The sequence below is a fragment of the Proteus sp. PR00208 genome (assembly GCF_016238545.1).
GTDB lineage: Bacteria > Pseudomonadota > Gammaproteobacteria > Enterobacterales > Enterobacteriaceae > Proteus.
In genome coordinates this window covers 1-57671 of the sequence record NZ_JAEHQE010000018.1, presented here as the reverse complement: position 1 = coordinate 57671, position 57671 = coordinate 1, and the positions used below count along the sequence as shown (strand labels likewise).

Here is a 57671-nt window from a genome sequence, read left to right as displayed (position 1 = left end):
TACCCGTTTTTCTATTGGATTTGTACCAACAGGTTGGGATAACGTCCTAAAACGTTTTGGTCAAAGTGCCGATAATAAAGCCTTACTTCTTGAAGCGGGTATGGTAATAACTAACGATAATGGTCGCACTTATGATCGTTTTCGCCAACGAGTCATGTTTCCTATCCGAGATAGACGTGGTCGTGTTATTGCCTTTGGTGGGCGTGTTTTAGGTGATGATTTACCTAAATACTTAAACTCACCAGAAACAGAGATATTCCATAAAGGACGTCAACTTTACGGACTTTATGAAGCGCAACAATCTAATAATAACGTCACAAAGCTATTAGTTGTTGAAGGTTATATGGATGTTGTGGCATTAGCGCAGTTTGGTATTGATTATGCCGTTGCCTCATTAGGAACCTCCACCACAGCAGAACATATCCAGTTGCTCTTTCGGACAACGGATAACATTATTTGCTGCTATGATGGAGATAGAGCTGGACGTGATGCCGCATGGCGAGCATTAGAAACCGCCCTTCCTTTTTTAAATGATGGTCGCTCTTTACGTTTTATGTTTTTACCCGAAGGTGATGATCCCGATTCATTGGTTCGTCGTGAAGGTAAAGAAGCTTTTGAAAAACGTATGGAACAAGCACATTCATTATCAGAATTTTTATTTGATTCACTCGTTCCTCAAGTGGATCTGAGTACTCAAGAAGGCAATGGTAAGCTATATAGTTTAGCCAGACCATTAATAGATAAGATCCCAAGTGAAACTTTACGTCTATATTTATTAAGAGAGCTTGGAAGCTTAACGGGAAATCCCGATATTGAGCAGATGGATCGTTTATTTGGTAGAACGCCGGTTAATCACGATTTATCGTATCAACCGACAAAATTACGCACAACACCGATGCGTATATTGATTGCCCTATTGATACAAAACCCAGAATTCTCTAAATTAGTGCCCCCTCTCGAGGGATTAAGTACAGAAAAAATTGCAGGTCTATCACTTTTTATTGAATTAGTTTCTGTTTGCCAAGCACAACCTGGTCTAAATACGGGACAGATTATCGAACTCTATAGAGAGAATAAATTCGGTAAACAGCTTGAAAAATTGGCAATGTGGAACGATATAGATATAGATGAGATTGCAGAAAAAACCTTTACAGACACGTTAGATCATCTTTTTTTAACCGCAATGGATGAACGTTTAAACACACTTATTGCGAAAGAGAGAACAGAAGGCCTAACGCAAGATGAACGCGAAGAAGTCCAATTGATAATACAGGCACGCGTTAAAAAGTAAACACAGAATTAAGATTAAAAACACGGCTTAATTGCCGCTATCGGTAGGTACTAAAAACCTACATTTGCTACGCTGAGGGGACCGTAGCAATCGACAATGAAAATGCCCCTCCGTAGTTATTGTTGGCTGAACAGTTATCGCCGACCGACACCAACCCAAATTACTTTGAAGTGTGGATACCGTCTTATGGAGCAAAACCCGCAGTCACAGCTGAAGCTACTTGTTACTAAAGGTAAGGAGCAAGGCTACCTGACCTATGCTGAGGTCAATGACCATCTGCCGGAAGATATCGTCGATTCAGATCAAATCGAAGACATCATCCAGATGATTAACGACATGGGCATTCAGGTTATGGAAGAAGCACCTGACGCCGATGATCTGATGCTGGCAGAAAATTCAAATGATACTGATGATGATGCTGCAGAAGCCGCAGCTCAGGTACTTTCTAGTGTAGAATCTGAGATTGGCCGTACAACCGACCCTGTGCGTATGTATATGCGCGAAATGGGTACCGTTGAACTGCTCACCCGGGAAGGTGAAATTGATATCGCAAAACGCATTGAAGATGGTATTAACCAAGTTCAATGTTCCGTTGCAGAATATCCTGAAGCAATTACTTATCTTCTTGAACAGTATGATCGCGTTGAAGCTGGCGAAGCACGTCTTTCAGACTTAATTACTGCGTTTATTGACCCTAATGCCGAAGAAATGGCAGAAAGTGAAGATGTCAACTTAGGCAAAGATGATGATGAAGTTGACAACAGCGCTGAAGACGAAGATGAAGACGAAGATGAAGATGGCGACAATGACAGCGATAGCGATGATGATAACAGCATCGATCCTGAATTAGCGCGTCAGAAATTTACTGAGCTTCGTGAGCAATATGAAAAAACTCGCCAAACTATCAAGGCGAAAGGTCGCAACCACAAAGATACAGAGCTTGAAATCTTATTATTATCTGAAATTTTCAAACAGTTCCGTTTAGTACCGAAACAATTTGATTATTTGGTTAACAATATGCGTGACATGATGGACAGAGTTCGTGCTCAAGAACGTCACATCATGCGTCTTTGTGTTGATCAAGTTAAGATGCCAAAGAAAACCTTCATTACGCTGTTTACAGGTAACGAAACCAATGACACATGGTTCACTGCTGCTCGTGCAATGAATAAGCCTTGGTCTGAAAAACTGGCAGGTATTGAAGAAGAAGTACAACGCAGCTTACAAAAACTGCAACAAATTGAAGTTGAAACTGGACTGACAATCGAACAGGTTAAAGATATTAACCGTCGTATGTCTATCGGTGAAGCAAAAGCACGTCGTGCGAAAAAAGAGATGGTCGAAGCGAACTTACGTCTCGTTATCTCTATCGCGAAAAAATATACCAACCGTGGCTTACAGTTCCTTGACCTGATTCAGGAAGGGAATATTGGTCTGATGAAAGCGGTTGATAAATTTGAATACCGTCGTGGTTATAAGTTCTCAACTTATGCAACATGGTGGATCCGTCAGGCAATTACTCGTTCAATCGCTGATCAGGCGCGTACAATCCGTATCCCTGTTCACATGATCGAAACGATTAATAAACTGAACCGTATCTCTCGTCAAATGTTGCAAGAGATGGGGCGTGAACCTTCACCAGAAGAGCTTGCAGAACGCATGCTGATGCCTGAAGACAAGATCCGTAAGGTACTGAAAATCGCTAAAGAACCAATCTCCATGGAAACCCCAATCGGTGACGATGAAGATTCACATTTAGGTGATTTTATCGAGGATACTACTCTCGAATTACCACTGGATTCTGCAACATCAGAAAGCTTACGTTCAGCAACTCACGAAGTGTTAGCAGGCTTAACATTGCGTGAAGCGAAAGTCCTGCGTATGCGTTTTGGTATCGATATGAATACCGACCATACCTTGGAAGAAGTGGGTAAACAGTTTGATGTTACCCGTGAACGTATTCGTCAGATTGAAGCGAAGGCACTGCGTAAATTACGCCACCCAAGCCGTTCTGAAGTGTTACGCAGCTTCCTTGATGAGTAATCGACTTACTTTTCAATAAAAGTTATAACAAACGCCTGTGATATCACAGGCGTTTTTTTATGGAATTTCGATACGGTATCTACAATCTATCTAATCTACGATAGATTTCACCTACATATATTTATAAAAAATAGCCTTATTATTTATATTATTGTACCTGTACGTAAGCTTATCCATAACTCGTTACGCTATGTTATTGATATCACAGTTATTCTCCGTTTTATTTTTTTATTGTTTAGATTGAACAGAATTTGCGCATACAGTCATTCAAAGGCTAGACCTCGTGCCAAATGGCACGTATAATCACACTCCATTAAGGCCCCTTAGCTCAGTTGGTTAGAGCAGGCGACTCATAATCGCTTGGTCACTGGTTCAAGTCCAGTAGGGGCCACCAAATTTTAGCTGTTAAATCAGCACATTAAGCCACTTCTTAGCAAGTGGCTTTTTTGTTTCTATAAACCATTGCCCCATTTTTGCCCCATCAGATATTTTTAGCTACGTTAATATTTATAGAATCACTACATTTTAAAAATTTTTTATTATTTGTTTTGAATTCCATTCTATTTCAGTTTCAAAAATCTATAACTCACTGAAAAATAAATATTCTCTAAAATGCTCTCGCGTGAAATATGGATCATCAATCCCACGTAAAGCATGAAATTTCTTTTACTATTAATGTGTTATTTTTTATCGTGTTCCTTTTTCCACATCTCAAACTTTATTCTTTCATTAATAGAATATGAAAATTTCTTGATCCAAAAAAACATATTATTTTTCCATTACAACATATTAAAATAAAATATTTAAAAAATAATTCACCTCTGTATATTTAAATCGTTTCCATTACCTTGATGTACATATTAGCCCCCACAATAAACATTAATTATTTATTGAATGGAATACACAACAATCACATATAAATACCGTAAACAAATATAGAGGTTATAAATGAAAAAATTACTTATTATTAGTATTCTTTCCTTTTCAGCATTTTCGCATGCCGGTATTGATTTTGACGGTTATTGCAAAAAACTAAATGGAAAAGTAAAAAATGGCAAAATTTCCAGCCTCACGGTTGTAACTAATAGTTATAACGATGGGGAAAAACCAGTGTTAGCAGCCAATATAAAATTTGTCCCTACCACTGGTGGCTCTTATCATTATGGCATTATGTACAACGCAACTGCACTTTACGATATCGCTAAGGTTTCATTTCTGACACAAACAAATATAGCCGTATGTATTGGAAGTGAAAAAACTTTTCCTGGTAACGATGCCCTCTTTATGATTGGGTTATCAAGACACTAATTATCCAAAAGTAAAAGAAATCATGACTAAATAAAAAAGGGAAATGACATAACACTATAAAGCATTTATTGAAAAATAGAGGTTATAATGAAAAAAATAATTTTAATTATATTATTTATTTTATTTAATATACAACTATCATATGCAAGACCTGTTAGTAAAGTGTACCGAGCAGATTCAAGACCACCCGAGGAGGTATTTAAAAAAGGATTTGTCGCTTGGGGAAATAATATCAATTTTCATTCCCATGTAAACGGTGTTTCAGGGAGAAGAGGGAGTAAAGACTCTGCATTTATTCCGACAACATCAAGTTTTAAATCAAGTGAAAAATTCGCAAAAGATTTACTCAATGTCTCAAGCGAAAATAAATCTTATATTTATAAGATAAGGGCAACAAATAATTTTTATTCTGCACTTGAGACTGTCTATTATTATCATGATAAAATTAAAGAACGTGTTAGTGACGTATTAAGATCAGTATTAACTGAAGAGCAAGAATATTCTGCATATATAAATATTCCAAATCAATTAATAGAACTTGTCACTATTTACACTAAAGAAGGTAGTGAGATCCTTGAAGAAACAATGGTAAATCCTCATTATTCACCAGAAAAAACATATTCATCTGATGAACCCTATAAAGGTTATAACCCATTAAAAATAGATAATTTACCTCATCTAGTGATGGGATTATCTATGACTAATATAAACAATGAGTTAGCAGAAGCATCCGCAGTGCTACCTTCATCTTCATTCACTTGGGGTTCTGTACTAAGTACAGTTATGGAGGTGGCTGAAGCATTATGATTAATAAATCAAATCAACTATGTCTGCATTATTACATTAACGATACTCATGTCTAATAATATAAATTTATCTTTCTGATTCATATAGGTATATATGAATCAGAACTTTCATACTTATTAATTATTTTAATAGAATTAATTGGCTTATTACTTCTTTTATTGAGATAATATTCTCACAATTCAAATCTTGTCTTATATAATTACTATTATGGTCATTCGTCCTAATCAACACTGGTTCTTTCGGTTATTTGATTGGCATGGTTCAGTGCTTTCAAAAATAATCTTTCGTTTATGCCTTAATGTTATCATGTCAATTATCGCTATTTTGATTTATCAATGGTATGAACAATTAGGAATACACTTAACAGTTGCTCCTTTTAGTTTACTCGGTATTGCCATCGCAATATTCCTTGGTTTCAGAAATAATGCAAGCTATAGCAGGCTTGTGGAAGCCAGAACCCTATGGGGTAATATGTTAATTACTCATCGTAATATATTAAGAAATATAAAAGCATTATTACCTGAAGATAAACAATTTAATCGAGACTTTTCTAATCTATTAATTGCTTTTAGTTGGAGCTTAAAGCACGAGCTAAGAAAAACAGATCCAATGGTTGATCTTTACCGCCTATTACCTCGAACTTTATTTAATGAAATAATGAATAGCCCTTATCCCACTAATCGTATTTTATTACATATCGGTTTAAAAATAGGTGAACTGAGAGATAACAAGATGATAAGTGATGTTATTTTTCAATCAATTAATAAAGATATTAATAATTTATCTGATGTACTCGGAGGTTGCGAACGGATCTCAAATACCCCAGTTCCATTTGCTTATACTTTGATATTGCAACGTACTGTTTATTTATTTTGTACATTATTACCTTTTGCTTTGGTAGCAGATCTCCATTATATGACACCGTTTGTATCAGTTTTTATCTCTTATACTTTTTTATCTTGGGATTCATTAGCTGAAGAATTAGAAGATCCTTTTGGTGTATCTGCAAATGACTTACCCTTAAATGCCATTTGTAATACGATTGAAAGAAACTTATTAGAAATGCAAGATATTACCCCATTACCGATAACTGTAAGACCAGATAAACATTATAACTTACTATGATCAATAAATAATCATAACCACCCGTAAGCGGGTGATTTTATATTTAAGACGCTGACGCGACTTAAACAGGCTAAAGCCAATAATAATAAAGCTCACTTGAGTTTTACACTCAGAGTGAGCTTGTTTTGAATACAATATTAACAGACTAACTTAACGGATTAATATTGTTCTTTAATTTGAAAGACTGAAACTTTATCTGTTAAGTTTTGTGCTTTCTCATCTAAGATCATTGTTGATGTTGCACCTTGTTCAACCAAGGCAGCATTTTGCTGTACAACAGAATCCATTTGGTTAATTGCGACAGCAATTTGTTCGATCCCGACTTTTTGCTCTTCTGATGCAATACTAATGCCCTGCATAATATCGCTGACTTTAGTAATAGAAGAGACTATCTCTTGCATATGCTCACCCGTTTTATTAACCAACTCACGGCCATGAGCCACATCAGCAACGGATTCTCTGATAATTTGATTAATTTCACGCGCAGCATCTGCACTTCTTGCTGCTAAATTTCTCACTTCTGTTGCAACAACAGTAAATCCACGGCCTTGCTCACCTGCACGCGCCGCTTCAACGGCTGCGTTTAATGCCAGAATATTGGTTTGGCTTGCTATGTTATTAACCACATCATTGATTTCAGCAACTTTTAATGTTCCTACCTCAATTTTCTTCATTGAGTTAATCGCATCATTCATAATGTTAGAACCATCAATCGCTAAATCGCGTGTTTCTGCGGTAATGGAGTTTGCTAAAATCGCATTATCCGTATTATTCACTACTGCGATTTTTATCTCTTCCATACTTGCTGCTGTTTGTTGTAAAGCACTTGCTTGCTCCTCAGTACGAGAAGAGAGATCTTGGTTGCCAGAAGCAATTTCTGCCGAACCTTTTTTGATCTCTAGCGCTTCTTCTTTAACAAGTTGAATAGTCGATGTTAGCGCTGTTTGCATATCCCCTACATTAGAGAACAAAGTTCCAAACTCATCATTTCGTTTCTTAGGTAGAGTGAAACTTAAATCTCCCTCTCCCACTTTTTGTAAAATCGAAGACAATGTATTGAGATTGAAGATAAAAGTTTTGTTTATCCAACGAATAACCATATAAAGCAGAGAAAGGATAATGGCTAACGCAATAATCGAGGTATAAATAGAAAGATGAACCATCCAAGCTTGCTGTGTTTTAATATCATCATTCACAGCTTTAGTGATCATAAGATATTCATCAAAGAGATCAGATAAACGATTAAAGTCACCAGAGAGGTTTGATTCTGTGTAATCTAGCGTATCTATAGGTGCAATAAGTTCATCTAGAAGATAATAGAATAACACTGATAGTTGTTCTGAATTACGTTGAGCGTCAGGACTTATCTTCTTCACGCCTACCCAATGTGTGATAGTCGCTTTTGATTTTGTCGCCAACTCTTTCGCTTCAGCAACAAGTGATTTAATTGTTTCTTGCTTATTCTCATCCGTCATTGTTTTCAACAACATTAGGTAGTTGACGTGAGAACGAATGGTCGCTAATTCATACCTTGCTTCTTGAACACTATTCAATCTGGTATTCAAAGAATCCAATGATGCGAAGTTCTCTTGCATCCTATAAATAAAAAATGACGACAATACAGATGATAATAAGAAAATGGCTAATAATATGATAGAACCTACTTTAGCTGATCTTTCAATACTCATGAAATAATCCACCCCGGTAATAAAGTGATACAAATGTACTCATTTATCGGCACGAAATAGATTTTATTTACTTATTAATCAGAATTATCGATACAAACACTTATTACAGTTTTCAATCAATGATTGCGACTAGTTTTTTATACTGATATTCATATTTTAACTTTGATAATATCTCACAATGAAATAATATTTTAGTGTTATTAATAAGTTAAAAATAAAACAGCGCACTTCAATACAATACTTCAAAGTGAGCTGTTTTAATCGTTATTACATCGGTTCCTCAATCTGAAATACCGCTACATTATCCATCAATACCTGCGCTTTTTCGTCTAACATCATCGTTGAAGATGCGCCTTGATCCACTAAAGAGGCGTTTTGTTGCACAACCGTATCCATCTGATTAATCGCCACCGCAATTTGTTCAATACCAACCCGTTGCTCTTCAGAAGCGAGACTTATCCCTTGCATAATATTATTTACTTTTGTAATTGAAGAAACGATCTCTTGCATATGTTTTCCCGTTTTATTAACGAGAGCGGTTCCTTCTGCGACATCTTTTATAGATGCTTTTAATATCTGGCTGATCTCTTTTGCAGCATCTGCACTTTTGGCTGCTAAATTTCTTACTTCAGCAGCAACAACGGTAAAACCTCGCCCTTGTTCCCCTGCTCTCGCAGCTTCTACTGCTGCATTTAGCGCTAAAATATTCGTTTGACTCGCAAGATTATTAATCACTTCGTTAATCTCACCCACTTTTAACGCGCCTTGCTCTATTTTTTTCATCGATGAGATAGCTTCTTTCATTACACTAGCACCATCTATAACGATGTCATTGGATTGATTAATAATCTCATTGGCTTCTTGAGTATTTTCGGTGTTATTGGCTACTGCGGTTTTAATCTCTTCCATACTGGCTGCGGTTTGTTGTAATGCACTAGCTTGCTCTTCAGTACGAGCAGAGAGCTCCTGATTACCTGATGCAATTTCAGAAGCTCCTCGTTTTATCTCTAACGTTTCTCTTTTTACGGTAAGAATGGTAGAAGTTAACGCTTTTTGCATATCACTCACATGTGAAAATAACTCACCAAATTCATCTTTTTTCATTTTAGGTAAATCGAAAACTAATTCCCCTTTACCAACTTTATTTAACACATTAGACAACGTATTAAGGTTATAAATAAAGGTTTTGTTTATCCAACGAATAGCAAAATATAAAATAACGAATAGAATTAATAAGGATATGAGAGTGGAATAAATAGAAAGCTGAACCATCGTATCTTGTCTATTTCTGAGCCCAGCACTATTTTTGGCTTTAACAGAAACATAGTTATCAAATAAATTATTTAATCTATCAAAATCATTGGCAAACTCTGTATCCTTTATATGTATTGCTTCTGAGCCATTTGACGCAATCAAGAGTCTATCAATTAGGCTATAAAATAACTTTGCTATTTCATCTGCACTTTTTTGTGCTTCTACTGTGACTTTCTTTTCTTTTACCCATATATCCATTGCATGTTTAGCACTTACCGCAATTTTTTTGTTTTTCTCAATAATTTCAGCATCTTTAGCATTTGTTTCGGCGGTATCTTGTATCAGAAAATTCACATTAGAACGCATAATCGCTAATTGATAACGCGCCATCAAAACATCGGTGTAACGTGTCAATAATACTTCAACTTGAGTAAAATTATTTTTCATTTTATAGATGAAAAATGTAGATAATACAGAGGATAAAATAAAAATTAATAACAGTGCAGATGCGCCTATTTTAGCACTTTGTTTAATACTCATAATAAAAATACCTATATGTACATATCGATAAACTTTATTTTTTATCGACGAAGTTATTTTTTTATTTAATTATCATTGATACATATAAGTTAATAATTTTTATTTAAAAATTTTTATTCTATAAATAACCACTAATCATATTTTAAATAAATCACGCTTTATTCTTATTTTATAAAATAATGCAACCAATAATGTTAATAATAAATACGCTATTTTTTATCAATCACGCATTACTTTATTGGGTAGCCAATATCTGCTGATGCTTTTCATCGATTACTCCTACACCCTATTATTCATAAAAGTATAAATAGTTTTATTTTCAATAAGTAACAACCGTACTATCTCATTTTGAGAACGATGATATAATATGCACCATGACCTTAAAAAACTCTGATGATTTACGGAGCTTAACTTTTTATGCAACCTCAGTTTGAAAACTCAAAAAACACCGTAAAAACATTATCAGTGTTTGATTTTGATGGCACGCTGACCTATCACGACAGTTTTATTCCTTTTTTAAAGTTTGCTTTTGGTAAACGTAAATTTTCACGCCGTTTGATTAAGATGGTATTGCCCACATTACGTTGCTTTAGACGCAAACTTACTCGTGATGAATTAAAAGAAGTACTTATTAAAACCTTTTTAACCAACATTGATGAGAATTGGTTAAAAGAAAAAGCCGAAGCCTTCTGCCAACTTTACTGGGCTAAACTAATGCGCCCTACCGGTTTATTAGCCGTTGCTGAAGAGGTGAACAGTCACGCTGAAGTCACCATTTGTTCAGCATCACCAGCAATGGTGTTACAACCTTTTGCTGATCGCTTAGGCATTAAATTAATTGGTACAACGCTCGAAGTTGTTGAAGGTGTATTAACGGGGAAAATTATTGGTAATAACTGTCGCTGTGGTGAAAAAATCAAGCGGTTAGAAAGTGTTTATGGGGATCTCACACAATATCATTTAAGAGCTTGGGGAGATTCTCGAGGTGATCATGAGTTGCTTTTTGCAGCACAAGATCCTCATTGGCGCCACTTTCATACAGGCAAAAGTAAATCGAAAAAATCACCCATAAAGATAGAAACAAAAAAATAATCTTACCCACAAAATTGAGCACAAAAAAACCCTCGATTAACGAGGGTTTTTACCATGCACTATGTACTATATGTACTAATAGTGTAGAGATTAGATATTCACGCCGTGTTGTGATGCTAATGCACCTAAACCACCCGCAAAACCTTGACCTACAGCTTTAAATTTCCACTCTGTACCATGGCGATATAACTCACCAAAGATCATTGCAGTTTCTGTAGATGCATCTTCAGAAAGATCAAAGCGTGCAATTTCAGTATTATTGTCGTTATTAAAAACGCGCATAAAACTGTTGCTCACCATACCGAAGTTTTGTTTACGATTCTCAGCATCATAAATAGTGACTGCGAATACCAATTTTTTCACTTCAGCAGGGACTTTTGATAGGGTGATTTTTACTTGCTCATCATCACCATCGCCTTCCCCAGTACGGTTATCTCCTTGGTGTTCAACGCTTCCACATTGACTCACTTTGTTATTAAAGAAGATAAAACTTGCGTCTGAAAGTACTTTTCCATCTTCACCTACCATGAACACTGACGCATCTAAATCGAACTCTGCGCCATCAGTCACGCGGGCATCCCATCCTAGACCAACCATAGCAACCGACATTGTTGGTGCTTCTTTAGTCAGAGAAACATTACCGCCTTTAACAAGGGAAACTGCCATATCAAAGCTCCTACTTTATTGAATAAACTGGCAATCACATCTTATGACTGCCAGCGGTTAGTGTCTTATAAATCCACTATCAAGAGGCATTAATACCGTATTGAGCACAAACTGAACCTAAACCACCCGCATAACCTTGACCAACAGCACGGAATTTCCACTCCGAGTTATGGCGATATAGCTCACCAAATAACATTGCTGTTTCTGTTGATGCATCTTCCGTTAAGTCATAACGAGCAACTTCAATTTGGTTGTCATCATTAACTAAACGAATAAATGCACCTGATACTTGGCCAAAGCTTTGGCGACGAGCTTGCGCATCATGGATAGTCACAACGAAGATAACCTTATCGACATCATTTGGGATCATGTCTAATTTGATTTTCAGCGCTTCATCATCACCATCGCCTTCACCAGTACGGTTATCACCCGTGTGAACAACAGAGCCATCAGCAGATCTTAAGTTGTTATAAAAAATGAAATCGGCATCGCTACGTACTTTTCCATTAGCCGCTAACAGAAATACAGATGCATCTAAGTCAAAATCTTGACCATCTGTAGAACGGGCATCCCAACCAAGTCCGACAAGGACGTTTTTCATCGTTGGGGCTGCTTTGCTCAGAGAGACATTACCACCTTTAGAAAGAGAAACGCTCATTTTTTAACCTCTTTAATTTAGTTTTTGATATTCTGATTTCTCAAGAATACTAATTATTCTGACTTACCTTCATTATCCTTTTTCTCTGGGAATAAGAAACTTGCAATAATACCCAGAGCAAGAACACCAAGCACAACAAATAGGCTGGTTGTCGCGGAGATGCTGTATCCATGTTGCCAAATATGATCTGTTGCATTTAGACCCAGTTTTACAGCAATAAAGAACAACAACACAATAACCGCTTTTTCAAGGTAAACGAGATACTGTTTTAACGCTTCTAACACGAAGTAAAGCGTACGTAAGCCTAAAATTGCGAACATCATTGCACTATATACAATTAAAGGTTCACGGCTTACTGCGATAATAGCGGGAACCGAGTCGAAAGCAAACATCACATCAGAAAGCTCTACGACTGCCACACACAGCATTAGTGGCGTTGCATATAGCGCAGCTTTTGTACCACGACCGATAGTAATATCTTTGTTTTCAGGTTTCGCTAACTCTACATCAACTTCTTTTTGTGTTAGTAAGAATGCATGTCCAGTGATTTTTGGCCATATAGGGAAAAATCGTTTTACTAAGCGATAAGCAAGATGCTGCGAATAGTCTTCAATTTCTTCACTATCATCACCGCTTTTCAGCATCATAACTGCCGTCCAAGCCACGATTAAGGCAAATACTATCTCAACATATGGTCCTAAACTTAACAGTCCTGTACCGATGGCAACAAAGATCCCACGGAAAACAATAGCACCGATGATACCCCAATAAAGAACGCGGTGACGGAAGCGATCAGGCACAGCAAACCAAGAGAAAATCGCCATCATGACAAACAAGTTATCAACCGAAAGCACTTTCTCTAGCGCATAACCTGTTACGAATAAGCTCGCAACCTCTGCACCATGGTGAATATAAAGGAATCCTGCGAATACCATTGCAATAGCAACCCAGAATATAGACCAAAATATGGCATTCTTTAATGTTATCGGCTTATCTGAGCGATGCATAAATAAGTCGATAAAAATAGCGCCAATCGCAAGTACAACAAAGACAATGACAGTTTCTGTCGGAAAACCAATATGTGTGGATACCATAATAATTCCTAAACGGTTCCCTATATTAAATTAATTACAAACCAAATTCTGCGGGCTCAAAGCCTAATGCAATGGCAACAGCGCGCACAGCTTCTTTTTCATCATTGTCAAAATCACCATCACTTTTCGCAACAGCAATACCGACACGAATAGCTAATTGCGCAGCTTCTGGCTGATCTTTCATTGCCAGAATATACTTCATGGTTTCGCCTTTACCGACTTCAGTATCAAATTCGAAACTCAGGATTAGCTTATTAAAGAATTCGATAACTTCAGAAGTATCAAAAACTTTAAGTTCATCCGATGCTTTTAAAAAACCGAGCATCTTCTGTTTTTCTTCAGAACTCACTCCACCGCTGGCAATGGCAATACGTGCGCAAACAGCAACAGTGCCTTGCATAAATTTTTTGTTTTTAAAGCGACCAACTTGCTTTGCTAACTCAGAGCGACCTGAATTAAAACCATCTTTTAATTTGTTAAAAAAACTCATGCTATTTTTCCTTATATCAACTTGATCACTTAGAACCCGCTGTCCAGCGAAATCCCCACCCGTAGGCATTATCCATATCACGGTGACCTTTAAAAAACTCATTGAGACGTTCAACTTTTATCGAACCATTCTCATTAACGAGTCGTGCAATCGCACACATATTGCGACCATTATTACCGTCAGTTAAACGGGTTTCGATAGGAGGTTGTTCTGGTACATGAATGGTGACAACACCATCTGTTTTGCTCCAATTCGGTACACCTTCATAAATAAACGCGAAAATCAGCACTTGCTTGATATTTTTCCATTCACGTCCATTCACAAAGATCCATTCACCACCAGCAACATCTCCCGTACGATCATCGCCTTGCAATTCAACATAAGGAATACGATTGAAATCACCAAACCCGTTTCCTAATGCTTGAATAACGGACTTATGTCCTTGCTGAAGTTCAACAAAAGCACCGATATCTAAATCGATACCTTTATTGCCACCGAACAACCCACCTAATAACCCAGAACCCCCACTTTTGCTTTCTCGATGCCAATCAAGGTTGATCCGAATTTTACCGAAGTCATCTTTCTTCGTTAGGCTAATTGCCGGTTTTTCTTTAGTTAAAGAAACCTTACTTAAGTTCACCGAACTTGGCGCTGGCGCCGGTTTTGGTGCTGGTGCTGGTGCTGGTGCTGGTGCAGAGTCTGCAATATCAACACCAAAATGTTCAGCTAATGGCTTTAAACCGCCGTTAAATCCTTGAGCGATAAAACGGAACTTCCAACTACCATAACGAAGATACAATTCACCTAAAATTAATGCCGCTTCAGGACGACCGTTAATATCAACATTACCGTTTGCCACAACTTCGTTATTAGCATCAACTTGAATTGATAATCGTTGTAAATTTGCGATAGTTTGTTGACCTTCACAAGTCGCCGTAAACGCAATTTTTTCAACATCTGGACGTAAACGCGTTAGATCCACCGTAAAAGATGTGCTGTTTCCTGCTGTCGCATAAATAACGGTGCGATCATCATTAGCTGTCTGTCCATAAAACACCATATCGGTGTCGCCATTCACTTTACCTGACGCATAAAGTCTAAAAGCAGACACATCAACTGGTGCACCAGATTGAATTCTAATGATTAATGTTTGATTAGGAACAGGTACGTTCCCGCCTGGAGTCATATTCATTTATCGCACCACCGTAGCCACAATATCAGGCATCATGTCATTAATAACACGGCCTTTACAAGGCGCACCAAACGCAGTGAAATCCCATTGACCATGATTACGTTGTAAAGAAGCAATCACGATACCTGTATGAGAGCCTTGCTCTGTTAAGGTATAACGCACCAGCTCTTTATTCGTTGTTTTATCAACAACTCGGCAGAATGCGTTTTCAACTTCATTAAATGTTTGTCCACGGAAACTATTTACTGTAAATACCAAGTATTCAACATTTGTTGGTAAACGGTTTAAATCAACGAAAATTGTTTCATCATCGCCATCACCGTCACCCGTTAAGTTATCACCAGAGTGAATAACCGACTGACAACTTGATTTTAATTTTCTAAACCAAATGGTATCGATTTGATTACCATTTGCGTCAAGTAATACGCAACTTGCATCTAAATCGATAGAACCACCACCACCAAAAAGACCGCCTAATAATCCTTTTTTCTTAATCGGATCCCAGCCCAAACCAAACATTAAGTGGCTCAGTGTAGGTACTTGTTTACTGAGAGAAACTGTTTGATTCTTGCTTAATGAAACCATAATTAAATTCCTTCAGAGGTAGAGTGAAACAATAACGCCATTTGTGATTAATTCCATATCATGAAAATCATCATATCATGATGAAGTACACGAGCAAGACTATTTTTCTCACTTAAATTTAAAGTTTTGTCAATTTATTGATATTAATGATATTTTCATTGTAATAAAATATTAAAAACACAAAAAAATCATAATAATAACTTACTCAATTACCCAATTTAAAAATTAACTCAAATAAATCATATTATGATTGACACAGTTCTTCGAAATCTTCATGATTATAAGCATTGAACCCTACACTTTTATTTCACGGTATACAGAGTAATGAATAACACAATTTGGTTTATGGAAGGTTTATCATCACAACGCGATATAATTCAAAGTGTTAAAGACTTTGCAAAACAGCAGCATCAAGAGATCTTTGTGCTCGCATCTCATCGTCATACTCGAAATGAGATTTTATCGCTTGCTGATGGGGCTTTTTATGAACCTCTTGAAGAGACATTACGCTTACAATTTATCGATGATGTTGTAAGACAGCATCAAGTCCGTGCCATTCACACCGGTCGTAATAGCGCATGGTTTGAATTACACCGCCAAGAAATTGAGTCATTTGGGGTAAAATTAACAACTGGGGCCACACAACTTGAACAGCTTCAGTTAGCTGATAATAAAGTTGCATTTGCACAAGCGATGGAACAATGTGGGCTTCCTGCAGTACCTTCTATTTACATTAAATCTATCGATGAATTAGAAACGCATATAAAAGAGCCTCCTTTTGGCGAAATACCTTTATGCATCAAACCTGTAAAAGGGATTTATGGTATGGGTTTTTGGCGCTTTGATAATCAAGTTTCACCGATGGCACTGTTTAATCACCCAGAAAATCGCCAAGTCAATCCTCAACAATATCTTGATGCATTAAAGGCAGTTGAACATTTTGAACCTTTAGTCTTAATGCCTTATTTGCCTGGTCCTGAATACTCTGTTGATATGGTGGTTGAACAAGGTGATGTTATTGCAGCTGTAGCTCGACGCAAAGAGGGTGCAATACAACATCTAGAGATCTCAGGCGAGGCTTATGAATTAGGTAAAGCGTGCGCAACGGCGATGAAAGCCGATGGTCTTGTGAATGTGCAAACTCGAAATAATCATCAAGGTCGCCCACTCTTACTTGAAATTAATATGCGCCCTTCTGGTGGTATTGGTTATACCCAACATTGTGGAATTAATCTTGCAGGTATTTTTGCTTTACGCCAATTAGGATTAATAAGTATTGAAGAGGCTGAAGCCCAAAATAACCATTTTACACCAACAAAAATACGCTCAATCACCGATTCTATTGTTTTCAATTCAGCGTTAACAAACTTAATCAGTACGGATAATAATTAATAATGAAAAATAGTATGAGTGACTCATCCGTTTATCGTCGCCTTCTTTCTTGTGGCACATTAAGTGTGACGCCAAATTGTTCTATTGAGTTACTTGATGAATTATTTGATATTGCAGAAAGACGCAATCCTAAGCGTGCATTTCTATTTGTCAGTAAAGTATTAGGTCGTCATATTCCTGTTTCACCGAAAAAAATGCGTGAAACCTACCAAAAACTTGCCCATCAATTTCCTGACTCACTTGAAGGTCCTGTACTGTTTATTGGTATGGCAGAAACGGCGGTGGGTTTAGGTGCTGGCATTTTTGATGAAGTGAGAAATCGCTATCAACAAGCCATTTATTTAACATCAACACGTCATCCTGTTGATAAAGGTGAGTTGCTGTGTGAATTTAAAGAAAATCACAGCCACGCGACTGATCACTTACTCTATTTACCTACAACAGCAGAGCAACGCCAGTGGGTACAAAAAGCAAAAACCGTTGTATTAATTGATGATGAAGCGACTACAGGTAATACCTTTATCAACCTGCTTTCAGCACTACGTGAAGAAGGTGGATTAACCCATATTGAGCAGGTTATAGCGGTAACCTTAACCGATTGGAGTGGTGATTCTATCGCTGAGCGCTCCCCATTACCGATTAAAACCCTCTCTTTAGTTCAAGGGAAGTGGCAATGGGATGCCGATCCAAATGCGCCTTTACCTGTTATGCCTAACGTTAATATCACTGCATCAGGGCAAGTTGCTATCACTGGTAAACAGAGCTGGGGTCGATTAGGGATGACAACGCCCGCAAGCGATCTGGGTTTATCCATCAATGCTTCTTTAGGTGAAAAAATCCTTGTTTTAGGATCGGGAGAATTTGTTTGGGAGCCGTTTTTATTGGCTGAACGTCTTGAAAAACAAGGTGCTATCGTAAAATATAGTTCGACAACGCGTTCACCTATTTCAACTAATTTTGCCATTCAATCAGCGATCACATTTACTGATAATTATGGTTTAGGTATTCCTAACTTCGTCTATAACGTGGCGCATCAACAATTTGATCGCATTTTGCTTTGTTGTGAAACACCAGCTGAAAGCATTGATAACCAACTGATTGAAGCCCTCAATAAAGTTGCACCTATTGTTGAGGTAATTAGTTATGACTAAGCCCGTTATTTTAACTGATCTCGATGACACACTATTTCAAACACGTCGTAAGATGGTGGATGAATTAGCACTAGAACCCTATAAGACTGGCGCGCTAGATAGAAGCTTAGAACCCCGTAGCTTTATGACCCAAGAGCAAGCCATGCTTGTAGATTGGATGTTAGAGCATGCGGATTTAATTCCTGTTACTGCTCGTGGAACAGAAGAGATTAGCCGAGTCACCATTCCTTTTCATTCTTGGGCGATTACTACACATGGTGCGGTGATATTAACGCCAGAAGGCAATGCTGATACACAATGGCAAAACCACATCACTCAAAGCTTAGCGCCATATACACAGCGTTTATTGACTCTACAACAATCAATCACGCAATTAATGGCGGAACGAAATATTGATGGTTGGGCGCGAATTAACTATGAATACGGTGATTTGCCTATTTATTTAGTCATGAAGCATAACGATAGCACCCGATTAGACGAGCTATACACCATAGGTGATGAGATAGAAAAAACATTCTCAACTGAAGGTTTTTATATTCATCGTAACAGCAACAATATTGCTTGGTTACCTGAGCCTATCGAAAAAGGCAAAGCTGCCACCTATTTGCTCAATAAATTAAAAACTGAGCGTGGTGTTTTTCCTGTGATTGGACTCGGTGACAGCCTAAGTGATCATCGCTTTATGAAATTATGTAGTTGGTATGGACTTCCTCGTCAAAGCCAATTTGCGGATGCGATCAACACAAAAATTTTTGGAGAATAAACATGATGGATCATAAGCCTTTTTCGGGCTCTTATGTATCAGGGGATGTCGATTTTCTACTTCAACCGGTTAATATCGAAATGACGCCCGTTGAGTTAAAAGAAGAGCTGATACAATCGGGTAAGCGCCACTATTCTGACATGCTAAGTCAAGAGCCAGAGCCAACAACATGGCATCTAGATCTCTTTGAAAAAGCGCTAGAAACAGGCGCTACACGCTTAGCAACTGAAGTCATAATGCTGGCTAAATCATTGATTGAACGCTTTGGTGATACCCCAATTATCTTGACAAGCCTTGTTCGTGCAGGTGTTCCTTTAGGCGTCATGTTGCAACAAACATTACGTAAAATGGGAAAAACCTCTTATCACTACGGCATTAGTATTATTCGAGATAGAGGCATTGATAGCGAAGCGCTTTCATGGATAGAACAACGCCACGGTACAGAAGGTATTGTGTTTGTCGATGGATGGACAGGAAAAGGCGCTATTACAGGTGAACTTATTCGTTCGTTATCAGGGCGAAAAGGCTATCCAGCTCAGCCTCGTCTTGTCGTCCTTGCTGATCCTTGTGGCTGTGCATGGTTAAGTGCCAGCGATGAAGATTGGCTTATCCCATTTGGGATCATGGGAGCGCCTGTTTCAGGATTAATTTCACGTTCAATTTGGACTGAAGAAAGCTTTCACGGTTTTGTGGATTGCCAACATTTAAAACAGTATGAATGCAGTCGTTACCTTGTTGATACTGTTGGAAAAGTCATTGATACATTAATCGATAACGATACTCCACTAGCTACATTTAAAGAACAACAATCAGACTTAAAAAAGCTGAGCGAAAACGTCGTTAGTTCACTTGCAAACAAATATGATATTTCAAATATCAATCGTATAAAACCCGGTATTGCTGAAGCTACACGCGCTGTTTTACGCCGTGTACCTGATCATGTTCTTGTGAGAGAAATAACCGATCCTGATGTCGCGTTACTGGTTTATCTTGCGCAGGAAAAAAATATTGCTGTTATTGAAATAGGGCAAGCGCTTGGTCAATATCGTGCAGTGACTATCATTAAAAAGGTGAAATAATGATTGAACGATTATCCCCATGGAATTTAGGGGCAACGCTTTATATGCCCGCGACACGAACAGATATCGCACCCACAATCATCAATCAGAAAATTGAAGGGTTACGCTCTTTAATTATCTGTTTAGAAGATGCCGTGAGTGATGCAGATATTCCTGTTGCATTAGAAAACTTGGCAGCCTTATTAAATACCTTAGCAGAGCACAAAAAAAACAGCGATTGTAGCCATTGGCCACTGCTGTTTATTCGCCCTCGCCACACTGAAATGGGTCAATGGATCACTGAAAATCTTGATGTCAGCGCCATCGATGGTCTTGTTTTGCCTAAGTTCACACAAGTTTCTCTGCCAATTTGGTGGAATATTATTGAAAATACGCATTTATGTATGATGCCAACACTTGAAACAGAAGAAGTGTTTGATGTTATTCAAATGACAGAGCTTGCAAACCACCTACTAACTCACCCTTGCCATAACAGAATTATTGCATTACGTATTGGTGGTAATGATTTAATGAATGTCATTTCTCTTAGACGTAATCGCCAATTAACACTTTATGATGGCCCAATGGGTTACGTGATAAAAATGTTAGTTGCTGTCTTTGGCGCTCGCCAATTTGCCCTCACAGCACCTGTTTGTGAGCATATTGATGATCACCATATTATGGATAAAGAGCTGGCACTTGATATTGCTAATGGCCTTGTCGGTAAAACAGCGATCCATCCAAAGCAAATTCATAAAATTGAACAAGCTCTCATGGTGTCTCAATCCGATCATTCAGATGCATTACGTATTTTAAATTCAACACAAGCCGTCTTTAAATCACAAGGTGCAATGTGTGAGCCAGCAACACATCGTCGCTGGGCATTGAGTATTTTAACCAGAGCTAAAATTTATGGCATTATTCCTAACCAACAAAATAATGCTCAACGTTTTAACGCAACATAAAATACTCTATAGCAGGTGATAAATTCGATAAGATAAAATAATTATCTTATATTGATTTCGATTTATAAGTTTCTAGTTAAAGCATGTTATCTTTAACTAGAACTTATAAGAACAACGTGAATCTTTTTATTTAAAAAAGTGTATTTTTTTTATTTCAGTTATTAATTTATACTACATTTAATAGGCAGCTTATTTTATTTATCCTTGTCAACACAGAACAAGAATAATAGAAATTATTGCTGAATATTTTAACACACCAATGACAAAATAAGTGGTAACTAAGCATGCAATTAAGCACTCGTCAGGTCAGAGTCTTTACACTGGCAACCCTTTTAAGCTCAGGAAAAAAGGTTCCAACCATTAAGATTATTTCTGCTCTTGAATGCTCAGAGCCTACGTTAACTCGTGTATTAAAAGAGATAAGAGATTCTTATGGTGCTGAAATAAAATACAGCAAAGCCTCTCGTGCATATCAAATGACTGAACGAGGTCAACTCGATAGTAAGGCGTTACGCCGTATGCGTGAGGCATTATCCGCCAGCGAAGATCTACGCCACAATGGAATGACAAGCCGAGTTTATCTCGATAAAGATAAGAAGAAATCTGTTTCACTTTCATTAAAAATGTCAGCATTGCGCAAGATTGATAGATTATCTTATTTAAATAATTCCACACGTAGTGAAGCTGTTGAATTATTAGTTGATCACTATATTGAAAATTTAATTCAATCAACACTCGCTGAAATAGCAGAGAAAGAAAAAGAAAAAAAGAATTCGAATTAAATAAAAAAAGCAACTTGATACTTCGGTATCAAGTTATTTTATAAAAACAACAAAAGCAGAAAATATATAAAAACACTTATCTAATAGAATTGTTTCATATATTTCCTCACACTCTTAATTTATTTTAAATTACTTTAAAAACAAAAAACACCAATTAACTAATACTTTGAATTTATTGACTTTTATAATTGTTATTTTTTAATTAAAAAGAGTATTTATACCTAATCACTATTAGTCATTCATTTAGCATTACTCTTATTAAGACGGTTCAATAAAATATATTTTCTTTAATAAAATAAAATCGCTCCATCACTCAATTTAAGGATGACAAACAGGCTAATTTCTCTTTTATTTTACTTTTCATACTATCTTCATTCAGATTAATAATATTGGACAATCATCACTGCGTTTTTTCTCTAATTTAATTAAACTAAGCATAATCTCAATTGAACACCTTCATGGGTCGGTTAGTATATTAATCGCTTATTTCTATCTCACTCACAGGATAAATGCATGAGAAGATTGCCAGTTTACCTTTTGCTTGATACATCGACTTCCATGTATGGAGAGCCTATTGCAGCAGTAAAAAATGGCGTTGAAATGCTCTTATCAACACTACGCCAAGATCCTTACGCATTAGAAACTGCTTATATTTCTATCATCACCTTTGACTCAACCGCGCAACAGGTTGTGCCACTCACTGATTTAATCAATTTTAAAGTACCAGATTTAGTCGCAAGTGGAACAACAGCATTAGGTTCTGCGCTCACTTTAGTTTCTAGTTGTATTGAAAAAGAAGTACAAAAAACTACAGCTGAAACAAAAGGAGATTGGCGTCCGTTAGTTTTTGTGATGACAGATGGCGCCCCCACAGACGATTGGAAAAAAGGCGTTGAGAAATTTAAAGCGGCACGCACTGGCGTTGTTATTGCGTGTGCAGTAGGACAATCAGCACAAACTGATGTACTAAAAAATATCACTGAAATTGTATTACAGCTAGATACTGCGGACTCCAATACCATTAAGTCATTCTTTAAGTGGGTTTCAGCCAGTATTTCTGTCGGTAGTCAAAAAGTCGATTTAACTAAGAAAGATATTAGTGATCTTGATGACTTACCACCGCCACCTCCTGAGGTTAACGTTGTACTTTAAATAAAAAAGGAATGAATATGTCTATTAGTTTAAAAAAAGGACAAGGTGTTAGTTTAAAGAAAAATGAATATGACCTTTCCTCTGTCACTATCGGTTTAGGCTGGGATATCAACGAAGAAAAACGCGGATTCCTTGGTGGGCTTTTTGGTAAAAAAAGCGAAGAATACGATTTAGATGTTATTGCCTTCTTATGTGGTGAAAATGGCAAAGTAAACGATTTAGGTCAAATTGAAGGTGGGCAACCTTCTCTCGTTAATGGCGATATTATTTTCTTTAATAGCCTACAACACAAATCAGGACAAATTTGGTTAACGGGTGATAACCGAACAGGCGCAGGTGATGGCGATGATGAACAGATCATTGTGAAATTAAACACACTTGATCCTAAATTTACCAAAATTGTCTTTATTGTTCAGATTTACAATGGTCGAGAACTACAACAACATTTTGGTAAAGTACAAAACGCCTTTATCCGCGCTGTTGATGCGAAAAATGTAGAAATGGCTCGTTTTGATTTATCTGGAGGCGAAGCCTTCAACAACCAACGTTCAATGCTGTTTGCTGAATTAGTCAGAGAAGATAATGGCTGGAAACTGAACGCCATTGGAGAGCCTTCAAGTTCAGATAGCTTTATTTCTTACTTAAAGGATTTCGCCTAATGAGAAGACTTCCCGTTTACCTGCTGATTGATACTTCAGGATCAATGAGAGGTGAATCTATTCATGCGGTTAACGTTGGGATACAAACAATGCTTAATGCATTGAGACAAGATCCTTACGCATTAGAAAGCGTGCATATCTCTATCATTACCTATGATAACGAGGCTCGTGAATTTATCCCATTAACTGCATTAGAAGATTTCCAATTCTCAGATATCACCGTACCTAGCTCTGGCGGTACTTTCACGGGTGCTGCGCTGGAATGTTTAATCAAGTGTGTCGATCGTGATATTAAACGTTCCGATGGTGATCAAAAAGGTGACTGGCGTCCTCTCGTTTTTTTAATGACGGATGGCACACCGTCTGATGCTTACGCCTATGGTGAAGCGATTAAAGAAGTGAAAAAGCGTTCATTTGGTTCGATCATCGCTTGTGCTGTTGGCCCTAAAGCCAAACACGATCACCTTAAAGAGCTTACATCTCAAGTGGTAGCTTTAGAAACGCTAGACTCCAATGCCTTCTCTGGCTTTTTTAAATGGGTTTCTGCCAGTGTTGCATCTGGCAGTTCAAGTGCAGGAGTGAATACGGATAAAGACACCCTACCGCCGCCACCTCCTGAAATCCAACTGGTACTGTGATCTATAAAAGCAAAGCGCTCCAAAAGGCTTTGCTTTTATTTTATTCAGACTTTGGTTTATCCATCACAATACATAACAGCCACGATAAAGAGATAAGGTATAACAATGAGAAGGCTACCCATTTTCTTTGTTTTAGATTGTTCAGAATCAATGATCGGTGAAAACCTAAAAAAGATGAATGACGGTCTAACAACTATTATTAACGATCTGAGAAGAGATCCGCACGCCCTTGAAACGGCTTGTATTTCTGTTATCGCCTTTGCTGGTGTTGCAAAAACGATTGTTCCACTCACTGAAGTCGTCTCTTTTTATCCTCCTCAACTTCCTTTAGGCGGAGGCACGTCATTAGGCAGCGCATTACGAGAACTTTCTCACCAAATCGACACGCAAGTAAGAAAAACCACACTTGAGCAAAAAGGCGATTGGAAACCTGTCGTTTATCTTTTAACTGACGGCAGACCTACTGATGATTACGCGCAAGAGATCAAGCGCTGGAAAGCTCACTACGCCAACAAAGTTAACTTAATTGCGATTGGATTAGGCTTAAGTGCAGACTTACATGTGCTGTCGCAATTAACTGAAAACGTGCTGTTATTTACCGAAGCACAAGAAGGCGATTTTACTCGTTTCATTAAATGGATAACGATGTCAGTGGTTTCTCATAGCCGAAGTGTTGGCGAAGAGCCACCACCACTTTTAAATCAAACAGAGTATATTGTTCGTCTTGCGAAAGATGATGTTGCTCGTGCCTATGATGAGTCTTGTGTCACTTTTGTCGGGCGTTGTAGCCACACACGTTCACCTTATTTAATGAAATATGAACGACCACCAATGAAAGCTTCAGGGCTCGATTTTAACCTCAATCTTAATGGTTTTAACTTAACGGGTTGCTACACCTTAAATGAAGATTACTTTGCATGGAGTGATCTCAGCGCCACGGCATATCAAGTTAACACCAGCGAACTTCATGGTACACCTGGCTGCCCTTATTGCGGCAATGCTACTGCTTTTGCCGTTTGCCAATGTGGTAAATTACTTTGTGTGAATGGCCCTGAAAGCGTTGTTTGCCCTTGGTGTGATAACAACATCACCTTTGGTGATAACAGCAGCCAATCTGACTTTGATGTCACACGAGGTAAAGGCTAATGGATAAAAAAGCCCTACTCACAAAACTGATTATTGATGACACGCTGACACAACATCGCATTCCTGTACATGAGGAGCTCGTTATTGCGTTGTATGAAGATGTGGAAATCGCTCAATACATTGATTTTATTATTGATAAAATCAATGCTAAAGCGGCAGAAAAAATAACACCACAAGACAAAATCCCCCCTATTCTTCTGTTATTGCCACCAGCTCGCGATTTAGCTGCTGAAGAAACATCATTACCAGAAGAGTGTCCGTTAAAGCCAGGTCAAATTCCAACACACTCATCACCAATGCCAACAGAAAAACCGATTATTCATCGCCCTACGGCAAAAATTACCCTTTCTAATGCAAAAGTAGGCACTGCATTCAATTCTACGCTCAGTATCGAGCTAAATACCCTCGAAATTGCCGAAATTGAAGCGGTTGATGTCCCTGAAGGAGTTGGAATAACCTTTGATCATGAAAGTTGTTGCTTAGTAGGAATGCCAACAAAAAGTGGCAATTTCATATTGGTTGTCCATTGGTCTGTTAATGCTATTCGTTATCAAGATGAAGTCTTATTAATCATCAATCCTGATCCGCGTAGCTTATGGCAAATCAATGAACCTCCCGCTGATAGCCCTTATTCCAAAGCCCACATCGATAGCCAACTTATTCTTGAAGAAGACATTCGAATTGTAGGAGCAAGCCGTCGTGGGCGTTCTCATGAACATGCAGGCACATTCCGTGATGATGATTTTTATATTCACCACGATAACCAAAGCCAATGGAATATTTTAATTGTTGCTGATGGTGCAGGCAGTGCTCGCTATTCTCGCGAAGGCTCACGCATTGCTATCAATACGGTCAGCCACTATTTAAAATCACAATTAAGTTTGGAAAATGAAGCAATTAAACCTCATCTTGAAACCATCCATCAATGGAATGACAACAGCGCAATTAATCAAGTAGGAAGCTTCTTTGCACAACTCTTTCGTAATGCCGCCCAATTAGCAATTAATAACCTCAAAAATGAAGCGATTCATATTAATGAACCCGTAAAATCATTTTCAACAACGTTATTAGCCACGGTTTCTTTGCGTATCAATGATGAGTTATTTGCTGCCTCATTTTGGATGGGAGATGGTGCGATTGCCGCTTATGGTCCTGCTGGAAAAGTGCGTATTTTAGGTATTCCTGATAGTGGTGAATATGCAGGACAAACCCGTTTTCTTGATGATAGTGCGCTCAACGATGCTGAATTTAATCGACGCATTATTATTGGTAAGTGGAAAGAAATTTCACATCTTATTTTAATGACAGACGGAGTGTCCGATCCCGTATTTGAAACGGATAATGGCTTACAAGATCCCAATAAATGGGCTGCATTCATTGATGAAATATCGCCTTGTTTAGCCTCTCCTGAACATGCAGATAGCGCATTGGCTGAATGGCTGAATTTCTTTTCAGCAGGCAATCACGATGACCGCACTCTGGTTGTGGCTTGGTAATCATAAAAGAGAGAATGGGTGAGTTTCATGGCAGAGATCATTACCTGTACAACGCAAAGTGGAAAAACAGTTCAGTACGTCAATGAGATCATTGGCTCTGGCTCAATGAAAGATGTCTATTTTTCCCCTGACCGAACCTACGTTGTTGCCTTCTATAAAACACAACAGAATGCACAAGCCAAAGATAGAATCGATATGATAACAGGCTCTTATCGACATAATATCTTTGAACAAAGTGGTGGAGAATATTGGAAAAACCTCTTTTGCTGGCCAACGGATGTTGTCGAACATCAAGGCAAAATTGGTATTGTTGTTCCAACTTATCAATCCCACTTTTTCTTTAAATATGGTTCTAAAAACAATGACTTTCTTGCGATAAAAGGTCGAGAAAAAGAAGGTAAATGGTTTGCAAGTGCCAATAACCAAAATAAATTTCTCGATCCTCGTGAAAGAGGCAATCTATTAAATTACCTTAAAGTCTGTTTATTGCTCTCTCGTGCAGTACGACGAATGCATGCAGCAGGCTTATGCCACAGTGATTTAAGCTATAAAAACGTCCTTATCGATCCTGAGCAAGGTCATGCCTGTGTGATTGATATTGACGGTTTAGTGGTTCCCGGTAAATATCCGCCTGATGTGGTGGGAACCCCTGACTTTATTGCATCTGAAGTAGTAAAAACCAGCCATTTACCGAAAGAAGATCCTAACCGTATTTTGCCAAGCATCACGACAGATAGACACGCACTTGCAGTATTAATCTATATGTATCTGTTTTATCGTCACCCATTACGGGGCGGTAAAATTCACGATCTTGACGATGAAATGCGTGATGAAACGCTCTCTATGGGTGAAAAAGCGTTATTTATTGAGCACCCAACTGATCGTAGCAATGCGGTAAAACTTAATCAGGTAAAACCGTCATCGCTACCTTGGGCTGATCCCCAAAAAATCCCTTATACCATTATGGGGCCTTACCTTACGCCTCTTTTTGAAAGAGCGTTTATCACGGGATTACACGATCCTTCACAACGCCCTACCGCAGATGAATGGGAGACGGCTTTAGTCAAAACGGTAGATTTAGTTCAGCCTTGTCAAAATAAAGATTGTGAACAGCAATGGTATGTTTTTTCTGGAAAAACACAGCCCGTTTGTCCTTATTGCCATACGCCTTATAAAGGCCAATTGCCGATTTTAAATCTCTACTCTTCACGTAAGGCAGGCAGTTTCAGACCTGACGATCACCGCTTAATGGTATGGAGTAATCAATCACTCTTTCCTTGGCATGTTAATCGCCTTATTGCGCCCAATGAACGCACTACTGATGAACAGAAAAAACGTGTCGGTTATTTCGTTTTTCACAATTCAACATGGTGGCTGGTGAATGAACGTATTGAGGGATTGATGGTATTGCCAGAGAAAAAACAGATAGCCATTGGCGATAAAATTGCGCTAACAGATGGGTTGCAATTTGTATTATCAACAGAAGAAGGCGGACGACTGGTTGTGGTGCAATTAGTCTCAAATTAACGATAAAGAGAGAATAATCCATTTAATTTATCGTGGGTTATTCTCTTTGCTATAAGCTATTTTTAAATCAACGTTTAAATTCCATTGTTAAATTTAAATCTTTTGTCGGTTTTCCTGACTCATAACGCCATTTTTCCATAGCTCGAATAGTCGATAAACCAAAAACCTCCACTAAAGGGGAATCTAACATCCTAATATTTTGCACATATCCATTTTCATCAATATCAAATTTTATATTTAACGCTCCCTCAATGCCTTGAGAATACGCTTTTGCAGGATAATTAGGAAATACTCGTAATAAATTCTTAGGGTGATTTTTAACCGTAAGATTTGACTCATTTATTTCACTCTGAGTTATTTCCTCTGGTTTATCGGCTAATTTTGCTTTCAATAATTGCACATCCGACTGTGTTGATTGAATAGCACATCCATTTAATAAAATGGTGCTGCAAAGTAAACTTAAAATAGCTAATTTTATTTTCATTTTTCTTTTCTGAAATAAGATTAAATATAAAGACACAATAATATATCTCATTATCATTTCTATTCTCAATTAAATATTTAGTTAAGAAAAACTGTGTAATTAATCATATTTCAGCCGTCCTATTTAAATCAAAGTCAGATCACATATTCACGTCTCACCCTTGCTATTTAGCGCTAACGTTCAATATTGGATATCAAGATCCCAGTTTATTAAGCCCCAGTATTTACAATACCAAGCAGTGATAATTGGAGGGGCTAATGAAAACTAAAAATAAAATCAATGTACTAGAACTTATTTCGCCAGAAATGCAGCAAGTTATGCAATTTTATGCAGATAATCCGCAACCTGCGCCAGAAAGTAATGACTACCCTTCTATGCGCCTTGCTTACAATCAAGACAGACGTTATTGGAATGCAGATGCACCCGAAATGTTTAGCATTCAAGATATTTCCGTTAGCACGTCTTATGGCGAGGTTCTAACACGCCTTTATCAACCCACAGAAAAAACACCCGCAACACTCTATTATCTTCATGGTGGGGGCTTTATTTTAGGGAATTTAGATACCCACGATCGCATTATGCGTTTACTCGCGTCTTATACAAGTTGTGCAGTGATTGGTATTGATTACTCACTATCACCAGAAGCACATTATCCACAAGCGATTGATGAATCAGCGCAAGTCTGCCAGTTTTATGATCAACATGCTGAACACTACGGTATTAACACTCAACACATTGGTTTTGCAGGCGATTCTGCGGGAGCCATGTTATCGCTTGCTACTGTACTGTGGTTACGCGACAAACAAATCCACTGTGGCAAGGTAAGTGCAGCTTTATTATGGTATGGATTATACGGTTTACGTGATTCCACTAGCCGTCGGCTTTATGGTGGTGAATGGGATGGGTTGCGCCAGCAAGATCTAGAAGAATATGATAATGCGTATTTAACCGCGTTAGGCAATCGTGATGCACCTTATTATTGCTTATTTAATAACGATTTAACGCAAGATATTCCCCCTTGCTTTATCGCCAGCGCACAATACGACCCACTTATTGATGATAGCGTGACTCTCTTTAAAACCCTTGAAGCACATCAATCACCTTGTGAATATAAAATGTATCCAGGCACATTACATGCCTTTTTACACTACTCACGCATGATGAAAGTGGCTGATGACGCCATTCGAGATGGCGCTCATTACTTTGTAAAACAACTTAAGAATTAAAACTCAAGATTTCGAATAAAACGATAATCCGCAGACGCCTCTTTAAGTCGATACAGACTTGCAGGGCGTCCTCTCTCTGCCCGTTTTTCTCCTGTATCAATCAATAAATCGGCTTGTTCGATGCGTCGTCTAAAGGATTTTTTCTGGATCTCTTTACCAATCAGAATTTCATGAACATGTTGCAACTCTGGCAAGGTAAAAACTTCTGGCAATGCAAATCCGGGAACAATCGAATAGAGTGATTTTTGCTTTAATCGCTCTCTTGCTTGTGTAATTAATTCATGGTGATCAAAAGCTAAGCGTTGTTGTGCAATCTCATCAATAGGACACCACATTACCGAATCCACGGAATCAATATGTGCTTCACACACTTGATGTGCAATCAACGCGGTATAACAGACCGTCACAGACCAACCTCTTACATCACGCTGGTTATTTCCCACGGAACAAAGTTGCTCAATATAAGGAGGGATCACACCCGTTTTCTCTTTTAATTTTCTTAGCACAGTATCTTCAAGGCATTTGTCCTGAACTTCATCGACAAATCCACCAGGTAAACCCCATTTTCCTTTTTCAGGATGCTCTCCTCTTTTCACTAACAATACTTTTAACTGCTCTTCATGATAAGTAAACAGTACCGCATCAACAGTAATCAGTGGGGATAGGAAATCACGGCGGTTATAACTGGCTAAAAAATCTTGTTCATTCATGGCGTAAGCTTTATTAGAAAACGATGAAACTATTTTAAGCCTAAACAGCAAAAAATCAAATTTTGTCATAAAGACACTAAATCAGTTGACAAGAATAGTGTCGATAGGACACAATCCAGTTATTGTCATAAGGACACTAATTGGAGATATCCTATGTTTAACTTAAATTATTTCAAAGCAGACTCATCAACTTTCATTATTAAATCGGTAAACGGCAAAATTCGCCAGCAAGGTAAAGGATTGAGTTTTTGGTATAACTCAGCCACAACCTCTATTGCCGCACTACCTTTAAACGCCCAAGAAGCGCCGTTTATTTTCAACTTTCAAACCTCGGACTTTCAAGGCTTACGCATTCAAGGACAAATTTCATTTCAGGTCAAAACACCTGAAAAAGCCGCAGAAGTGCTCAATTTTAACTTGAGTAAAAACGGCAAATCTTATGCATCAGAAGATCCACTAAAACTCAGTGATCGCGTTGTGCGTATTGCACAAACCTTAATCCAAGCAAAGATCCAAAGTACACCACTTAGAGAAGCGTTATTACTTAGCCAATCATTAGTTACTTTGGTGATGGAACAATTAATTGAACACCCATCATTAGATGCATTAGGTATTGCGATTTTAGATGTCTCTATTGCAGCAATCACTCCATCACCAGAAACCTTAAAAGCACTCGAAGCCGAAGCAAGAGAATCCTTACTGAAAGAAGCCGACGATGCCATTTATGCTCGTCGTAAATTCTCGGTAGAACAAGAACGCACCATTAAAGAGGCTGAATTGGAAACCGACTTATCTGTTCAACGTAAACGACAAGAAATTGAAGAAGCACGTTTAGAAAACGAACGCACATTATTACGGGAACAAGCGGAGATTGAAAAAGAGCGCCTTGAAGCCAAAGTAAATGCTGAAGCAAAACGTAAAGAACTGGTCGCGTTAAGTGCTGAAAATCAGCGAACACAATCAGAAGCTGATGCTTATGCTATTGAAGCGACCATGCGTGCTTATCGTGAACTGCCAGTTGAAAACCTAAAAGCCATGGCACTAGCAAAAATGGACTCTCAGCAATTAATGGCAATGGCATTTGAAACCTTAGCGCTGAATTCAGGGAAAATTGGTGAGTTAAATATCACTCCTGATTTATTTAGCCAATTTATGAAAAAAGGGAGTAAATAATGCAACGTAACGAAGATTTTCGCTTTGTGCTGGTGATGAGAAAAAGCCGCTTACAGGAATTAATTGAGCGTTTTAATACGTGGTCACAAGCCAAATTCTATTTAGAACACAACAATGTTGAGGTAACGGATTACCTCAACGAACACAATTTATATCAAAAGCAACTAACAGAAGCTGAACTGGTTTTAAAATCATTGGGACGTTTTCAGCTATTAGAAAGAAACTTATTGCCTAGCTATCAATTCTCACCCCACGATATTGTGGTGGTGATTGGTCAAGATGGGCTGGTCGCCAATACACTGAAATACCTTAATGGACAGCCTATTATTGCCATCAATCCCGATCCTTCAAGATGGGATGGCAAATTACTTCCTTTTGAAATAGGTGAATTAAAAGAGACGGTGATTAATACCATTAATCAGAAAATGCCGTTTAAATCCGTGACCTTTGCACAAGCGACAACCAATGATGGTCAATCACTGTTAGCCGTTAATGATCTATTTATTGGTCCCAAAAGCCACACGTCTGCACGCTATATTTTACAATGGAGTGGTGCTCAAGAAGCACAATCTTCATCAGGAATTATTGTGTCTACGGGACTTGGCTCGACAGGTTGGTTTCAATCTATTCTCGCTGGCGCGATGGCAATCACAGGAGAAGCATCACATCCCCTGTTACAAGGATTTAGCTGGGGTGACAAAAAGCTGCAATTTAGTGTGAGAGAACCTTTTCCAAGTCGAACAACAGGCGTAGCTCTAACCTTTGGAACAATTGAGCCTGATTCACCTTTACAATTAGAATCTTTAATGCCTGAAAATGGGGTTATTTTTTCTGATGGTATCGAAGATGACTATTTACAGTTTAATGCAGGCTGTATAGCACATATTGGTATCGCGGACATACAAGGCCAACTTATTAGCCCTAAAGGGCGTCAGCGTATTTAGGCTTGATGAGGGTGAATAAATAACAATAAAGACATGACAAAAATAGAATAAATCTATTAATTATCAGTTAATTAAATCGCCACCAACTTCACATTGTGTATTATTAAACACAGTGATAAAGTCAGCATTGGCACACTGATTATTTAAACTCAATTTCACCATCTCTTGATATGACGAAGAAAACCGAAGTGAAGAAGCGTGTTCTAGTGATTTATCGCCAAAAAAAGAAGAAAAAAGTTGAAGATCAGGGCAAGCATCCATGCTCACCTGATCTTCGATTGCCGTTATTAACATCCGTTGTTCTAACGTCATATTGTCTCGATGCCATCCTTGAGCAATCCAACCCAAACTAAACGCCATGAGTGCAATCCATGCATATAACGCTTGTGTGTTGAACATGACCTAACTCCTTAGTCATTCGAGACAAAACTTATTTCATCGACTTTTATTATAAAGATCAGCTTTTAACACTTTTCACTTGAACGCTATGCGAAATCCTTTCACACCCAGCCCTCAACTATTGAAAAGTATTTTTACTCACTTCCTTGTTAACTTGTAATAGACATCCTTGTCTATTGCCTTCTACTCACACTGAAAAACAACAGAAAAAATAAATAATAAATTCAATATGTTGCTCATCTCCGTATGATTTAACGTGAAGCCATTATCTACAAACTTTGTATTTTAGGCTAGTAAGTTTGTTCGGTTAACATCGGTTATGTGTGTTTATCCGACAATAACCGAACTAACCCACCCACTCAAAACAATTTTATTTGTTTTTAGCACCTTTAAATCGCTTCAAAACAATTATTTACATCAAAAAACAATAATAAGACTGGTTATAATACAAATTTAAGCTAATATAGAAAGCATGATAGAACTGATAATAAAGAGAAAAATAACATGCGTGTCCTAACTATTTATTGTCCTGAATGTGGCGAAAAAGCGCTTATAAAGAAAAGTAATCGTAAACACAAAGAGTTATCTGATCTCTATTGTGCTTGTCGTGATCCTGAATGCGGACATACCTTTGTTTTAAACCTCACGTTTAGTCACACTCTTATGCCAAGTGCAAAAAACAAAGATACGTTGTTATTAGACGTGATTAAAAATCTTTCTCCAGAGCAACGAGAGAAAGCACTTACTCTTTTGCAAGGCATGTAATCATCTCGAACAGACACTCTTTTTTTCATTTATTTTTATGATCTTGCTCCCATTCTGACAGGTTATTTGACTAACCTATTCTTATAGAAAGATAAATGATGTAGATTCATTTTTAAGCTAAATAAAAATAATTCTTATGTTTTAAATAAAACAAACATCGCCTATTGATGCCGTGTTTACCAATCCTTTAATAAATAATGTGTCAGCCCCCAAACCAGAAATCTCATTTCTGGTTTGAAGACTAAACACAAATTTCAAATGGAGCATTTAAGATGAAAAAGCTGATTAATCGAGTTGATGATGTGTTATCTGAACAACTACAAGGCTTTGCTAAAGCCCATCCTGAAATCAAACTTCATCCCTCCTCTTTTTATGTCACGCGAAAAGATGCTCCAGTAAAAGGTAAAGTTGCTCTATTGTCTGGCGGTGGTAGCGGACATGAACCCATGCATGCAGGTTTTGTCGGTAAAGGAATGCTTGATGGTGCATGTCCTGGTGAAATATTTACGTCACCAACACCTGATAAAATGTATGACTGTGCCAAAGAGATTGATAGCGGTGAAGGCGTTTTAATGATCGTGAAAAACTACACCGGTGATGTGCTTAACTTTGAAACAGCGACAGAACTGCTTCATGACGATGGTGTAAAAATTGCAACGGTATTAGTTGATGATGACGTAGCAGTAAAAGATAGCTTATATACCGCAGGACGCCGTGGTGTTGCCAATACCGTTTTAATAGAAAAACTACTGGGTGCGGCAGCTGAAAGAGGCGACTCTCTTGATGAACTGGTTAAATTAGGTCATCACATGAATAACAATGGTTTTTCTATCGGCATTGCCTTGGAAGCTTGTACCGTTCCAGCCGCAGGAAAACCTTCTTTTACTTTACCTGAAAATGAAATGGAGTTTGGTGTCGGTATTCACGGCGAACCAGGTATTGACCGTCGTAAATTTACCTCTCTCAATGATACTGTTGATGCCATGTTTAATACCTTGATTGAGAATGGTCACTATCAACGAGTGATCCGCAATTGGGATCGTGAAAGCGGCACTTGGATCGAGGAAAATCAGGAAAAACAGCCTTTAAAATCTGGCGATCGCGTCATTGTTTTAGTTAATAACCTTGGTGCCACACCACAATCTGAACTTTATGGTGTTTATAACCGTTTAACTCAATGCTGTGAAAAATTTGGCTTAACCATCGAACGTTCTTTAATTGGTTCTTATTGTACTTCGCTTGATATGTCAGGGATCTCAATTACGTTATTAAAAGTTGATAACGAGTTACTTACCTTATGGGATGCCCCTGTGAATACACCTGCGATGGTGAAATAAGTCTTTAATAACAAGAAAAGGAACACAAAATGGCTTTAACTCACGCTCAAATTATTCTTTGGTTACAACAATGTGCACTACTGTTTGAACAAAATAGTGATTATTTAACGGATTTAGATCGTGAAATTGGTGATGCTGACCACGGTTTAAATATGAACCGTGGCTTTAGAAAAGTGCAGGAAAAACTACCTGAGTTTGCAGGACAAGATATTGGCACTATCCTCAAAACTACGGGCATGACATTGCTTTCAAATATTGGCGGTGCAAGTGGTCCTTTATTTGGTACCTTCTTTATTCGTGCAGCCAAACCTACAGCTTCATTGCAAAACCTAGAACTAAATCAACTTGTTGAAATGGTAACAGAAGGTGTAGAAGGCATTGTAAGCCGAGGAAAAGCAGAGCCAAATGACAAAACCATGTGTGATGTTTGGTGGCCTGTGGTTGAGTCATTAAAACACGCTAATGAACAAAACCTTTCTATCAAAGAAGCCCTCTCTCAAGCACAAGTTGTCGCTGAAAAAGCCGCTGAAAACACCATTGCGATGCAAGCTCGAAAAGGGCGAGCAAGTTACTTAGGTGAGCGCAGTATCGGACATAAAGATCCTGGCAGTGCTTCTGTGGTACTGATGATACAAGCCCTTGCTAATAGTATTAATGCATAACTGACCAAGCAACCAATACAAGCAACCAATAAAGGTCTACCATGATAAATATTGTTATTGTTTCTCATAGTAAACATCTCGCTGATGGTGTGGCAGAACTTGCCAGTCAGATGCTTAATCCGACTCATTGCCAACTTGCGGTTGCCGCAGGTATCAACGATGAAGAACATGCGATTGGTACTGATGCCGTTAAAATTATGACGGCGATAGAATCGCTATCACAAGCACAATCTATTGTTGTGATGATGGATTTAGGCAGTGCAATCTTAAGTGCAGAAACTGCGATTGAGTTACTTGATCCCGAGCTAGCTGAGAAAGTCACTCTCTGCTCAGCACCTTTAGTTGAAGGTACACTTGCAGCAGTTGTAGCGGCATCTTCAGGGGCATCACTAGAAAAAGTGATTGAAGAAGCTTCAAATTCTTTATATCCAAAGAAAATTCAACTTGGTGAAAATTTCGTTCAACCTAAAAATGATATTAATGCCCCTGTCAAAATTCATGGTAAAGAGGCAAGTTGGGTAGTTCGTAATCCTCATGGTTTACACGTAAGACCGGCGGCAACTTTAGTTGAGGTGCTTTCTACTTTTCAAGCTGATTATCAATTAGTTAAAGGGGATAGACGTATTAATCCTCTCAGTTTAAATCAGCTTTCATTAATACAAATTCGTCAAGGCGATGAGATAACGCTAATTGCCTCTGGTGAACAAGAAAATGAGGCGATTGCGGCTTTTCTTGAACTTGCCCGAAATGGCTTTGGTGAAGAGCTACCTTCTGATTCTAATACCATAACATTAAACGGTATTTTAGCCCCTGTATCTCAAATTAAAGCACCTGCTTTTGTTTGGCATGAAATAGAGCTCTCACCCGTCGAAAACTTATCAGAACCGATTGATATTGATGCTCAAATTGGCAAACTTAATTTTGCAATAAAGAGTACGCTAAAAGCACTAAAACAGAGTGCCAATAAAGCTAGCCAAAAATTAGGTGAGCATATTGGTGCTATTTTTAACGGTCATATCATGATGTTAGATGATGATGAGTTAATAACAAGCGTGATAGATCGCATCAAAGCAGAGAAGATCAGTGCCCAGCAAAGTTGGTCGGATGAAATGCAAGAAAGAACACAGATGTATTGCGCACTTACCGATCCCTATTTACGCGCGCGTGAACTCGATCTTCGTGATCTACGTAATCAAGTGCTTTACCATTTACAAGATAAAACTCGCCCAAGCTTTACCCCTTCACAACCCGCTATTTTGGTCGCAAAAGAGCTTTTCCCTTCCACATTAATTCAATTAGTTGATAGTCAATTGGTCGGTATTGCTTTAGCAAAAGGTGATAGTCTCTCTCACAGCGCCATTATCGCGGCTGAAATGCGCTTACCGATGTTAGTCAATTTAGGTTCCGCACTATTAAAAGTCACTGAATCCCAAAAGTTAAAATTAGATACCAATAAGAGCGAATTAGTTATCGAACCGATAATGTTATAAACCGCTTTTCAAATTAACCACATAAAAAAAACCCGCACAATAATGTGCGGGTAAGTCAACGAAAAACGCTATCAAATCTAGGTCATTATTGACTCTTCTAATTTTATTAAGGTATTGATAATACCAATGTCGTAGCACCACTAAAGTTACCTAATGAAGGAGTGCCATTAGTTTGAAGTTTTGACTTCACTCTTACATAGGTGTATTCATTCATTATTGCGTTAACTTGTGTACCAATTGATGCAGGTGAACCATTTAACGTTAAAAAAGAGCGGATGCTACCATCTGGTTTTAAGTTTAAAAAATGATCTTCCATCGAACTGGTAATTTTTACTGGCATAGTTTCATTACAAGTGAGCGCAAATTGTTCTTCCGCCTCATTACCATCAACTTGTGTCACATCAAGTACACCATGTGAAATAGTAAGATTATTAGAAACAAATGCACATTTACCTTCAGGCGGTGGAGCAATACCACATACGCCACCAGGTACCATTCTTCCACTTCCTCCCGTTGCACTACTCGTCATAAAAAAAGCAATACATTCATCAACAGTAACAGATCCAGCATGAGTACTATAATTCACATAAGGGAAAGTCAACCCGCATTGATTAACAGCCACATCGCGTATTTCAGCCATAGAGCTTAAATGTTGTAAATCTACATCACACCGCCATCTCGCTCGATGCTCAGTACCCGTTCCGCCTTTATCAGGTTTTGAGTGGAAGTGGTTTAATTGAATATAACACCGACCACTCAAACCTAAACTTTTACAAGGGTTTGGCGTAAATCCCATTTCCGTCCAATATTCCAACACATAGTCATAACGAATATTACCTTTAATTTCTGGAGAAGGACCTGATTTAGTAATATAAGTAAAATAACCTGCTTGTACACTAAATAGAGAAAAACTGCATAGTACAATTAATAACTTTAAAATTTGCTGTATTTTTTTCATTATCTTTTACTCATATTTCAAAGAAAACACGGCAGTAGCAGAAAAATGCCCCGGCTTAATTGATTTATCTGCGATCGCTTTTGCTGTCGCTTGCAAATAAGCAATAAAATTAAGCTCAAAAATGCCATTATTAGGAATATTATATAAGCTAGTGTAATCCCCTAATTTAATAGGGACTCCTTCTTTAGTCGTAATTTGTATTCCTAAATCAGGATTATTAGCGTTATCGTCTAATGCTAATAATCCGGCAAGTTCATTATGAGTTGCCCCTTCAAATTTTATTTTCACTTGCTTGGCAATAGAGATATCGCACTCTGATAAAGTAATTTTGAAATCCTTTTTCTCGAATTCAAAATAACTTTTATAAATATCATCTAAGCGAATTTCATCAAATACCACATCAACCTGAGAGTGTTCAGGTAGAACTTTGCAAGGTGCGATAATTAATGAACCAAAGATATTAAGATTTTCAGCCGCAAAGACAGAAGATGAAAACAATAAACAACTACCAATAATACAACCAGATAACATTGATTTATTCATTATTGGTACTCCACAAACAAGGTACCACCCGCGGTAAAATTACCTGGTACCAGTTCACTATTTTCTTTTTTCACCAATACTGCCCAAATTTTTTCAGGGTTATTTAAATTAACCGAATACTTTTTATTTAAATCAATAATGGAATCATCCATCATAAATTTTACGGTTAACTCATTAATATTGGTTCTCAGCCCATTAGGATCGAAGCTACTTTTATTACCATCAATCGATAAATACATATTCCAGTTATTTAAATTTTCTTCACAGGTAATTTGGTAATTAATTTCTCTTTTTTGGTCATAGCCTTTAATCGTTTTTATCGCCACAGGACCAAAATTCACCTCAATCATATTACCGTCATTCACTTTGCAAGGTGGTGGCGTTAATAAATTACCTTTAATCAGCACCTGTGTCTCATTATCTTTCGCTAGACTAGGTGAAGATGATATTGAAAATAAAAATAACATCGTGAGGAATGGATAATAACGCATACTGTTTATTCCTCCGTTAGTTGTAATAAACCTGCATAGTTGCAGTCGCCGTAAAGGAGCCAGTTGGTAGCGCGGCGCCACTTTTTTTCACGAGTACAGCATAAAGCTCAGGTCGAGTTTGATAGTTAAACTTAAACGGCTCTGTCATATAAACATTGGTGTCAGCGGTTTTAAATAACACCCCTAAATCTGTCACGCTTGTTTTTAAATAACGCGTATCAAACCCAGCGCCGTCACCGGTAAATTTCAGTGACATACTTGGGTCACCTGTTGTTTTACAATCCAAGGTGTAATCCATTTTTTGTTTATAATTTTCGTTTTCTATTCTTGTGGTCATCACATCATTAAAGTTCACTTCAATAGGTTTACCATCGTTAATCTTGCAAGGGCGTGACTCCACACTCCCGCTCACAGTCACTCTTAAAAAGCCAGAAACAGCCCATACAGAAGGAGCGAGAAAACTCATACAAAGAAAAAGTATTACACCTCGGAATATAAGCATAATATTACGCCTTCTTATCTTTGATATTTGCTGAACAAATATCTCCACGACATTGGAATGTTAAGTCAACCAGCCCACCAAAATCATTGAGATATTCAAGGGTAGGTGTCGTACCTAAATCGCCCACTTTTGTTCCCAGTGAACGTTGACCAAAAGGTTCAATCATCACCGCTTCAAAGTCTTTTACTTCCGTATTGTTCTTTCTGACTTTGGTAATGGTTAAGTAATAAGGCGACGGATTTTTCACATTGTAATGGTCACTTTGTTTTTCAATCACAATGTCTTTTTCCATTGGATTAGCCTCTAAACGGCTTGGTGCAACAATGCTTTTTGGTCGATAAAACACTTTAATTTTTGTCTGCAATGCAATCTGTAAAACATTAGGAGAATCACTACGAGGTGGAATTTCACGAACATTAAGGTAATAAATACTTTCTCTGTCTGTGGGCAACATATTTGTTGCTGGTAATGCCTGTATTTTAATTTGGCTTTTACTACCGGCTTCGATACGCTGAACTGGCGGTGTTACCACAAAAGGAGAATTGATTTTTTCATCTTTACTATTCTCAAGCCAAGACTGTGCTAAATAAGGTTTAGATTCATTTTCATTTTCTAAAACCATACTGACTGAGCGCTCACCTTCATTATATAAAACACGAGTTCTATCTAATGCGATAGCGGAATAAGCGGATTGAGAAAAAAGGCAAAGTGTAACGATAGCGCCCAATGTTTTTGTATTGATATATTTCATTTCATTCACCGTTGACTTAAATTTAATTACTTACAAGGAAGCAACAACATGTTGCTTAAATTATTTTCTAGCACTTGAGGTAATTGGAATTGGCAAGTTTCGCCATTCCAAGCAAGATCTAATGTTTCACCTGCTTTTACACCTGATAAATAAACAAAACCATCATCTGAAATAATGCCGACTTCTAATTTATCTTTGTTATAAACACTGGCGCCAAAAGGAGGATGTTTCTTATCAGCCATCGTGATCACCGCTAAGACTTTCTCACCTTCAATCACGTTAAATTTACGGTAACCGATCGCCCCTTCTGTCAAGGTAGCGTATTGGGATGATTGAACAGCATCAGCATTTTCAGGAAGATTATTGATATCAATCGTAATATGGCTACGAGAATAGTTTTGCACACCCATTAAAACTGCTTTACCGTGACGGTTAGTTTCAATTGGTGTTAAACCTGTTTTAATCGGAATATCTTCAACATTATTGGTATCAACCAATATGCGTGAATTTCCCATTGAAGTGACTCGGTGCAATGCTCCCCCTTCTGGGGTTAGCGTTATCCCACCCATTAATTGCATCGATAAAGCGCTTTGATTATTTTGGGTATAAGTTCCACTTGTCGTCAGTTTTGCTAAATTACCGTCGTAATTATAGAAACCTGACAGATTCACTTTATCGCTATCCCACGTACCCGCAGATAAGTTATAGGTACTTCTTTCATTCAGTCGCTCATAATAGTTAACAGAATTACTCGTATTATGGCGATTAAATGATCCCGAATAACTAATATTGGCATCATTACGCTCTAGCGGTACACCTAATGACACATAAACTCCTTCGTCATTATTATGGCTAGATTCCACTTTATACGCGGATAAGTTAATGGATAAATTTTTAAAATTAGCCCAATCAAAATAACTAGAAACCGTAAAACTGTAGTTATCAGTTGAAGGTCGATTCCAATAGGTTTGGCGAGAATAGTTTAAATACGTATTGATATTGTAATCAGGGAAAGCTGTACCAAAGATGGCGGTATAAAGCTCTTTACCACTGTCAATATGAAGCCCACGATAACGACCATCTAAAAATTGAGTCATACTTAAATAGTCTCGTTGAGAGAAGCGATAACCCGCAAACGTAATCTGGCTATTTATTTGATCAAATTGTTTCGAATAGGTAACGTTATAAGAAGTACCAGATAGTGTCTTATCATCAAAATTACTGCCCATCTCAGCACGCGAAGCCGAAATATTAAAAGAAAGCACCCCAAATGGCGCTAAGTCTTGCCCTAGACCTAAAGCAATATTTTGATATTCAGTTGAGGCTAATAATCCGCCATAAATCGTGGTGTTATTCGCTGCCCCCCATGAAAAGGAGCCTAATGAAAATGCAGGACCTTCAGTGTCATGTTCATTTTTAGTTGGCTTACCCATCACCAGCTTATATAAAAACTGGCCAGGTCTTGTCAGTGTACCTAAACGCGAGGTTTCTACTTTAAATGTTTGAACAGAACCATCTTGTTCTTCAATAGAAACATCTAAGGTACCGCCCCCAAATGTGTTGACGTCTTGAATTCGAAACGGCCCTGGACTTACTTCATTTTGATAAACAATACGACCATCTTGACGCACAATAACCGTGGCGTTCGTTCTTGCAACTCCCGCAATTTCAGGTGCATAGCCCTGTAAACGAGGCGGGATCATCGCGTTATCACTTTCTAATGAAGCACCAAGATAACGGAAGCTATCAAAAAGCTCTGATGAGAGATATTGTTCACCTAACGTTAATTTTGCACCTAAAGATCGAATAGCTCGGAAAATATAAAGCTGGTTCCAACGCCATGATTTATCGTTGCTATTTAAATTACCGCCAGAGGCTTGCCAATCTGAACGAAAACGCCAAGCGCCCATATTAATGCCCATTACACCACTAATATTGGTTCCCGTTTCGGTCCTTTTATCGTTGTTTTCATATCGAATAAGGCGATTACTCATATTGTAATCAAGAAAGGATCCCGCAATACCATCATCCCAACGTGATGGCGGATCCCAACTTGGATCTTGATATTCCATAAAGGCTTGAGGAATGCTGATACTTAAAATACCGGTGTAGAGATCACCCACAGCATTCATATTTGGCACGGAGCGGAAATCAAGACACTGGGTATTATTCGTTGTTAACCAAGTGACTTTTTTTTCCCATTCAGATTTTAAACCTAAAATGGGGTAAACCTCTGGGGTGATACAAGGAATAGATAACTCTGCGTTGTAATCTGGGGAAAAAAATAAAATAGGCTCTTCGTTTCTTACTCTTTGTTTATTAACGTCAGTTGCCAGTAAATGAGTGCCTGGTTGAATATAATTTGCGTAAGAGAATTTAGTAAAGTCAGTATTTTCAATACCTTTATCTGTTAAGAAATCGGTATTAAAATCTACAGCTTCTTCTGCAAAAATAGGCAACGAAAAAGGAACAAAGAATAAAAGCATTACTTTTGTGATCGTATTTATTTTCATGCTTTTCATTTTGCTATGCCATCCTCAGCATTATTAACAGAAGACAATATTGATGAGATGCATGGCGCCTAAGCGCCACACATCTTATAAAAAAAACAACAATTATTCGTAGATAACTTTGAAATTAGCTACTGTGTCGAAAGAACCCGTTGTTGCTTTCTTATCAACAGCTTCATTACCTTTCACGTAAGCTGAGAACTGTAATGTTGTGAGAGAGCCGTCACCATTATTTAAAGCGTGACCTGCTACTGGGAAACCTTGACCAAAAGTAATTGGATTATTACCACGGTCAGTGATAACGATACCTGCATTTTGTACTTTGCCACCTAAGCCCAGTAATTCGCCAGTATAACCGTCAAAACCACTTACGGTTGCACCAGTGAATGATACTTTTGCAGTTTTGTAAGTTTCAGTTGAGCAGTTTTTCAGAATAATATCGAAGTTTTCGCTATCTGAACGGAATTTATTGCTAGTCAGTTCATGCAATGCGATTTCACCAAACTTAACAGTTTGATCTAAACTTTTATCATCGATTGAACAAGGAACATCATTGATAAAGCCAGTAAAACGCACTTTACCTTCACGGCTTTCCGCTGGATCTGCTGCAAAGCTAGGAGCAGCAACAACTAAAGATAACGCAACACCTAAAGCTAATTTAGTAAATTTCATAAAATTTCCTTTATATACAATAAAGATAGTGATATTTCTTGGCTTCTGACTAAATAAGCGATAAATAATAAATACATCGCCCTTCTACAATTTAAACTTCTTTAAACTTCACAGATCCATATAAAACCAAAATAGGGGATATTCTACGAATGTGTCCTTTATGCATTCATATTCAAATTAATTTACGGAATAAGTTAACCTTATTAACTTTTAAAACGTCATTTTTAAATATTTTAGAAATTAAGTTTCTTAATTAATAAAAACATCTTAATTTGACATATAAATAATTAATAAATTTTAATCAGAAAGTAAGAGTAAGAAATTAAAGAAAAGAAACAATTTAAATAATATTTCTTTACTTGTTTTGCAATGAAATACTCGCAAAAGGCGTAAATTAAGTCAAAAGTCAAAAAATGATATTATTAGTATAATAAGAGGATAGTTATCAAATGAAACAATTCTTTAGATGAGCAATTAAAGTATTTTAAACTAAAATTACATATAGATTAGATATTATTACTTAATAAAAAATAAAGCCGCCATCATTAACACTCATAGCAAGTAAAATGAATATAAAAACCAAACAAATAAAAATAATAAGTTTTTTATAACGAAAAAATATCAAGATATAGAAAATAATATCTTGCTGACACGATAAAGCCAGCATATATACAAAAACACTTAGGATTCATCTCAATTGAGAAATTATATTATATTCTTTAATTTAATTAGAAATAAGATAATCTAATTATGACAACATATTTAAATATCGTTAATTTGTTCTCAACAAGAATTAAAAATAAATTATAAATACAAATTAAATATGATACTCCTTTAAAGAGCATTCTTTTTAATATAGTCAATTATGGAGTAATAACAATAATATCTCGTAACTGTTATATAAAAAATACCATTATTAACGTCAAATAAAGACACCCAATTTTTATATTTAGCTATTAATAAGATTTTAAGAAAAATAAATTTAAAACAGCTCACTATTTTGACACGCAAAAGGTGTAAATATTGAATAAAAAAATAACAGAGTTTTTATCCACAACAAGACCTATTAAAATATAAAAAATGATAAATTCTATCTTTTTACGATTACAGGTAAAATAAAAGGCAAAATAAACTTAATATAAAATATTAAATATAATAACAACAAAAGAAAACTGTGAAAGAGCGCCAGTATGGCGCTTCTTTGTTATTGAATAGTGGGTAAATCAAACTTTTGGTTTATAGCTATCTTTATCGAGATCATGTTTTTTCATTCGTAAATACAGCTTTTTACGTGGAATACCCAAATAATCCGCCACATCACTAACACGTCCCGCAAATAAATATAACGCATCTTCGATTAATCGACGCTCATATTCATCCACAAGATTATCCAAAGGGCCTTCAGGTGGAATAATGGCGCGATGTTGTTCACTATCAACCATTTTCACAATGCCTACCGCATATAATTCAGCAACATTTCGTAACTCACGAATATTACCCGGCCAATCGTAACGCTTTAAAATATCGAGATAATTACGATCAATTTTCGGTACCGCAATACCGAGCCTCTGTGCACTTTGTCGTAAGAAAGCCCTAAATAACGGAATAATGTCTGGGCGTCTGGCACTTAACGGAGGCAGTGAAAAAGTGATTTGTGAAAAATAGTAATAGAATTCAGGGATTAATCGTCCTTCTGTTACCAGTTGCTGTGTATTATTTTCTAAAATCGCAATCGTTCTAAAGTGGCGCTTTCCTTGGCGTTCCATATCTAATAGATAAGAACTTAACCAGCGTTGTGCTTCAGATGATAAATCATATGGAGAACGTAAAATCAGCGTTCCTACTTCATCCGCTTCAATTTGAGCAATAACCTGTTTGATATCCGATAAATTTTGGCAATCGACTGTTTGGATAGCTTTATCACTATGTGGGCTTAATTCATGCAATAGCTGAGCAAGAAGATGACGCCCTGTTCCCATTTCCCCTTCTATCATTAAATCTTTATCAATATCGGCAATTTGTTGTACTTGCTCTCTAATCGCGGTGATTTGCGCACTGTCTCCCACTAATCGCTCTTGTGTGGTACTTATTACCGCATTCCTAAGCGAAAGAATGGATTGACGCTCTTTGTGTGCCTTCGCCACTAACTCTAAGAAAACAGGTGGATTAATCGGTTTTTCAATAAAATCATAAGCGCCTTTTTTTACCGCTTCTACTGCTAACGGTATATCGCCATGTCCTGTGATCATGATAACGGGGATACGAGAGTCAATTTGTTTAATGCGCTCTAATACTTCCATGCCATTCATTGCTGGCATATAGATATCAAGTACAACAGCACCCTGCCATTCTGGTGTTAAAAGGCTTAATGCTTTTTCTGGTGACTCGGTTACTCTAGCAACCATTCCCGCAAGATTGAGTAAATGGCGATAAGATTCAAGAATATCTTCATCGTCATCAATTAATAAAACGTCGATATCAGGCATGTGTGATTGTGTCATCTGTAAACTCCAAAACAACCATGGCGCCACCATTTAATGTAGAGGCCAAGTAAATTTCATAACCAAACCGTTGCATAATTGAACGGCAAATGGATAACCCTAACCCAAGCCCCACATCTTTTGTGGTTGTAAATGGGGTAAATAGTTTTGGTAAAACATCTGAATTGAATCCTTTTCCACTGTCCGCGATCGCCACTAATTTTCGTTTAGGATCAACAGATAAAAGATCAATTGTGATTTGGCTTTCACCAACACCCGCAATAGCATCCATTGCATTAACAAACAAATTAACCAAGACTTGCTCAATTTGTGTCGGGTCTGCACAAATGGTTAATTCATCAGGAATATTATTCGTAATAATGCACTGCTCTCGTTTAGAACGGGACTCCACCAGCACCATCGCACTATCTACCAGCTCTTTTAATGGCGCTGAAACAAAGCTAATTTCAGACGAAGATTTACGTGAAAAATTACGCAATGCAGTAATTATTCGATTCATTCGTGCGCACAGCTTTTCAATGCGTTCGATAGAATCAGGTAATTGATCGTATTTTTCCATCTGCATAGTCAGTTTTGCACTGTATAGATAGGTGTTAATTGCAGAGAGTGGCTGATTAAGCTCATGTGCAAGGCTTGTCATCGCCTGCCCTACAACTGCCATTTTAGCTGCTTGTACTAACTCTTCTTGTGTCTGAATTAAATGTTTCTGTGCCTGTTCACGGCGCAATATCTCTTCATTTAATTGCTGGTTTTTATCCTGCAAATCTTGTGTTTTTAATGCCACCAGCCGTTGAAGCTCTAATCTGCTTAGCTCTTGGCGCGTAATATCCGTGATCGTCACAATATATTTGTGTTCATCTTTATGAGGATATTCTCGAATATTAAATTGTAAGAAATGAGGCTCACCTTCTTTTACCATCCTGATAGTACATTCACTCTGCCCTAATAAGTAAAGCTGACCACTTGAACTAAATTGCGCTTTAAGCATGGTGCTCGCCTCACCACTAAACAGTAACCAAAGTGGCTTATTATTTTGTTCTTTTCCTGTACCTAATAGTGTTGCTGCACTTGGGTTTACCGTTTCTATTCTGCCATCGTGGTGACAGGTAATTAAACTTGCATCGGTATTATTAATAAGATTTAACGCATTGCTGGTTTCAACTTCTTTCATTTGACGCCAAAATCGACGAAGCCGGCGACTTAACAGGCCAATTTCATCTTGTCCTTCAATCAGTACAGGCTCGGTTAAATGACCTTTGGCTACATGCGCTAAGTCATCACTTAGTTTATTCAATCTTGCGATAAGTCTTCTATCAATCAAGATTTTCATCACAATAATACTCAGCAATAGTGATGCAATAATGATGACTACAATAACGATTTTCCCTGTTGCCATTAGTTTGCGGGTATTATCATTAAGCTTATTTAGCGCTTCACTTGTAGCAAAAACATTACCTCTTACAGCATTATCAAATTGTGATAATTTTTCATTTAATTCAGGAGTTAATGCTTTGAGCTTTTTCTCGTTTTCCACATCATCAATCAGTGTTTGATAGATATCACCGTCATAACGGGTGATCGCAATAATCTCTTGTAATACCTGACGATGGGCAATAGTCGATGGATAGCTTTTTAGTTTCTGATTTAAGGCAATAATTTCATCAATTTTGACGCTGATATAGTGGAAAGCGACATCAATATCACGGCTATAACGTTGATGTGCAATTTCTTCAACCAAGCTGATTAATTCATTTTCTGTCGTAAACAACTCTTGTAATAAGGTTGATTCCAATAGGAGTTGTAGGCTGTTTTCCTGTACATTTTTTTCATTGATCATTTGGCTGACATGCCACTCAATTTCATTAAGGAGTGGTTTAATGTCTTCGCCAACGGCGTCATGCATCCACGCCAATTGCCCTAATAATTGTGCAAGGCGGTTTTCTAATTCACGTCGTTTATCCAATAATACATCTTGTTGATTAATAAGCTCCGATAACTCATCAACAAGTTGAGTATAAAAATCACGCTGTGGCTTTTGCTCAATAGGAAACTCACGCAAATTATCTAATAACTGATGAATTTCCTGCTGTTGTTGCTCTGAAATCGATTTTCGTTGAGTCTGTTCTCGCTCTTTTAATAGCATCTGTAAATTGGTGCTATAACGCTCCATGGTATAGCTGGTGGTTAACATCGGTAGAGACTCTCCCACTGACGCATTAATTTGTGTCGCCAGTTTTCCCCACATAAAAAAGATAACCACACCAATCAATAAGGTGAGTAAAGAACTAAAGATAAACGCCATATACAGGCGTCTACCTAGTTTGCCAAATTGTTTAGGCACTAATAATTTCATCCGTAATACCTTTCATAAAAACAGCGCTTCCTGCTGTATATTTGAACCACAAGGCGGTTAGGGTGATTTTGTCTCTTTCAATAAAACCAGTGCTTGTTCAAGCCTTTCAGCTTCTAATGTGCGCCATTGATACAGCACAGCTAATGCTTGATCAGAGTATTCTCGCTGATCGGCTTCTTTCATAAATAACGCTTGTAATGTCGGTGAATTAGCCTCTTTTTCGCTAATAAGCACTGAACTTGCTATTTTTCGCGCTTTACTGATCGCAGAAATACGTTCTGGCGTTTTATTTTCCTGTCTTTCTGCTTCGTGGATATCATTCCAAACTTGGCGCATTAAAGGAAAATTATGGGTGATCATTTGATCAAATAACGCATTAACGACTTCACTACGGCGATACGCCTCATTGCTGTTTAAAATAAATTCCGTGTTATTAGCAAGTTCATCGTTATTACGTAAAATCTCTTTGCTTAATGGGATCTTTGCCATATCACTTTTATAGATGATCTCTTGTCCTTCATCCGATAAAAGAAAGGCAATAAATTTAGCTGCGGTGTCTCTTTTACTGCTTTCGGCAACAATAGCAACATAAGCCGGTAAAATAATCGACTTATCAAAATAGCTAAATTCGACAAAATCAAAGCGTTTCTGATGATTAAAAGCGTAGTTATCGATAATTGGGCCTGCACCTACAATGCCTCTGGCGATAGCATCACTGACACGGGAACTACGTGCCGAAATCGAGGAAAGATTACCACTGGTTTCGAGTAAGATCTGCCATCCACGCTCCCAGCCGTACTCTTGTAGCACATTTTCCACCATTAATTGCATCGTGCCAGAGTTCGCTGGAGTGGTCATGGTTAAGTGCCCTTGGTAAATAGGATCACTTAAATCAACCCAACTTTTAGGTGCAGGAATACCGAGTTTTTGTAGGTATTGCGTATTACTCATAATGCCAATACCGGAATAACCAACCGTGGTTATCTTATCGTTTAAGATATCACTATGGCGCGTTAACCATTTTGGCGTTTCGTAATTTACGGGTAATCGAGCTAGTAGCCCTTCTCTATCTAGATGATGGAAAAAATTAGCCGATGACGACATCACAATATCAACTGGCTGTGTGGGATATTGTTTCATCATCCGTGTTGCAATCGCGACGCGACGATAAACCACTTGCACCTTAGTATCTGGATAACGAGCGCTAAAAGCCTCTGTAAGTGGTCGCATTGGTGTATCTGAAAGTGTCGTCAGTATAACAAGTGGCTGCTCATCACTACGCACCGGTGTGATAAACAGCCAACTAAACAGTAAACAGACGAGGCTCAGTGTTATTTTTATTCTCATGGACATACCCCTGGTTTTGTTTTGAATAAACATAAAAATGTGTCGAACTTCAAACTTCTGATATTTAGCAATATTTATTATTTTGGGCTAATGAGTCCTTAATGACTCATTTCTAACAATGATACGACGATATCTTCACTCATTTTTAAACCAACGCCTAATAGCGATGTTACAAATTTGACTCACCGATTCAGCAGAATGTGTCATCGATGACTCAAATTCCCTCTTTTGCACCAAGATGACCTAAATGAATAGCATCAGCTCTGAAAACCAAAATCAGCTTCAGACATGAATAATATTCGGAGTCATCTCTATGCTAAGTTTCTTTAAAACCAGAAAGGATCTGCCGCTAATAGAAGCGTCAAGTGAAAAGATCCGCGCAATATATAAAAAGCACCAATGGCAGGTCTTCTTTGGTCTTGTTCTTGGTTATGCCATGTTCTATGTGGTTCGTATGGCACTCGGTGTGGTGAAAAAACCTATGCTGGATGCAGGTATCGTAACCACCGCTGAACTCGGTTTAATGGGTTCTGCGTTCTTCTTTACCTACGCTTTTGGTAAGTTCTCTAACGGCTTCTTGTCAGATTATGCCAATATTGGACGCTTTATGTCCATCTCGTTGATTGCCTCATCCTTTGTTTGTATCTTCATGGGAATGTCAACGGCGAGCCTGTTCTTTATCCTATTATGGGGTATTAACGGCTGGTTCCAATCTGTCGGTTCGGCACCTTCTTGTGTTTCTATCTTCCAATGGTTCTCGCCAAAACAGCGCGGTACAGTTTATTCCATCTGGGGTGGCTCGCGTAATATCGGTGAAGCAATTACGTGGATCTTAACGGCAACCATAGTGAGCTTCTTCGGCTGGCGTGCAGGTTTTATCGGTGCAGGTATCGCAGGTATTGCTGCGGGCATCATCTTGCTGATGATTTTGAAAGATCGTCCTCGTACTTATGGCTTACCTGATCCAGCAACCGCATATGGTGAAGAGTCAGAAGCCGTTAAATCAAGTGATCCTAAAGAAACACGTCGCGCTCAGTTATTCGTATTAAAACAACCAACAGTGTGGATCATCGCAGCAGCATGTGCGGCTATGTATATCTCTCGTTATGCAATCAGTTCATGGGCAGTTCTTTACCTACAAGGTTCAAAAGGCTACTCACTGATTGATGCGGGTTTCGCCATGTCTACTTACCCAATCGCGGGTTTCTTCGGCGCAATCTTAGCGGGTATGGCTTCAGACAAACTGTTTAACGCTAACCGTCATATTCCAACTCTAATTTATGGTATCGCCAACATCGCTGGTTTTGCACTGATGTTCTGGGGTCCACAAAGCCGTGTTATGGATGCTATTGCATTAAGTATGGTTGGTTTTGCAATGGGTGGTCTGGTTGTGTTCTTAGCAGGTTTAACCGCTTGTGACCTGATGCCGAAAAACGCAGTAGGTGCAGTAAAAGGCTTTATCGGACTGTTCGCTTACATTGCAGCATCGGCTCAAGAACTGATTTCAGCATCACTGATTAAAGTCACACAAGTTGGCGATATCACTCACTACGACTTCACCACAGTACAGTATTTCTGGATTGGTTCTGCCATCGTTTCCATGATTTTAGCGACGCTAGTCTGGAATGCGAAAAAAGTTACCATGGATTAATGAATTAATTAAGTTGTCATCAAGGGATACCTTTGGGTATCCCTCTTTAAAAAGAGAATGTCATTATGCGTAAGACAAAAATTGTTGCGACTCTTGGCCCAGCTAGCTGTTCAGAACAGATGATTGAAAAGCTGATTATGGCGGGTGCTAACGTATTTCGTTTAAACTTTTCACACGGCACTCGCGAACAGCATCAGGCCACAGCCGCAACTATCCGTCAGGTCGCAGAAAAACATCGTGTATTTATCGGGATCTTAGCTGACCTGCAAGGCCCGAAAATTCGTATCGCTAACTTTAAAAATGATTCAGTTCAATTAAAACAAGGCGATAGCTTTATTCTAAATGCAGATTTAGACAGCACATTAGGCGACGAACAACAAGTTGGTTTGGACTACCCACAACTTGTTCAAGAAGTCACACCAGGGAATATTCTGTTACTTGATGATGGCAATATTCAATTACAAGTCAGCGCCGTCAATAATAATAAAATAGAGACTGTCGTTACTGTTGGAGGCAAATTATCTAACCGTAAAGGCATTAACTTACTTGGTGGTGGTTTATCTGCTCCTGCATTAACAGACAAAGATAAACAGGACATACACACAGCAGCGGCTATTCAAGCAGACTACATCGCCGTTTCATTCCCACGTAATGGTGCTGATATTGAATATGCACGAGGCTTAGTGATTGCAGCAGGGAGTCACGCCAAAATCGTTGCTAAAGTTGAACGAGCAGAAGTGGTTTCTTGTGAAGAAAACATGGATGACATCATTAAAGCATCTGATGTCATTATGGTGGCACGCGGTGATTTAGCAGTAGAAATTGGTGATGCCAGCTTACCAGGCGCACAAAAGCAACTCATTGCACGTTGTCGCGCATTAGGTTGCCCTGTTATTACCGCAACTCAAATGATGGAATCGATGATTGAAAGCCCAATGCCAACGCGTGCTGAAGTGATGGATATCGCTAATGCCGTAGGTGATGGAACGGATGCTGTGATGCTTTCAGCAGAAACGGCAGCAGGGAAATACCCTGTAGAAGCCGTTAGTGCAATGGCGCGAGTCGCTGAGGGAGCTGAGCGTTCTTTTGCAGCAAACGCAGAAAACCCATGGCAATCACCGTCTTACTATTCACAAACAGGTCGTTGGATTGCATTAGCCGCGGCAACCACAGCATTCCATGACGACAAGCATTTAAGTGTTGCCGCATTAACAGAAAATGGCAAATCAGTGACCTTATTGTCACGCTTTATGCCGAACAACAACGTATATGCATTAACAGATAATCCCGCACTTGCAGGTCAATTAACTGTATTACGTGGTGTAACACCTGTGGCTTATCAACGTCAAAATAACAATGACTGCGATGAAAGTATCATGCAAAAACTGCAAACAGAGGGATTATTAACAGACATGAATTCACTCTTGATCACCCGTTTATCAACTTTTGAGAAAACCGGTGAAAGCGATTGTTGTCATCTTGTTCCTGTAAAACAAGTTGAAGCAGCGACGGCTTGAGTGTCTTCCATTAAGGGGCTTATGAGAGAGGCAACCTGAAGTAAATAACAAGAAAAAGAGCACACCAAAATCATTTTAGCCACAGGGAGTGTGGCTATTTTTCTTTCTACTTATCGCAAGGATAAGCATCTTGTAATGCAAGAATATAAACCAATTCTATGGGTGCATTTTTTTGTTTCTGCTTAACAATGGGATTTTTATCTAAATAAGCATCAATATGCTTAACCATAAAATCTTCATTTTGTTCTATTTTAGGCGGTGGGCAATAAAGAGGACGAAAATCATCGTTATTTTGATTCTCAATTTTCACAGCAACAGCATAAAAATTCAATCCATTCGCAATACCGTTTAAATAAGCTTGTGTCACGGACTCTAATTGTTTATTAGCAGGATTATCTTGAGTAAGCAATTGTTTAACTTGAAGATAAGCACTCAGCGTTATCGCTTGTGAATACACTGGGAATAACAATAACATTCCTATTATCCCCTTTAATAACATTCCTTTTTTCATTCTAATGTTCTCTTTATTTCAATAGATATGGATTTAATTCTAGCCGTTTTATTGCGTTAAGAATATGTGCAGTGAATATATACACTGAAGATTTTTTAGAGGATCACATTGTGCAAATCAAACTCATCAAATTGTGATCATAAACTCATTTAGGATGGTTTCTAAACTAATTAGTTGGTTTATACTTTACAAAGTAAATAAAACGGTGCATAACTGTCAAACACAGACGATTTTATATAAAAAAAACATCTTTTAGTTTTGTTTCTAAACAAATGGAGTAGTAACGTGACACCGAACGTACCCAATACATTACGGCAAATGAATGCCTCGCTTGTATTAAATGTCATTCGTCATCAAGGTCCTTTGTCACGGGCTCAGATAGCCAAAATTAGCGGAATTACAAAAGCGACGGTGTCTGAAATTATTAACGATCTCCTTGAAGAAAAAATCGTTTATGAAAGTGGAGTCAGTTCGCCAGCCGGACAAGGCAGAAAAGGTATTTTAGTTAACTTCGATCCTCAACACAGTTTAGGTGTCAGCATTGACTTAGGTGGAACCAAGATAGCTTATGCGGTTTTTAACTTAGATGCCGAATTGTTGTATGAATATCAAGAACCTACCTTTGATACTGACGACCGTGATGACTTTATTACGCAATTTGCACAAAGTATTGAAAATGTGATCGAAAAAAGCGGCGTAGACCGTCAAAAGATCAATGTTATCGGTGTCGCCACACCAGGGATCATCGATATCAAAAATGGTGTTGTGCTAGAAGGCTCCCCTAACTTACCTCAATGGGATAACTTACCTTTAGCACAACAGCTTACAGAAAAACTCAATGTACCCGTTGTACTCGAAAATGATATTCGTGCAGCACTTGTGGGTGAAATGTGGAAAGGCCGCTGCCGTCATACACACAGTTGTGCACTGATTGGTATTGGCACAGGATTAGGCTCCGCCTTGCTGATGGATGGAAAAGTTATCCGCGGCGCAAACAATGCGGCTGGTGAAATCGGCTATATGATGTTTGCTCGTGATCATCTTTTTCGTAATTGGCGCAATAAAGGGTGCTTTGAGAGTTTCTGCTCCGGCTCAGGTTTAAGTGAGCGAATGGCGAGCTTGCGAGGGGAAAATCTTAGTGCGATTGAGATTATTCAAGCCTCACAACAAGGTGATCCGCTTGCTCAATCCTTAGTTGAGGAAATGGCAGATTATCTTGCTATCGGCATTATGAATTTAGTCGCCATTGCAAATCTGGAAAAAGTGGTATTAACAGGCGGGATCACCCGTTCTGCTGACACCTTTTTACCGCGTGTTCAGGCAAATCTAGATAGACATTTATTTGCTAACACCAAAGTGAATATCGAGCTTTCTGAATTATGGGAAAAAGGCCCGCTTTATGGCATTGCTATTCTCGCCTTAGCTACGGTTTATCCATCAATTCAATTTATGCCCGAGATCCAATTGAGATAACCCTAATAAAAAAGTCTTTAAACGAGATGGGAGCGACTCATGGCAGGAATACATCTTCACCCACATGATATTTTAGACGAAGGCATGCCCGCTATTCTTCAACGCCTTGACGGTATGAAGCATGTTGAGCATTTATTTGTCGAAATTAATACGATTTTTGAACGTAACCCTTACCCTGTTGGCAATCTGCCTCATAACCCTATTCATAATGTGGTTATGGGAACAGGTACATTACACATCAATACTCATACCGATTTTCCTCGTCTAAGCCAACGTGTTGATCCCACAATTTTATCGGGTGCAGATCCGCTAATGACGATAAAAAAAGCCACTGATGGTGGAAAATATAAAGTCATCCCATGGGCTAATATTCTTAATGGCGACTTCATCGGGGATGTAGAACATAATCAAGTAGTGGACTTTAAAAGCCGTCCACAAGCGCATTGGCTCTGTCCTAACGCCCCCGATGTTGCACAACTTTGGCAAAAGACATTCACAGCATTAAAACAAAACTACGGTTATGACACCTTTTTAATTGATCGAATTCGATTCCCTGATTGGGCAGGCAAAGAAGTGAATCCAGCAGGGCTATTTACCTGTTTTTGCCCTCACTGTGAAAAGAAAATGGTGCAACAAGGTTTACCCGTTAATAAAATCAAACATCGCCTTGCTGCTTTAGCTGATTCATTAAAACAAGGGGATTTCGAAACGCCTGTTACCGCATTAAAAGAAGAACCTCTGTTAAAAGCATGGCAACTATTTCGCCAACAAAGTGTGACTCAATTGGTTGAAAGATTACTGTCTGATGCAAAACAAACAGCAGGTGGAATTACGTTATGGCTCGATTTGTGGCCACCCGCTTACAGTTGGATCTTAGGTCAGAACTATCATGAATTAACGCGTTATTCTTCAACACTCAAACATTTCCCTTATCATAAATTAGGGGGTGGTGCAGATGTTCAAGGGTTAATTAATCATTTTGCTCATGACAGTGAAAGCCAAGAGCGTGCATTTACTGCGTTTAAACGTTTATTTGAACTACCTTATGATATTTCATATGAAACCTTTAAACAGCAAGGCTTCCCTATTCACTTTGTTGCAGAACAAAATAATAAAGTTCGCCAGCTTTCACAGCCAAATACCTTTATTTATAGCGGTATTCAAATGTGGAATTTACCAGCCTCTCAATTAATTGAAGCGGTTATTGCTGCAGAAGAAAGTGCATGTGATTCTCTGCTTTATTATTGCTACGGATGGGCGACGCAAGAATTATTTGATGCGATTGGTGAACACAATACACCTAATAATAACTCTTATAACAACACAGTTAAAAAATAATACACCGTGGAAAATCAGGATCAAATTATGGCTAAACAACAAAAATGGAAAGTTTTTTTCCTTCTGTTTGTCACGATGTTTTTACTCGGTGGCATTCAAAATACAAAAGGGCTTATTCTCGAACAGGTTCAACATGATATTTCATTAAATATGAGCCAAGTAGGCTCATTAATTACCTTTTTCCAAATCGGCTTTTTAGTCGCCAGTTTATTAACGGGCTATTTTACCGATAAGAAAGGGTTAAAAGTCATGATGTTTATTGGCTCATTAATGATGGCTGTCGGTTTAACAGGAACCAGCCTTGCTTTCAATGTGATGCTATTTTTTGGCTTTTATCTGGTGATTGGTTTAGGGATTGGCTCGATGCTTGTCTCTATCGTGACGGTTATTCCGACTTTCTATAAAGAGAAAGCAGGGATGATGTTTAACGTCTCTAACGCCATGTTTGGTGTAGGGATGATTGTCACCCCACTTATTTTACAATATCTCTTCTCACACTCTATTTCATGGCGTACCTTTTATGTGGGTGTTGCTGTTATTGTTGCTGTGATTATTTTAGTATTAAGTACCTTAAAAATAGAAAGTAGCGCACAAGTCGATATGAAATTCAGTGACTTTTTAGAGTTACTGACACAAAAGTCACTGTTACTGGTTATTTTATTTATCACTTTATATGTTGCCGCCGAAGCCGCGTTCTTAAACTTCTTCCCTATTTTCTATACCTCTATGGATATTGGGAATATGAGCAATGCGCAAAAAGCAGAAACAGCGGCTTATGTTATTTCTAGTTTTGCTTTCTTA

At 38.0% G+C, this 57671-nt stretch carries 51 protein-coding genes, 1 tRNA gene and 2 pseudogenes (1 of these 54 running past the window's edge); 32 read left to right on the top strand and 22 right to left on the bottom strand.

Going from position 1 to position 57671, the window contains the following annotated elements; translation table 11 throughout:
• The 6 genes from dnaG to JEP36_RS12965 form a co-directional block, all read left to right on the top strand.
• Positions 1–1291, top strand: partial view of a DNA primase gene (gene dnaG / locus JEP36_RS12990; protein ID WP_198620773.1) — the 3' portion only. The gene continues 458 nt to the left of window position 1, outside the view; only the last 1291 of its 1749 coding nucleotides appear in the window; its start codon lies beyond the left edge, outside the window; the stop codon is at positions 1289–1291.
• Positions 1292–1477: 186 nt separating this feature from the next.
• Positions 1478–3334, top strand: coding sequence for an RNA polymerase sigma factor RpoD (gene rpoD, locus JEP36_RS12985; protein WP_198620772.1), 1857 nt, complete (start codon positions 1478–1480; stop codon positions 3332–3334).
• A gap of 317 nt (positions 3335–3651) precedes the next feature.
• Positions 3652–3728: transfer RNA gene (locus JEP36_RS12980), tRNA-Ile, on the top strand.
• Positions 3729–4282: 554 nt separating this feature from the next.
• Positions 4283–4642 carry a hypothetical protein gene (locus JEP36_RS12975; protein WP_198626213.1) on the top strand — a complete coding sequence of 120 codons (360 nt, stop codon included), beginning with the start codon at positions 4283–4285 and terminating at the stop codon, positions 4640–4642.
• Positions 4643–4729: 87 nt separating this feature from the next.
• Positions 4730–5449 carry a scabin-related ADP-ribosyltransferase gene (locus JEP36_RS12970; protein ID WP_198630319.1) on the top strand — a complete coding sequence of 240 codons (720 nt, stop codon included), beginning with the start codon at positions 4730–4732 and terminating at the stop codon, positions 5447–5449.
• Between the two features lie 207 nt (positions 5450–5656).
• Positions 5657–6574, top strand: coding sequence for a bestrophin family protein (locus JEP36_RS12965; protein WP_198620771.1), 918 nt, complete (start codon positions 5657–5659; stop codon positions 6572–6574).
• A 158-nt stretch (positions 6575–6732) separates the two neighbouring features.
• Here the strand turns inward: JEP36_RS12965 and JEP36_RS12960 are convergent, their stop codons facing one another.
• Both JEP36_RS12960 and JEP36_RS12955 read right to left on the bottom strand, forming a co-directional pair.
• Complete coding sequence (locus tag JEP36_RS12960; RefSeq protein WP_198620746.1) at positions 6733–8262, bottom strand: methyl-accepting chemotaxis protein; 1530 nt, start codon at positions 8260–8262, stop codon at positions 6733–6735.
• A gap of 267 nt (positions 8263–8529) precedes the next feature.
• The gene (locus JEP36_RS12955; protein WP_198620745.1) at positions 8530–10056 is read right to left on the bottom strand and encodes a methyl-accepting chemotaxis protein; all 1527 of its coding nucleotides are present in this window, start codon (positions 10054–10056) and stop codon (positions 8530–8532) included.
• A 417-nt stretch (positions 10057–10473) separates the two neighbouring features.
• Between JEP36_RS12955 and JEP36_RS12950 the strand changes: the two genes are divergently transcribed.
• Positions 10474–11148: an HAD family hydrolase gene (locus tag JEP36_RS12950; RefSeq protein ID WP_198620744.1), complete on the top strand. Its 675-nt coding sequence runs from the start codon at positions 10474–10476 to the stop codon at positions 11146–11148.
• A gap of 90 nt (positions 11149–11238) precedes the next feature.
• Here JEP36_RS12950 and JEP36_RS12945 read toward each other — a convergent pair whose 3' ends face one another.
• From JEP36_RS12945 to JEP36_RS12920, 6 genes are all read right to left on the bottom strand, one after another.
• A complete protein-coding gene (locus tag JEP36_RS12945) occupies positions 11239–11814 on the bottom strand; it encodes a TerD family protein (protein ID WP_109373011.1) in 576 nt (191 codons plus the stop codon).
• A gap of 79 nt (positions 11815–11893) precedes the next feature.
• Positions 11894–12472: a TerD family protein gene (locus JEP36_RS12940; protein WP_100158820.1), complete on the bottom strand. Its 579-nt coding sequence runs from the start codon at positions 12470–12472 to the stop codon at positions 11894–11896.
• A 53-nt stretch (positions 12473–12525) separates the two neighbouring features.
• Complete coding sequence (locus tag JEP36_RS12935) at positions 12526–13566, bottom strand: TerC/Alx family metal homeostasis membrane protein (protein ID WP_198620743.1); 1041 nt, start codon at positions 13564–13566, stop codon at positions 12526–12528.
• A 34-nt stretch (positions 13567–13600) separates the two neighbouring features.
• Complete coding sequence (locus tag JEP36_RS12930; protein WP_198630318.1) at positions 13601–14056, bottom strand: tellurite resistance TerB family protein; 456 nt, start codon at positions 14054–14056, stop codon at positions 13601–13603.
• Positions 14057–14081: 25 nt separating this feature from the next.
• Positions 14082–15248 carry a TerD family protein gene (locus tag JEP36_RS12925; protein WP_198630317.1) on the bottom strand — a complete coding sequence of 389 codons (1167 nt, stop codon included), beginning with the start codon at positions 15246–15248 and terminating at the stop codon, positions 14082–14084.
• Complete coding sequence (locus JEP36_RS12920; protein WP_198620741.1) at positions 15249–15833, bottom strand: TerD family protein; 585 nt, start codon at positions 15831–15833, stop codon at positions 15249–15251.
• A 324-nt stretch (positions 15834–16157) separates the two neighbouring features.
• Here JEP36_RS12920 and JEP36_RS12915 point away from each other — a divergent pair, with 324 nt between their 5' ends.
• The 13 genes and pseudogenes from JEP36_RS12915 (at position 16158) to JEP36_RS12860 (ending at position 28562) form a co-directional block, all read left to right on the top strand.
• Complete coding sequence (locus tag JEP36_RS12915; RefSeq protein ID WP_198620740.1) at positions 16158–17225, top strand: ATP-grasp domain-containing protein; 1068 nt, start codon at positions 16158–16160, stop codon at positions 17223–17225.
• Between the two features lie 14 nt (positions 17226–17239).
• Positions 17240–18376 carry a phosphoribosyltransferase domain-containing protein gene (locus JEP36_RS12910; RefSeq protein ID WP_198630316.1) on the top strand — a complete coding sequence of 379 codons (1137 nt, stop codon included), beginning with the start codon at positions 17240–17242 and terminating at the stop codon, positions 18374–18376.
• Positions 18369–19139, top strand: coding sequence for a hypothetical protein (locus JEP36_RS12905; RefSeq protein ID WP_198620738.1), 771 nt, complete (start codon positions 18369–18371; stop codon positions 19137–19139). Before JEP36_RS12910 ends, JEP36_RS12905 begins: the two co-directional genes overlap by 8 nt.
• A gap of 2 nt (positions 19140–19141) precedes the next feature.
• Positions 19142–19886 (top strand): annotated as a pseudogene (locus JEP36_RS12900) (cysteine protease StiP domain-containing protein); the annotation flags it as partial.
• A 125-nt stretch (positions 19887–20011) separates the two neighbouring features.
• A pseudogene (locus JEP36_RS17940) lies at positions 20012–20218 on the top strand (RNA-binding protein); the annotation flags it as partial.
• Complete coding sequence (locus JEP36_RS12895) at positions 20218–21162, top strand: HpcH/HpaI aldolase/citrate lyase family protein (RefSeq protein ID WP_109373002.1); 945 nt, start codon at positions 20218–20220, stop codon at positions 21160–21162. The pseudogene JEP36_RS17940 and the gene JEP36_RS12895, both read left to right, overlap by 1 nt.
• 284 nt (positions 21163–21446) lie before the next feature.
• Positions 21447–21944, top strand: coding sequence for a tellurium resistance protein TerW (locus JEP36_RS12890; RefSeq protein WP_109373001.1), 498 nt, complete (start codon positions 21447–21449; stop codon positions 21942–21944).
• Positions 21945–22457: 513 nt separating this feature from the next.
• Positions 22458–23096 carry a vWA domain-containing protein gene (locus JEP36_RS12885; protein ID WP_198630314.1) on the top strand — a complete coding sequence of 213 codons (639 nt, stop codon included), beginning with the start codon at positions 22458–22460 and terminating at the stop codon, positions 23094–23096.
• A 17-nt stretch (positions 23097–23113) separates the two neighbouring features.
• Positions 23114–23755, top strand: coding sequence for a TerD family protein (locus JEP36_RS12880; protein WP_198626217.1), 642 nt, complete (start codon positions 23114–23116; stop codon positions 23753–23755).
• Positions 23755–24393, top strand: coding sequence for a vWA domain-containing protein (locus JEP36_RS12875; protein WP_075672662.1), 639 nt, complete (start codon positions 23755–23757; stop codon positions 24391–24393). The genes JEP36_RS12880 and JEP36_RS12875 overlap by 1 nt, the downstream gene beginning before the upstream one ends.
• 105 nt (positions 24394–24498) lie before the next feature.
• On the top strand, positions 24499–25539 hold the full coding sequence (locus JEP36_RS12870; protein WP_198620733.1) for a TerY-C metal binding domain-containing protein: 1041 nt from the start codon (positions 24499–24501) through the stop codon (positions 25537–25539).
• The gene (locus tag JEP36_RS12865; protein ID WP_232805463.1) at positions 25539–27035 is read left to right on the top strand and encodes a PP2C family serine/threonine-protein phosphatase; all 1497 of its coding nucleotides are present in this window, start codon (positions 25539–25541) and stop codon (positions 27033–27035) included. Before JEP36_RS12870 ends, JEP36_RS12865 begins: the two co-directional genes overlap by 1 nt.
• A gap of 27 nt (positions 27036–27062) precedes the next feature.
• Entirely contained in the window at positions 27063–28562 is a 1500-nt protein-coding gene (locus tag JEP36_RS12860) for a helix-hairpin-helix domain-containing protein (protein ID WP_198626218.1), read from the top strand.
• 67 nt (positions 28563–28629) lie between these two features.
• On the opposite strand, the gene JEP36_RS12855 is transcribed toward JEP36_RS12860, so the two are convergent.
• Positions 28630–29046 (bottom strand): TonB family protein, encoded by a 417-nt coding sequence (locus tag JEP36_RS12855; RefSeq protein ID WP_198626219.1) that lies wholly within the window; start codon positions 29044–29046, stop codon positions 28630–28632.
• A gap of 257 nt (positions 29047–29303) precedes the next feature.
• Between JEP36_RS12855 and aes the strand changes: the two genes are divergently transcribed.
• Complete coding sequence (aes, locus tag JEP36_RS12850; RefSeq protein WP_198626220.1) at positions 29304–30272, top strand: acetyl esterase; 969 nt, start codon at positions 29304–29306, stop codon at positions 30270–30272.
• Here aes and JEP36_RS12845 read toward each other — a convergent pair.
• A complete protein-coding gene (locus JEP36_RS12845) occupies positions 30269–30982 on the bottom strand; it encodes an NUDIX hydrolase (protein WP_198620729.1) in 714 nt (237 codons plus the stop codon). The genes aes and JEP36_RS12845 overlap by 4 nt on opposite strands.
• Before the next feature lie 153 nt (positions 30983–31135).
• On the opposite strand from JEP36_RS12845, the gene JEP36_RS12840 reads away from it, so the two are divergent.
• Together JEP36_RS12840 and JEP36_RS12835 are read left to right on the top strand one after the other, a co-directional pair.
• A complete protein-coding gene (locus tag JEP36_RS12840) occupies positions 31136–32155 on the top strand; it encodes an SPFH domain-containing protein (RefSeq protein WP_198620728.1) in 1020 nt (339 codons plus the stop codon).
• A complete protein-coding gene (locus JEP36_RS12835) occupies positions 32155–33099 on the top strand; it encodes a sugar kinase (RefSeq protein ID WP_198626221.1) in 945 nt (314 codons plus the stop codon). The genes JEP36_RS12840 and JEP36_RS12835 overlap by 1 nt, the downstream gene beginning before the upstream one ends.
• Positions 33100–33162: 63 nt before the next feature.
• Here the strand turns inward: JEP36_RS12835 and JEP36_RS12830 are convergent, their stop codons facing one another.
• Positions 33163–33498, bottom strand: coding sequence for a hypothetical protein (locus JEP36_RS12830; RefSeq protein WP_198620726.1), 336 nt, complete (start codon positions 33496–33498; stop codon positions 33163–33165).
• Between the two features lie 504 nt (positions 33499–34002).
• On the opposite strand from JEP36_RS12830, the gene JEP36_RS12825 reads away from it, so the two are divergent.
• From JEP36_RS12825 to dhaM, 4 genes are all read left to right on the top strand, one after another.
• On the top strand, positions 34003–34263 hold the full coding sequence (locus tag JEP36_RS12825; protein WP_109372990.1) for an ogr/Delta-like zinc finger family protein: 261 nt from the start codon (positions 34003–34005) through the stop codon (positions 34261–34263).
• Between the two features lie 272 nt (positions 34264–34535).
• A complete protein-coding gene (gene dhaK / locus JEP36_RS12820) occupies positions 34536–35600 on the top strand; it encodes a dihydroxyacetone kinase subunit DhaK (protein ID WP_198630313.1) in 1065 nt (354 codons plus the stop codon).
• A 29-nt stretch (positions 35601–35629) separates the two neighbouring features.
• Positions 35630–36262 carry a dihydroxyacetone kinase subunit DhaL gene (dhaL, locus tag JEP36_RS12815; protein ID WP_198620724.1) on the top strand — a complete coding sequence of 211 codons (633 nt, stop codon included), beginning with the start codon at positions 35630–35632 and terminating at the stop codon, positions 36260–36262.
• 41 nt (positions 36263–36303) lie between these two features.
• Positions 36304–37752, top strand: a complete 1449-nt coding sequence (gene dhaM, locus JEP36_RS12810; RefSeq protein ID WP_198630312.1) for a dihydroxyacetone kinase phosphoryl donor subunit DhaM — start codon at positions 36304–36306, stop codon at positions 37750–37752.
• A 106-nt stretch (positions 37753–37858) separates the two neighbouring features.
• Here the strand turns inward: dhaM and JEP36_RS12805 are convergent, their stop codons facing one another.
• The 10 genes from JEP36_RS12805 to JEP36_RS12760 form a co-directional block, all read right to left on the bottom strand.
• On the bottom strand, positions 37859–38710 hold the full coding sequence (locus JEP36_RS12805; protein ID WP_198620722.1) for an MrpH family fimbial adhesin: 852 nt from the start codon (positions 38708–38710) through the stop codon (positions 37859–37861).
• Between the two features lie 6 nt (positions 38711–38716).
• Entirely contained in the window at positions 38717–39253 is a 537-nt protein-coding gene (locus JEP36_RS12800) for a fimbrial protein (RefSeq protein ID WP_198626224.1), read from the bottom strand.
• On the bottom strand, positions 39253–39744 hold the full coding sequence (locus tag JEP36_RS12795; RefSeq protein ID WP_198630311.1) for a fimbrial protein: 492 nt from the start codon (positions 39742–39744) through the stop codon (positions 39253–39255). Before JEP36_RS12795 ends, JEP36_RS12800 begins: the two co-directional genes overlap by 1 nt.
• Before the next feature lie 16 nt (positions 39745–39760).
• Positions 39761–40246, bottom strand: coding sequence for a fimbrial protein (locus JEP36_RS12790; protein ID WP_109372983.1), 486 nt, complete (start codon positions 40244–40246; stop codon positions 39761–39763).
• Between the two features lie 4 nt (positions 40247–40250).
• A complete protein-coding gene (locus tag JEP36_RS12785) occupies positions 40251–40997 on the bottom strand; it encodes a fimbrial biogenesis chaperone (RefSeq protein WP_198620718.1) in 747 nt (248 codons plus the stop codon).
• Positions 40998–41023: 26 nt separating this feature from the next.
• Entirely contained in the window at positions 41024–43519 is a 2496-nt protein-coding gene (locus JEP36_RS12780; protein WP_198626226.1) for a fimbria/pilus outer membrane usher protein, read from the bottom strand.
• Between the two features lie 93 nt (positions 43520–43612).
• A complete protein-coding gene (locus JEP36_RS12775) occupies positions 43613–44179 on the bottom strand; it encodes a fimbrial protein (RefSeq protein ID WP_109372980.1) in 567 nt (188 codons plus the stop codon).
• A 1223-nt stretch (positions 44180–45402) separates the two neighbouring features.
• Entirely contained in the window at positions 45403–46680 is a 1278-nt protein-coding gene (locus JEP36_RS12770) for a sigma-54-dependent transcriptional regulator (RefSeq protein ID WP_198630310.1), read from the bottom strand.
• On the bottom strand, positions 46658–49033 hold the full coding sequence (locus JEP36_RS12765) for an ATP-binding protein (protein ID WP_198620716.1): 2376 nt from the start codon (positions 49031–49033) through the stop codon (positions 46658–46660). Before JEP36_RS12765 ends, JEP36_RS12770 begins: the two co-directional genes overlap by 23 nt.
• Before the next feature lie 57 nt (positions 49034–49090).
• The gene (locus JEP36_RS12760; protein WP_109372977.1) at positions 49091–50380 is read right to left on the bottom strand and encodes an ABC transporter substrate-binding protein; all 1290 of its coding nucleotides are present in this window, start codon (positions 50378–50380) and stop codon (positions 49091–49093) included.
• A 313-nt stretch (positions 50381–50693) separates the two neighbouring features.
• Here JEP36_RS12760 and JEP36_RS12755 point away from each other — a divergent pair, with 313 nt between their 5' ends.
• Entirely contained in the window at positions 50694–52031 is a 1338-nt protein-coding gene (locus tag JEP36_RS12755; protein WP_151436087.1) for an MFS transporter, read from the top strand.
• A 65-nt stretch (positions 52032–52096) separates the two neighbouring features.
• Positions 52097–53548 carry a pyruvate kinase gene (gene pyk / locus JEP36_RS12750; RefSeq protein WP_198620715.1) on the top strand — a complete coding sequence of 484 codons (1452 nt, stop codon included), beginning with the start codon at positions 52097–52099 and terminating at the stop codon, positions 53546–53548.
• A gap of 106 nt (positions 53549–53654) precedes the next feature.
• On the opposite strand, the gene JEP36_RS12745 is transcribed toward pyk, so the two are convergent.
• Positions 53655–54059, bottom strand: a complete 405-nt coding sequence (locus JEP36_RS12745) for a Rap1a/Tai family immunity protein (RefSeq protein ID WP_198630309.1) — start codon at positions 54057–54059, stop codon at positions 53655–53657.
• 285 nt (positions 54060–54344) lie between these two features.
• Between JEP36_RS12745 and JEP36_RS12740 the strand changes: the two genes are divergently transcribed.
• The 3 genes from JEP36_RS12740 to JEP36_RS12730 all read left to right on the top strand — a co-directional run.
• Entirely contained in the window at positions 54345–55532 is a 1188-nt protein-coding gene (locus JEP36_RS12740) for an ROK family transcriptional regulator (protein ID WP_285714945.1), read from the top strand.
• Between the two features lie 39 nt (positions 55533–55571).
• Complete coding sequence (locus JEP36_RS12735; protein ID WP_198630308.1) at positions 55572–56870, top strand: hypothetical protein; 1299 nt, start codon at positions 55572–55574, stop codon at positions 56868–56870.
• A gap of 27 nt (positions 56871–56897) precedes the next feature.
• Positions 56898–57671: MFS transporter (locus JEP36_RS12730; RefSeq protein ID WP_198630307.1), on the top strand; the 774-nt coding region annotated here is incomplete at its 3' end.

What these genes read in the sequence shown, in the direction of transcription:
- JEP36_RS12755 (WP_151436087.1), top strand. Translation starts at nt 50,694, where the DNA reads ATGCTAAGTTTCTTTAAAACCAGAAAGGATCTGCCGCTAATAGAAGCG.
- JEP36_RS12760 (WP_109372977.1), bottom strand. Translation starts at nt 50,380, where the DNA reads ATGAGAATAAAAATAACACTGAGCCTCGTCTGTTTACTGTTTAGTTGG.
- JEP36_RS12885 (WP_198630314.1), top strand. Translation starts at nt 22,458, where the DNA reads ATGAGAAGATTGCCAGTTTACCTTTTGCTTGATACATCGACTTCCATG.
- JEP36_RS12785 (WP_198620718.1), bottom strand. Translation starts at nt 40,997, where the DNA reads ATGAAATATATCAATACAAAAACATTGGGCGCTATCGTTACACTTTGC.
- JEP36_RS12840 (WP_198620728.1), top strand. Translation starts at nt 31,136, where the DNA reads ATGTTTAACTTAAATTATTTCAAAGCAGACTCATCAACTTTCATTATT.
- rpoD (WP_198620772.1), top strand. Translation starts at nt 1,478, where the DNA reads ATGGAGCAAAACCCGCAGTCACAGCTGAAGCTACTTGTTACTAAAGGT.
- JEP36_RS12925 (WP_198630317.1), bottom strand. Translation starts at nt 15,248, where the DNA reads ATGAATATGACTCCAGGCGGGAACGTACCTGTTCCTAATCAAACATTA.
- JEP36_RS12895 (WP_109373002.1), top strand. Translation starts at nt 20,218, where the DNA reads ATGATTGAACGATTATCCCCATGGAATTTAGGGGCAACGCTTTATATG.
- JEP36_RS12965 (WP_198620771.1), top strand. Translation starts at nt 5,657, where the DNA reads ATGGTCATTCGTCCTAATCAACACTGGTTCTTTCGGTTATTTGATTGG.
- JEP36_RS12905 (WP_198620738.1), top strand. Translation starts at nt 18,369, where the DNA reads ATGACTAAGCCCGTTATTTTAACTGATCTCGATGACACACTATTTCAA.
- JEP36_RS12955 (WP_198620745.1), bottom strand. Translation starts at nt 10,056, where the DNA reads ATGAGTATTAAACAAAGTGCTAAAATAGGCGCATCTGCACTGTTATTA.
- JEP36_RS12935 (WP_198620743.1), bottom strand. Translation starts at nt 13,566, where the DNA reads ATGGTATCCACACATATTGGTTTTCCGACAGAAACTGTCATTGTCTTT.
- JEP36_RS12975 (WP_198626213.1), top strand. Translation starts at nt 4,283, where the DNA reads ATGAAAAAATTACTTATTATTAGTATTCTTTCCTTTTCAGCATTTTCG.
- JEP36_RS12800 (WP_198626224.1), bottom strand. Translation starts at nt 39,253, where the DNA reads ATGAATAAATCAATGTTATCTGGTTGTATTATTGGTAGTTGTTTATTG.
- dhaK (WP_198630313.1), top strand. Translation starts at nt 34,536, where the DNA reads ATGAAAAAGCTGATTAATCGAGTTGATGATGTGTTATCTGAACAACTA.
- JEP36_RS12875 (WP_075672662.1), top strand. Translation starts at nt 23,755, where the DNA reads ATGAGAAGACTTCCCGTTTACCTGCTGATTGATACTTCAGGATCAATG.
- JEP36_RS12735 (WP_198630308.1), top strand. Translation starts at nt 55,572, where the DNA reads ATGGCAGGAATACATCTTCACCCACATGATATTTTAGACGAAGGCATG.
- JEP36_RS12920 (WP_198620741.1), bottom strand. Translation starts at nt 15,833, where the DNA reads ATGGTTTCATTAAGCAAGAATCAAACAGTTTCTCTCAGTAAACAAGTA.
- JEP36_RS12945 (WP_109373011.1), bottom strand. Translation starts at nt 11,814, where the DNA reads ATGGCAGTTTCCCTTGTTAAAGGCGGTAATGTTTCTCTGACTAAAGAA.
- JEP36_RS12835 (WP_198626221.1), top strand. Translation starts at nt 32,155, where the DNA reads ATGCAACGTAACGAAGATTTTCGCTTTGTGCTGGTGATGAGAAAAAGC.
- JEP36_RS12795 (WP_198630311.1), bottom strand. Translation starts at nt 39,744, where the DNA reads ATGCGTTATTATCCATTCCTCACGATGTTATTTTTATTTTCAATATCA.
- JEP36_RS12745 (WP_198630309.1), bottom strand. Translation starts at nt 54,059, where the DNA reads ATGAAAAAAGGAATGTTATTAAAGGGGATAATAGGAATGTTATTGTTA.
- JEP36_RS12870 (WP_198620733.1), top strand. Translation starts at nt 24,499, where the DNA reads ATGAGAAGGCTACCCATTTTCTTTGTTTTAGATTGTTCAGAATCAATG.
- JEP36_RS12950 (WP_198620744.1), top strand. Translation starts at nt 10,474, where the DNA reads ATGCAACCTCAGTTTGAAAACTCAAAAAACACCGTAAAAACATTATCA.
- JEP36_RS12825 (WP_109372990.1), top strand. Translation starts at nt 34,003, where the DNA reads ATGCGTGTCCTAACTATTTATTGTCCTGAATGTGGCGAAAAAGCGCTT.
- JEP36_RS12845 (WP_198620729.1), bottom strand. Translation starts at nt 30,982, where the DNA reads ATGAATGAACAAGATTTTTTAGCCAGTTATAACCGCCGTGATTTCCTA.
- JEP36_RS12865 (WP_232805463.1), top strand. Translation starts at nt 25,539, where the DNA reads ATGGATAAAAAAGCCCTACTCACAAAACTGATTATTGATGACACGCTG.
- JEP36_RS12910 (WP_198630316.1), top strand. Translation starts at nt 17,240, where the DNA reads ATGAGTGACTCATCCGTTTATCGTCGCCTTCTTTCTTGTGGCACATTA.
- JEP36_RS12765 (WP_198620716.1), bottom strand. Translation starts at nt 49,033, where the DNA reads ATGAAATTATTAGTGCCTAAACAATTTGGCAAACTAGGTAGACGCCTG.
- JEP36_RS12915 (WP_198620740.1), top strand. Translation starts at nt 16,158, where the DNA reads ATGAATAACACAATTTGGTTTATGGAAGGTTTATCATCACAACGCGAT.
- JEP36_RS12805 (WP_198620722.1), bottom strand. Translation starts at nt 38,710, where the DNA reads ATGAAAAAAATACAGCAAATTTTAAAGTTATTAATTGTACTATGCAGT.
- JEP36_RS12970 (WP_198630319.1), top strand. Translation starts at nt 4,730, where the DNA reads ATGAAAAAAATAATTTTAATTATATTATTTATTTTATTTAATATACAA.
- dhaM (WP_198630312.1), top strand. Translation starts at nt 36,304, where the DNA reads ATGATAAATATTGTTATTGTTTCTCATAGTAAACATCTCGCTGATGGT.
- JEP36_RS12775 (WP_109372980.1), bottom strand. Translation starts at nt 44,179, where the DNA reads ATGAAATTTACTAAATTAGCTTTAGGTGTTGCGTTATCTTTAGTTGTT.
- JEP36_RS12830 (WP_198620726.1), bottom strand. Translation starts at nt 33,498, where the DNA reads ATGTTCAACACACAAGCGTTATATGCATGGATTGCACTCATGGCGTTT.
- JEP36_RS12890 (WP_109373001.1), top strand. Translation starts at nt 21,447, where the DNA reads ATGCAATTAAGCACTCGTCAGGTCAGAGTCTTTACACTGGCAACCCTT.
- pyk (WP_198620715.1), top strand. Translation starts at nt 52,097, where the DNA reads ATGCGTAAGACAAAAATTGTTGCGACTCTTGGCCCAGCTAGCTGTTCA.
- JEP36_RS12960 (WP_198620746.1), bottom strand. Translation starts at nt 8,262, where the DNA reads ATGAGTATTGAAAGATCAGCTAAAGTAGGTTCTATCATATTATTAGCC.
- JEP36_RS12930 (WP_198630318.1), bottom strand. Translation starts at nt 14,056, where the DNA reads ATGAGTTTTTTTAACAAATTAAAAGATGGTTTTAATTCAGGTCGCTCT.
- JEP36_RS12780 (WP_198626226.1), bottom strand. Translation starts at nt 43,519, where the DNA reads ATGAAAAGCATGAAAATAAATACGATCACAAAAGTAATGCTTTTATTC.
- JEP36_RS12770 (WP_198630310.1), bottom strand. Translation starts at nt 46,680, where the DNA reads ATGACACAATCACACATGCCTGATATCGACGTTTTATTAATTGATGAC.
- JEP36_RS12790 (WP_109372983.1), bottom strand. Translation starts at nt 40,246, where the DNA reads ATGCTTATATTCCGAGGTGTAATACTTTTTCTTTGTATGAGTTTTCTC.
- JEP36_RS12940 (WP_100158820.1), bottom strand. Translation starts at nt 12,472, where the DNA reads ATGAGCGTTTCTCTTTCTAAAGGTGGTAATGTCTCTCTGAGCAAAGCA.
- dhaL (WP_198620724.1), top strand. Translation starts at nt 35,630, where the DNA reads ATGGCTTTAACTCACGCTCAAATTATTCTTTGGTTACAACAATGTGCA.
- JEP36_RS12855 (WP_198626219.1), bottom strand. Translation starts at nt 29,046, where the DNA reads ATGAAAATAAAATTAGCTATTTTAAGTTTACTTTGCAGCACCATTTTA.
- JEP36_RS12880 (WP_198626217.1), top strand. Translation starts at nt 23,114, where the DNA reads ATGTCTATTAGTTTAAAAAAAGGACAAGGTGTTAGTTTAAAGAAAAAT.
- JEP36_RS12860 (WP_198626218.1), top strand. Translation starts at nt 27,063, where the DNA reads ATGGCAGAGATCATTACCTGTACAACGCAAAGTGGAAAAACAGTTCAG.
- aes (WP_198626220.1), top strand. Translation starts at nt 29,304, where the DNA reads ATGAAAACTAAAAATAAAATCAATGTACTAGAACTTATTTCGCCAGAA.